This is a genomic window from Enterocloster sp. HCN-30185 (assembly GCF_037890305.1).
Lineage (GTDB): Bacteria > Bacillota > Clostridia > Lachnospirales > Lachnospiraceae > Enterocloster.
In genome coordinates this window covers 113,972-171,642 of sequence record NZ_JBBKBT010000002.1, presented here as the reverse complement: position 1 = coordinate 171,642, position 57,671 = coordinate 113,972, and the positions used below count along the sequence as shown (strand labels likewise).

Sequence of the window (57,671 nt, the reverse complement as noted above, 5' to 3'; positions counted from 1 at the left end):
ACGGTCTGAAGCACATTCACTCTGGCTGCCATCGTTTCCTCAATCTCCGCCTCGCTCCTTTGTTCCAGCAAGGCCGCCTCAACCGCCTGACGGATCTTCATTTCTGCAAAGTCCGGCCACTCCTGGCTTCCGTCATACTCTGTGACAGCCATCATAAGAGCCATATTGGCCTCCTGGACAAGATCGGAAATTGGAAGCTCTTTTCCCTCATATTCCTTTGCAACAGCCAGCGCCCTAGCCAGATTCCCTTCTACCAGACGGTTTCCTGCCTCTTTATCTGCCCTGGCAGCTGCCGCCAGGACTCTCTTTTCCTCTTCCTGATCCAGAGGCCGGATTAACTCCATCTCCTCCAGATACATTTCATAAAAATTTTCTGCCATGAATATCTACATTCCTTTTTCATTAAAATAACATCTCTATAAGAATAATCCATCCCCGCCGCCAAGTCAACCACTTTACAAAGCCTCACAAAGCTGTTAATATAGATACAGTTATAAGGAGGACTTAATAATGGATATAAATTATGAATTATATAAGGTGTTTTACCACGTTGCCGCCACACTCAGCTTTTCAGAGGCTTCCAAGCAGCTCTTTATCTCACAGTCTGCTGTCAGCCAGTCCATTAAAGTCCTGGAAAAAAAGCTGAACCAGCCCCTTTTCATCCGAAGCACCAAGCGGGTACAGCTCACCCCTGAAGGCGAAATTCTTTTAAAGCATATCGAACCGGCCATGAACCTGATCCGAAAAGGGGAAAACCAGCTTTTGGAGGCCCATACCCTGAATGGAGGCCAGCTGCGCATTGGAGCCAGCGACACGATCTGCCGCTACTATCTGGTAACGTATCTGAACCGTTTTCACAAGGAGTTTCCCAATATTCACATCAAGGTTACGAACCACACTTCCATTGAATGTGCCAAGGTGCTGGAAAACGGACAGTGCGATTTTATTGTGGCAAATTATCCCAATTCTGCCCTGTCAGGCAGCCTGCACACACGGGTGATCAATGAATTTCACGATGTATTCGTAGCTAACCGCCAGGCCTTTGACCTGGAGGGAAAATCAGTGTCCCTAAACCAGCTCCTTGACTACCCTATTATGATGTTAGACAGAAAAAGCACAACCAGTGAATTTCTCCATCAGATCTTCCAGAAAAACCGTCTGGATCTGGTGCCTGAAATTGAGCTTTCCAGCAATGACCTTCTCATTGATCTGGCTCGGATCGGCCTGGGGATCGCCTTTGTGCCGGACTTCTGCATCCCGGAGCAGGATAAGGATTTATTTATCCTTAAGCTGTCCGAAACACTTCCTGCCAGACAGATGGTAGTAGCCTACAACGAAAACCTGCCTGTATCCCAGGCTGCCAAACACTTTATGGAAATGCTGTAGCAAAAGAAGCTTACATTTCCTCCTGCCGCGGAAATTTTTCCCAAAATTCTCTCAGGGCCTGGGATACATTTCCGCGGTTTACTACGGTATAGGTCCCCCATTCCCTCGGAAAAAGGGCTACATACTCCGGGCGCAGAAAACGGTCGTCCAAAAGAGCGATCACTCCTTTGTCATTCACCGTGCGGATCACCCGCCCGGCCGCCTGCATGACCTTATTCATGCCCGGATACTGGTATGCATAATCAAACCCATTTCCCTCTCTCTCGTCAAAATATTCTTTTAAAATCTCCTGCTCCGTGTTTACCTGAGGAAGTCCCGTTCCCACGATAACCGCCCCGATCAGGCGCTCCTCCTTTAAATCAATTCCCTCAGAAAAGATACCTCCCATTACGCAGAGCGCGGCAAAAGACCGGCTGCGTTTCGCTTCAAACTGCTCTAAGAACGCCTCTCTCTCCTCCTCTGTCATCCGGTTTGACTGGCAAATGCGGTCAAAGCCCAGAGAGCCTGTCCTTTCCCGCTCCCAAAGGATAGCCTCCACCTGCTCCTGAAACTGATAGGACGGAAAAAATACCATATAATTGCCCTTCCGTTCCCGGATAATGACTTCCAGATAGTCTGCAATCCGCTCGTACTGGCTCCGTCCCCGCCTGCTGTAACGGCTGCTCACATCCGACGCCGCAAGCACCAGACGGTTTTCAGGTGAAAACGGCGATTTGGCATAGATCGCATATTCCTGCGGATCACCGCTTAAAAGCTCCTTATAATATTGAACCGGCAGCAGGGTAGCCGAAAAAAACACCGTACTTTCACTCTGATCCAGACACCGGCGCAGACATTCTGACGGATCCATGCACATGAGCTTTACCATAAAGCTTCCATCCTCCAAAAGCCTTGCGTAGATCCTGTAGCGGTCATCTAAACGGTCATGGATATTCAAAAAATCACGAACCTTAAAATAGAGCTCCAGCACCAGATCCCGGTCCGTAAATTCTCCGTTTTCATTCATAAAAGCTTCCAGCTCTCCAAACATGGCCATCAGCTCCAGGGCAAGCAGCTTCACATCACCCAAAAGCTCATAATCTGCGCCTAAAACTCTCCTGTGGCTGATCCCTTCTTCCTCTTTTCCTGTCCCGTAAGCTCTCTTCAGCTCCAGCATGCGCTTATTGCAGGCGTCCAGAAGTGAGACTGTCTTTGCCGCTCCGGGAAGTCCCTTCAGGATTCTTTTTGCTAAAAGAAGATCCTCCTTCACAACGGCTGCGCTGTACATTTCCCTGGCTCTCGGCACCAGATTGTGGGCCTCATCCACCAAAAACAGGTAAGAGCCCGTCTGCTCCCCCTCAGCAAAATAACGTTTCAGCCGCACATTGGGATCAAACACATAATTGTAATCGCAGATAATCCCGTCTGTCCAGCTGCTGATATCCAGACAGAACTCAAAGGGACATACCTGAAACCGCTCCGCATACCGTAATACCTTTTCTCTGGTAATCCCCTCTTCCTCATGAATGATCTCATAGACCGCGTCATTGACCCGGTCAAAATGGCCTTTTGCCCTGGGACAGTCATAGGGATTGCAGCTTGGCTTTTCCAGCACGCAGAGCTTTTCCTTTGCCGTAATAGTTACTGTGTTAAAATACAGCTCTTTCTCTCCTCTCAGGATATCAAAGGCCTCCTCTGCCACGCTGCGCGTAATGGTTCTGGCAGTGAGATAAAACAGCTTTTCCCCATAGCCTTCTCCCATGGCCTTTAAGCTGGGAAATACGGTAGAAAGCGTCTTTCCCACTCCGGTAGGCGCCTGGATATAGAGGTTTCTCCCCTCTGCCACAGAGCGGTACACACAGGCAGCCAGTTCCTTCTGGCCTTCCCGATACGCATAGGGAAATTGCAGAGTCTTTAAGCACTCCTGTCTGCGCATCCTGTGATGGTACAGATACCTGGCCCATTTTACATACTCATGGATCAGTCCTTTAAACCAGTCCTCCAGTTCCTCTCTGGTTTTAACCTCCTTAAACCGGCGGATCTCCTCCGTCTCAATATTGCAGTAGGTAAGCTGAATCCCAATTTCTTCCAGATCATGGTGAACGGCATATATAGTTCCATAGCAAAGCGCCTGAGCCATATGGACCGGATCCGGCTCCTCCAGCCTTCCCGGATCCATATAAATACATTTGATCTCATCAATGGTCACTCCGCCGGGCTCTGTGATGATCCCATCGGCCCGTCCCTCAATGAGAAGCTCAAACGAATCCTCTTTTACTGTATGCTTTAAGCTTACCTCTGCCTGATAATCCGAGCCCATCCTGCGCTGGATCTTCCGGTGCAGACGGCTTCCGGCCTGCATAGCCTCCTTTTTTGCTCCTGCCATCCTGCGGTCATCCAGATCGCCTGACCGCATCACAAATTCCACCAGATTCCTCACGGAAATCCGTACCTGAGACAGAGCTTCCCTCTGTGCCATTTTCTCCCTCCTGTCGGCCTCTGGAGCAGATGCTCCCTTTTCCTCTGATTGCTTTCAGCATATCACAAAAAAAGACGGATTGCAAACTTATGTTCGCAGTCCGTCCCCTGTCACAGGTTCCGTTAAAAGAAAAATAAAATTTATGCAGCTGTTGTGCAGGCATCCGGAGAAATGGTTTCCAGATATGCTTCAAATTCTTCATTTTCACCATTCATCTGTACGGTCAGAACTCTTGCAAGATCCAGGCTTAATACACCAAGGATGGACTTTGCATCAATTGTAAAACGATTATAAAATACATCAACATCAAAGTCACACCTGGAAGCCTCCGTTACAAAGCGCTTTGCCTCCTCAATGGATGTCAGCAGAATTTTCTTTTCTTTCATTTTCAAAGACTCCTTTTTGTATCAAAGTGTGTTATTCTATTTCGTTGTATAGTTATATCACTATTACACTTTCATGTCAAATTTTATTCTGCCTCCGAGTCATTCATGAATTTCTGATGTTTTTTGTGTATTTTATATATTTTTATCTCACAGCTCTCATTTTGTCCGTCATAATTGCAAATTACATTTCCTGTTTTTAGAAAATACATTTTGTTCTCATTTAAATACAATCAGAGATAACAGAAATTTTCGTGAGAGTTTTGCAAACGTTTTCGTCTTTTTTGCTCCCCCGTTATCTGCTGCTCTCCGTTGCATATTCCCGGAATATTTTTGCAGTGCGGTACAGGCAGGTCAGCTTCATAACGCTTACGATCAGTGTTCCGATGGTACCTACCAAAAGCGCCGTAATTCCCAGCATCCCGTTTAACATCACCAGAAGAACGGAGCTTATCATTAATCCAAATGAATACACAAACCACTTCCAGAGCCGTTTCCATTTTACAGCCATCTCTTCATCCAGCGCACAGATTACTTCGGAATGGCCCATATACTCGGAATATTCCCCGTAAAATGCCAGGATCATCACAGGGAAGGAAAGCAGTCCGATCAGCGAAGCCATAGCAGCGCCCTCCGGAACCAGAGAGCTTCCTGCATCCACTGCAACGGATGCCAGACAGCAAATCGCTGCCATACGGTAGCGGCTGCTTTCAGAAGACAGCTTTAAAAGTATATAGCCATACGCGCACAGCGTAACCATACTGATGATCCGCCCCGGCAGATACAAAAAAGGCAGCCAGGCTGCCACCGCCTGATTGCTCAGTACAGCGCCTGCTATACTGGGAATTACCATCCAGAACAGTATTCCCAGCCATTTTCCCAGCTCCTCTGCTTTGGAAACAGAAATCACAACCTGAAGCTCATTTTCATTTTGAATTTCTTTGTTCCATTCGTTCATACCATTCCCTCCTTTGTTCCTTTTACCGGGATCAGGGTGCATGAAAACTGGCCGCTATCCCCACAATGATTCCCAAAACCATAGCGATTCTTCCTATAAACTGCCCCATGCGATAAAACTCGCTGGGTTCTCCGCCTTCTACTGCAAGGCCGTGCTGAAATTTAAAAAGCAGATCCGGGAATGCAGTATCCAGAGCCAGCAGTACACCTAAAAAAGCGATCACAGGCAATACTTCCACCCTTCCCCGTTTCTGACAGTCCTCATTCACCGCCCAGCGGTAGATACAGCTGTAATCAGGAAAAAGCTCCTCATCGGAATGCTCCGTAGATATACCGTTTTTTATCTGCATATCAAAGTATACTTCTTCTCCATCCCCCGTTAAAAGCCAGGTATCTCCCACCAGATGGGCTTCCCCCTCGAAAACCAGAGCCCCGTCTTCAAAAATCTTCCCTCTGGAGTTATCAGGATCCCATCTGACTTCATAAAGCTTCTTTGTTTCATTAACAGAAAACTCAATCCATGCAGCCCTGTCCTGGCGGCGGATCTGCATTCTATAATCCGTCTCTCCATCCGCTCCTGTAAAGCTCCCGTCCTTTTGACGGTACAGAAACGTTTCCTGCATCCATAAACCGGGTCGGAACAGAGTATACAGATATACCGAACCAAGAACCAGGCATACGGCCGTTCCGATGAAAACCGCCCATTTTTTCCACTGTCTCATATTTACCTACCGTTTCAGCACCAGATGCTGGGGAAGCCCGTTTACCATAAATGGCTGATAATCGCCCTGGATCAGAGGCTCTACGTAGTCAATAAATTCTCTGGTTACATAATTCCCCTCCCGGTTTACCCAGGATCTGGGAACCAGCTTTTCATTATTTGCAATCTTATGCACATCATAAATTCCTGCCGCGCTCATATAGGGGTCATCCGATACCCGGTCGATAACAACCATACGCCCGGAATCCCCTTCGTCTGCCGCTTTTACCGCGGCGCCTCCCACCATAAAGGCTTCATTGATATCCACGCGTGAGGCCATATGGGAAGCGCTGCGCTGGAGGGTAGAAAGCTCTACAGCTCTGGTCTTGCAGCCTGTCTTGGCGGCCAGGAAACTGGCCAGATAGCCTGCGGTTCCGGCCAGCTGTCTGTGACCAAAGGCATCTACATAATCGCTTCCTCCGGCCAGCTGGCATACATACCGTCCGTCCGGTACCTTGATGCCCTCAGAAACTGCAATTACAATGGAAGGCTTCTTTTCCAGCAGGTCACTGCATTTTTTCAGAAACCGGTCTACATCAAAGGGAATCTCCGGAAGGTAGATCAGATCGGGACCGCAGCAGTCCTCTGTCTTTGCAAGAGCCGTAGCTCCCGTAAGCCAGCCTGCATTCCGTCCCATGATTTCCATGATAGTAATCATTTTCCGCTTGTAGGAAAGGCCCATGGCATCCCGGATCACTTCTTTTGTGGAGGCTGCAATATATTTAGCCGCGCTTCCAAAGCCAGGGGTATGGTCTGTAAGCGCCAGATCATTGTCAATGGTCTTTGGAACACCTAAAAACTTCTGCTCATGTCCCTTTACGATCGCATAATCGGAAAGCTTTTTGATGGTATCCATAGAATCATTTCCGCCGATGTAGATAAATACTTCGATCTCCAGTTTATTCATAATGGAAAAGATCTTTTCATAGATTTCGGGATTTTCATGGATCTCCGGCAGCTTAAAACGGCAGGAACCTAAAAAGGCAGACGGAGTACGCTTTAACAGCTCAATATCCATATCCGAATGAATCTGCGTGGACAAATCCACATACATCTCATCCAAAAAACCTTCAATGCCGTGAAGCATACCGTAAACCTTATGGAAGCCTCTCTCCTTTGCAGTCTTGTATACATCTGCAAGGCTGGAATTGATCACAGCAGTAGGGCCTCCAGACTGTCCTACGATAATATTGCGTTTTTTTCCCATAACAAAATCCCCTTTCCTGTTCATGGACAGACAACCTTACAGACGAAGGGGAACCTTTAACCGTCCCGGCTGTCTGCCTCGTGTCCTTATTGTACTATAGGAAAGGGGATTTTTCCAGCACTTTTTCAGATTATGCCCGTATTTTGCGCTGTATTTTATGTATATTATACAATTTTATTTGTTTTCTTCTGATTCTTTTTCCTTCCAGATAAAGCCTCCGGCCGTTTTCTGTGCTCCGGTAAGAGCACAGGAAAGGCTTCTTCTGCTGATGCCCAGACTTCGGCTGGCATGAGCAATAGAAATAAATTCAGCAACCGGTTCGCCGTCTAACGTCATCTGGATCAGCGGACGCTTGTCATGGTAGCCGATCCGGCTGGTAAGATCTATGCTGATCGGATCTTCGGGAGTATTTTCAGGAACAACCCGCCACAGATAACCGCCTCCTGTTTTACGCTCTCCATGGGCAGCTCTGGCGATAGAACCTAACGATACGCCTGTCGCTTCGTAAGCCAGACGGGAGCTTTTATAATCTGCAATAAACATTCCGTCGCGGGAATACTGTCGATATACATGACCTGCTTTAATTGTACGACTCATCTGTAAGTTCACCCTTCCTTTTGTAATATGGCTGTAGTCATTATAGCAACTATTACTTTTTTTGTCCATACAGCATAAAGTGTGCATAGACTGCCTTACTTTGGGTGTGCAGAAAGCCTATTTCTGTACTGCAATGGAACGACAGGAAATACCGTTGATTTCCACATGCTCATTGATGGCAATCACAATGCAGGGGCGTCCGTCGATCATCCTGTTTTCCACCAAATACGTCTTATCCGGAGCCACCTTGATGGTCACGTCCGGTGTTTTTATTTCAAATGTCTTTGTGTTTACCACATTAGCTGCCACAAAGCTTGTTTCCGGCGTATTTTCCACATCCTTATAGCGCTCCTCAAACTCCTCAAGCTTCTCCGGCGATGCGCCGTTATTTTCAAGGAGCTTCTTTACCTGGTACTTATCCAGAGTCAAAGGCACTGGCTCGTCCTTTGTCTCCTCTACCAGTTCGCTTAAATTTTCATGGATATTTTTTACGGTTTCAAAATCACAGTTTTCTCCCAGTGTTTCCTCCACGATCGCCTGAAAAGTTTCCTTCTGGCTCTTGGCCGACATGGGAATCCCGCAGCCTAATACCTCGTCAATCAGGCTGTCCGGCAGCTGCTCCGGATTTTTGGCATAAAAGAGCAGACTGTGAATATCTGTATTCCGGTCATTGAAAGCCGGGAACAGGAAGCTGTTGATGGGCGCCTCCACCAGCCAGTCCCGGATGCGGTTTTCAATGGCATTTGTCATGGAATTATAACAGAGCCCTGCCTTTGAAAGCTTCACAGGACAGATGGTACACTGGATAAACTCATATACATAATCAGACGCGTCAAACATCTCCGAACCGTCTGTGGCCTTTGCAGGAATATCATAGGCACAGTGGATGAGAATGATATAATAATTCTCACCGTAATCAAAATTGGCAATAATCTTATCATAAAACTCCTCGATGAGCGCCTCATCCTTTAATTCACTGTCTCTCAGCTTTAAAAGGAAGTTCTGGGTGCCCCCTTCTGATTCCGTATGTAAAGGAAACTCCATATTTAAAAGATTTTTCCCCACTGTTCCCGAAAGCCCGTTTCTGAAAATGGTAAAATACTTAAATGCCTCTTCCTCCGGCAAAGAAAGGAAGGCTTCTTTTAATTCTGTCTTTTTGTTTTTCTCTGAATCTACATAGCAGCCGCAGATCCGGCTGATGGCACAGTTTGCAGGGGTAAAAAGTTTTTTGATCTCATTACATTCCTTCTTATTCATAAATTTCTGTATCTCCTGTTCCGATTTCCTTGTTTAAATACAAAAAACCGGAATACTCTACAGTACTCCGGACTTCTTGCGGGTTGGGCTATTTCTTCAAATAGTCAGCAGGGGAAGAGGGGCTCGAACCCCCATCTACGGTTTTGGAGACCGCTGCTCTACCATTGAACTATTCCCCTATTTGGTTGTTTGTTTTGCTGTTCTCTCGAACCTCAGTTATAATACCATACCATCAGGAAAGTGTCAACAGTTTTTTTATTTTTTTAAATTATTTTTTTTAGATTATACAATTACTATTTCCAGATCATCATAAATTCCGGACTTTACTTTCTCGCCAAACCTGGCAAATAACGGAACCCAATCCTCAGATTGCCTGTAAATTAAAATAGTTTCTTTTATAGGATCAACAATCCAATATTCCAGGACACCTGCTTCCAAATATAAAAATTGCTTTCTGGAATAGTCCATTTTCCTGCTTGAAGATGAAACTATTTCTATAATCCAGTCCGGCGATCCATGACAGCCTTTATCATCTATCTTATCAGGATCACAGATTACAGATATATCCGGCTCTACATAGGATTCATTTTCATCATTGTCTTTTAGAAACACAGCAAATGGCGCAGGAATAATTTCACAGTTTCCATTATGTGATTCAATATAATTATAAATTTTCCCATGCAAAGCACTTATAAGTTTTTGATGTTTTGTGCTTGGTGGAGCCATCATATAAATCTGTCCGTTAATTAACTCTGCCCGTTTACCCTCTGGAAGATTGTAGATATCCTTTATTGTATAGGATATTTGTTTTATTGCGTCCATTTACACATCATCCTTTTCTGCTTATTATAACGTAACTATCCAGAATCATCCTTATTCGAAGATGAAATTCGAATAAGCTGAGATTGCATATTTGAGTCAAATACAATGCCAGGGCTTCGTTAATTCTAATATAAGCATCCAGCTGTTTCTGCAACAGGAAGCCGATATCCAAACGAATACATACTTCTCTAAATGTTTCCACCAGAACGAATTGCCGCATCTGCGCCATCCATCAAACACAACGTACCCTCTCCGATAATGAGCATCAGATTGTGCTAATACTCAGCTCATTCATTCCAAGCCTCCAATCGGGAAATTTTCTATATTTATACTAATCTGATTCTTCCCATCGGACATCTTCTTCCATTCCTTTCTGATAAACATAGTTTACCAGAACAAAACCAAAAAGAAAACCATCCTTTAAAATAGGTTCGTCAAAATAACGTTGGATTATTTTGTGTATTTTGGGGATCTGTAAAATGTCGGTTAGCAACGTATGAAAAAGAAGTCTGAATCAGTATTTCGTTCGAACGTTATCCATATGATTTCACCCCTACAAAAGCCCGATCGCCTCCCGCACATTGGATACCCCGATCATCTTAAGCCCTTTTATGGGCTTCATCTTATCGAGACAAACCTTTGGAAGCACACAGGAAGTAAAGCCCATCCTGGCTGCCTCGGCTGCCCGTTTATCCGCCTGTGAAACCGCCCGGACCTCCCCGGAAAGCCCCACTTCTCCAAATATAAGCATACCCGGATCCACCGGCCGGTCCTTATAGCTGGACATAAGAGCCATTACAATGGCAAGATCTAACGCCGGCTCATTCATCCGCATACCGCCTGCGATATTGACATAGGCGTCCAGACGGGACATCTCGTATCGGCACCTTTTCTCAAGCACTGCCATGAGAAGATTCACACGGTTATAGTCCGTTCCTGCCGCCGTGCGTCTTGGCATGCCGAAATTTGTTTCAGCTACCAGAGCCTGAACCTCTAAAAGGATGGGACGGCTTCCTTCCAAAGAGCAGGAAACCACTGCCCCGGAAGCATTTTCCGGCCGGCCGTCCAACATATATTCTGAAGGATTCTCCACCTCCATGAGGCCTTCCTCCCGCATCTCAAATACACCGATTTCATTGGTAGAACCAAAACGGTTCTTTACACTTCTTAAAACCCGATAGACTGCGTTCCGGTCTCCTTCAAAATAGAGCACCGTATCCACCATATGCTCCAACACTCTAGGGCCTGCCACCACCCCCTCCTTTGTCACATGGCCTACTACAAAGATGGCAATGCCCCGGCTCTTTGCAATCTGCATCAAAAGGCCTGTGGATTCTTTTACCTGGCTGACGCTTCCGGGAGCAGAGGAAATCTCCTCCCGGTACATGGTCTGGATGGAATCGATCACCACAATCTGGGGCTTTTCCAGATCAATGGCCTGACTGATCCGGTCCAGATTTGTCTCGCACAAAAAACGCAGATCTCCTGTTACGCTTCCGATCCGGCAGGCCCGCATCTTGATCTGCTTTAAGGACTCTTCTCCTGATATATAGAGCACTTTTTTTCCATCTGCTGCCAGCTGACGGCAGACCTGTAATAAAAGAGTGGATTTCCCGATTCCCGGATCTCCTCCCACCAGTATCAGAGAACCGGCTACGATCCCGTCTCCCAGCACACGATCCAGCTCCTTAAAGCCTGTGGAAATCCGATCCTCTTCTTCTAAGGATATCTCTGATAAGAGGGCAGCTTTCTCCCTCTTGCCTGCACCGATCCCGCTTACGGCAGACAGACGGCCAGAGGGGGATGCAGACCGTGCTGATCCTGCCGTCGGTTCCTCCACCAAGGTATTCCATGCCTTACAAGCCGGACACTGACCCATCCATTTGGAAGATTCATATCCGCATTCACTGCAGAAAAATGCAGTTGTCTTTGCTTTTGCCATTTGTTTACTCCCTGTTCTTTGATCCGCTGACAGCGGAATTCTGAAAAAAGGAGGCCGTCTCCGGCCTCCTAATGTTCCGTCTGTTTTCTCAGACAGAATCCATCCTTACGCTCTCTTTACGGCCTTTACCTTTACAGCCGTTCCCTCTTCCAACTCTACGCTGACACTGAGCTTTCCGCTCATGTTGGTCTTCATGCTGCCTACAGCCACTCCGTCTACATACACCTCGTAGTCTGTGTCATCCTCCAGCTGTACAGTGATCTGGGCATCCTTAGCGCCCTCTACCGAAAACTCCACACCTTCATCTGACACAAGGAAATGTTCTGCAACTGTACCCGGAACGGATTCATATACAAACAGATCATTGCGCTCCAGCTTTGTGATCTCATAGAAGGTCTTTACCTTGTAAACATCTCCCTGATATTCAAAATCGGACTTCTTCGCTTTCTGTCCCAATGTGTAATTACCAAAACTGATGGTGCCATCCTGCTCTGTGCGGATCAGTTCTTCAACAACCGGCATCTTTTTATCCTCCTGTTCATTCAGTCCCATAAGGCGGACTGCCATTCTCCACTCCCTGTCTCACAGGGATATTCTGTACTCCGATTATACAACAACCGGTTCAAAATAACCAGTTATTTTTTCTTACTTTGCCTTATTTTCTAAAACCTGCTTTTCTATTTCGCCGGAAGCGGACTTTTTCCGCGGTACAGCTTTCTTTTTTACGGAAAAGCTCAGATCCTCTCCCTCAAGTCCTACCTCTACCAGAGCATTTTTTCGCACCTTATGATCCAGCACAGCCTCTGCCAGCTTATCCTCAAGAAGGTTCTGGATCGTACGTCTTAAAGGCCTTGCGCCGTATTTGTCATCATATCCCTTATCGATCAGATAATCTCTGGCCGCCGTATCTACAGACAAAGTAAGCCCCAGCTGTTCTCTGCTGCGCTTTATAATACCCTGCAGCATAATATCTGCAATCCCCTTCATATGTTCTCTGTTTAACTGGTGGAACACGATGATCTCATCAATGCGGTTTAAAAATTCCGGCTTAAACAGATGCTTCACTTCATCCATCACACGGCCTTTCATAAAAGCATAGTCGGCCTTTGCATCTGTGGCAGTTCCAAAGCCCAGACGCTTGGGGGAAATGATATTTTCTGCCCCTGCGTTGGAGGTCATGATGATAATGGTATTTTTAAAGTCGATCTTCCGTCCCTGGGCATCTGTGATATGACCGTCGTCCAGAACCTGTAAGAGAATATTAAATACATCTGGATGCGCCTTTTCAATCTCATCAAAAAGGATCACGGAATAGGGATTCCTGCGTACCTTTTCGCTGAGCTGTCCGCCCTCCTCATATCCAACATATCCTGGCGGAGAACCGATCATCTTGGAAACACTGTGTTTCTCCATATATTCGGACATATCTACCCTGATCAGGGCTGTTTCTGTACCGAACATAGCCTCTGCCAGAGCCTTGGAAAGCTCTGTCTTTCCCACACCTGTCGGGCCAAGGAATAAAAAGGAGCCAATGGGACGTTTGGGATCTTTTAATCCCACACGGCCTCTGCGGATGGCCTTTGATACGGCAGTTACGGCTTCCTCCTGCCCCACTACCCGCTCATGGAGAATACCTTCCAGATTTTTAAGGCGCTCCGACTCTTCCTCTGCCAGCTTTTTCACCGGAATCCTGGTCCAGCCTGCCACTACATCTGCAATCTCATTTTCACTGACGATCAGTCTGCGTGTTTCCTTTTCCTTCTGCCATTTCTCTAAAAGGGCAGCGATCTTTTCCCTCAGCTTTTCCTGCTTTTTCTTGATCTCCCCTGCCTTTTCATAAGCCTCCTCCCGGACAGCAGCCTCTTTTTCATCCTCCAGCTTTTCAATCTGAGCCTCTAACGCTTTGACCTTGTCCGGACGGGTATAGTTCATAAGCCGTACTCTGGAAGAAGCCTCGTCAATCAGGTCAATGGCCTTATCCGGCAGGAAGCGGTCATTGATGTACCGGCTGGACAGCTTTACCGCAGCCTCCAGGGCATCATCTGTGATCTCTACCTTATGATGATCTTCATAACGGCTTCTGAGCCCCTTTAAGATAGAAACGGATTCCTCCTCGCTGGGTTCGTCGATGGTAACGGGCTGGAAACGGCGTTCCAGAGCAGAGTCCTTTTCAATGTACTTTCGATACTCATTGATCGTGGTGGCTCCAATGAGCTGAAGCTCCCCTCTTGCCAGAGAAGGTTTTAAAATATTGGAAGCATCCATGGCTCCTTCTGCTCCTCCGGCGCCAATGATCGTATGGATTTCATCAATAAAGAGGATCACGTCCTTTGAGTCTACCACTTCGGCAATTACCTTTTTGATCCGCTCCTCAAACTCACCTCTGTATTTGGAGCCAGCCACCATGCCGGACAGATCCAGGGTCATCACCCGCTTATCCGCAATGGTTTCCGGCACGTCTCCTGCTGCGATCATCTGAGCCAGTCCTTCTGCTACTGCCGTTTTTCCCACTCCCGGCTCACCGATGAGGCAGGGATTGTTTTTTGTGCGGCGGCTTAAGATCTGGATCACCCGGCGGATCTCATTTTCACGGCCGATCACCGGGTCTAGCTTTCCCTCTTCAGCCATCTTTGTAAGATTGCGGCTGTAGCTGTCAAGGGTAGGTGTGGCATTTCCCCGCCGTCCAGCTCTGGAGCTCTGCATCTCCTCCTTTACAGTGGGAGCATCCTCGCCCATGGCGGCCAGAAGATCAATATATATCTTCTGCACACTGACGCCCATGGTATTTAAAAGGCGGCTGGCAACGCAGTCTCCCTCCCGCAGGATCGCAATGAGCAGATGCTCCGTACCGATCTGGGCTTCCTTAAACCGCACAGCCTCCCGATAGCTGTTTTCGATCACGCGGCGGGCTCTGGGAGTATAGGCAGCTGTATCTGCTGTCTGAAGGGTAGGATTGGGAGCAATGAGCTGGCTCACCAGCTCCACTACCTTATCCTCTTCCACTCCATTTTCCTCCAGTACCTTGGCTGCCACGCCGGTTCCTTCCTGCAAAAGGCCAATGAGAAGATGCTCCGTACCCACATAGCCGTGGTTTAAGCTCTCTGCCACGCCAACTGCCAGGCTTAAGGCTTCCTTTGCCTGTGGTGTATATCGTTCCATAACTTTTATGTCCTCCTTATGCGCTTTCGATCATCCTGGGAAGCCGTTCCCTGATGTATGCGGCACGCACACAGTCGGCCTCCTCCTTATCCAGAGGCCGACTGGCCCACAACGCCAGATTGGCCGGTTTGATGCCGATCATCAGGCTGTATAAGCTTCTCTCCTTTTCAAAGGAAATAACGCCGTCTTCCTCTCCCGCCATAAGCTGGGACAAAAAGATCCTGGCATCCTTTTCCGTAATCCTTCTGGCATATTTTAAAATGCCGTAAGACTTCCAGGTTTCATCCTCCCGCTCCAGCCGTCTGGCATTTAAAGCAGCATTCCTAACCCGAAGCTCCTGATTGTTTAACTGAGTGGCTGCCTTTGCCACCTGCTCGATGATTTCCCGCTCCGACTGTCCCAGGCTTCTCTGATTGGACAGCTCATACATATTTCCGTAATTTTCGCTTCCTTCCCCGTAAAGCCCCCGTATCGCCGTCCCAAGCCTTCCCATGTCGCCTACGATGCTCTGAAATTTGCGTACCTGAGACAGCATAGGCAGATGGAGCACTACACAGGCCTTTAAGCCGGTTCCTACATTGGTGGGGAAAGTAGTAAGATAACCGTATTTTTCATCAAATGCATAGGAAAAACGCTCATTGATAAAATCATCCATCTGGTCTGCTTTCTTCCACAAATCCTCCAAATCCAGCCCAGGCGCGAGAAACTGGATACGGATATGATCGTCTGCCCCTAAAAGCAGGCTGCAGCTCTCATCCTCTGATAAATATAGGCCGCCTGGACCATTCTTCTCCACTGCTGTGCGGTTCAAAATACGCCGTTCCCTTAAAGCCTGCTTTTGCGCTCCGTTCATAGCTGCCAGATCATTCCACAAAAGGGGATGTTCTCCAGTCTCCGCCTCTTTAAGCCCCTCTCTTAACTGCTCTGTCACCTGAGAGGCCGCCTGCTCACTTAACCGGGAGGGAAACACATATTCGTCCCAGTTTCTGGCAAGACGGATCCGGCTGTAAATGATATTGGAGCTTTCCTCACGGATTCCTTCATACCATCGGCTCATCTGTCCTGCCTCCCTTCTCATCCCGGCCTTCGGCTGCCTTTGCTTTTAAAGCACGGATCTCATCCCTATACCGGGCCGCGCTCTCATAATCCTCCTTAGAAACAGCTTCCTTTAAGGCTTTCTGCAGACGCACCACCTGAAGGCTTTCCTCTGCAGACACAGCCGTTTTTTCTTTCCCGGGATCAGTATCGATACGGTTATCTTCCGAAGTCGTTTGCCCTTTTATGGGTTCTTCCGGCGCTTTTAACGCATCCAGGTGCTCTTTTTCAAATTTGCTCCTGAATTTTGGATGCTTTCCCTTATGGTTTTCACTTCCCTGAAGCTGTTTGATCTTGTCATTTATAAAAAGGTCAAACACCCCATAGCAGTCCGGACAGCCAAACCGGCTGTTTTCCACAAAATCGTCAAAACTGGTGCCGCAGGTAGGGCAGACCACTGCCGCCCTCTCATCTGTATCCTCTTCATCTTCTTCCAGCCCTAAAAGGCCGGAAAGAAGCCTTCCCAGAGGAAATTCCCCGTCGAGCACAGCGCCATACTGTCCAAAATCCATTTCCCTGGCACAGTGAGAACAAAGATTGTGCTCTGTCTTCACTCCATTAATAATTTCCGTATATTTTATATTTGCTTCCCGTATCTTACATTTTTCACATAACATACTGCTCCTCCATCCGGGCTCCTGCCCATTTACAGGTCTTCTTCGTCTGCACAAGGTCTTGTATACCGGTCATAAATCTGATCTACCAGCTCATGGACTTCCCGCCGGGAAATATCCCGGCAGATACCACAGGCCAAAACCACATCCAGATTCTGGCGCATCTCCTCAATGGCCTGAAGTTTATCAATATCCAGACAGACAACAGCGCCCTTTCTCCGGTCCAGCTTTACAAACCCCTCCTGGCGCAAAACGGAATATGCCTTATTTACTGTATGCATATTGATGCCGATATGATCGGCCATCTGACGCACCGAGGGCAGCGTATCCCCCTCCCGTATCATATCTGTAGCGATCCCCATGATGATCTGATTGCGAAGCTGGATATAAATCGCCTCGTCGCTGTTAAAATCAATCTTTAATACCATACGCACACCATCTTTCGTTCTATGACTCTAATCGGAACGGACCTGCCGCAGCCTGAGCATCAACGTTATATCTGTTCTACAGGCAATATAACACCTGCCGTCTTTACTATAACAGGAAAATAAAGATCCGTCAAGAACCACTAACTTCTGGCTCCTGACGGATCCCTTCATTTCTGCAGATATTTTATTCCTGCCCTGCTCCTGTTCTTTAAAGCAGCTCCAAAAGCGCGTCCACCATCTCCGGCGTCGTAGCCCAGCTGGTGGCAAAACGCACAGCCGTATGGTTTTCATCTACCGGCTCCCAGATGCTGAACGCCACCTGTTCTTCCAGCCGCCGGATCGTATCCTGATCCAGTACCACAAACTGCTGGTTTGTAGGTGAATCAATAAGGAACTTACAGCCCTTTTCACGAAGTCCTTTCTTTAAACGCTCTGCCATTTGAATGGCATGGCGGCTAATTTCAAAGTACAGCCCATCTGTAAACAGAGTATCGAACTGCAGCCCCAGAAGACGCCCTTTTGCAAGCAGCGCTCCATGCTGCTTTATTAAGGTAACAAACTGTCTGGGAGCATTCTTTTTTGTAAATACCACAGCCTCCCCAAACAGTGCTCCTACCTTCGTGCCTCCGATATAAAACACATCACAGAGTCTGGCGATATCCTCTAACGTCACATCCGTATCCAGGCTCATCAGGCCATATCCCAGGCGGGCTCCGTCTAAAAACAGAGGAAGCCCGTACTCGCCGCAGATTTCAGACAGAGCTGTCAGTTCTGCTTTCGTATAAAGAGTTCCAAACTCTGTCGGATGGGAAATGTAGACCATGCCCGGAAATACCATATGGTCATGGGATGGATCCTTATAAAACGCCTCCATATAGGCCCGTAACGTCTCCGGCTCTATCTTTCCGTTTTTCTGAGGCAGAGCCAGAACCTTATGGCCTGTAAACTCGATTGCCCCTGCCTCGTGGACATTCACATGACCCGTCTGGGCAGCGATCACACCCTCATAGTTCTTTAAAAGAGAATCGATCACCGTCTGGTTGGTCTGAGTTCCCCCTGTAAGAAAATAGATATCTGCCTGCGGGCAGCGGCAGGCTCCGGCAATCTTTTCCTTTGCAGCTTCACAGTAGGGATCAGCTCCATACCCCGGAGTCTGCTCCCGGTTTGTCTCCGCCAGACGTTTTAAAATGGCCTCATGGGCCCCTTCTGTATAATCACTTTCAAATGACAGCATATCGTTCTCTCCTTTTCTTATGATTTTATCCTTTGTAACCATCCATAACCTTTATAACAAGTTCTAAAATCCGATCCATATCCTGAAATGGATACACCGGCGTCTCATCCCATTTTCCCTGTATCCCTCCGCCTCCAAAATCTGTTACATAAGCCAGTACGGTCTCCTGTCTGCATACAGGCTCTGTTGAAATGACTCTGCGCATGGTCTCAAGCTTGGGATAGGATGAATGTTTCTGCCCCTCCAAAAGGATCAGATCCGCCTCCGAAAAACAGGCAATGAAATCTTCTGCCTGCTTTGTTTCTTCTTTGACCACGCAAAACCTCTTTTCTGAATAAACAACCGTTCCAAAAGCCCCGGCAGCCTTCATGCGATGGCTGTCCGTTCCGGGAACATCCGGGGTAAAATCGTGACCGTCATGCTTGATCACGGCGACTTTCACCCCACGTTTGGAGAGTTCTCTTACAAGTGCTTCTGTAAGCGTCGTTTTTCCCGTATTTTTACTGCCGCTTACCGCCAATACGGCAGGCCTTTTTCTATCTTCCAGCGCTTCATACGCCTCCGGACGGTTTATATTCATAAACCAGGTATCGGGAATGTGTTCCTTTTCTGTATCCAGAATACGCATACGCAGTCTGCTGCACAGCGTCCTCATCCGGAACTCCCCCTCATTCAGGCAGGATTCAATCACCGGAAGGGCGCTTTTGGCGTAAAAAGCGCAGACGGGATGGAGCCGTCCGTCCCGTGTGCGCCACATAACCCCGTCATCTTCCTCTTTAAAAGCAGCTACCAGACGGACAGCCATTTCCTTTCTGAAAAATGGCAGATCGCAGGACACAAAAAACAGGCCTTCCATGGAACTGTCCTTTAAAAGACAGGCCTTAAGACAGGACACAATCCCTCCCATGGGACCTGCCTGCTGAATCTGATCCAAAACAGGGTTCCACAGAGCCATTTTGTTTCCAGCATCTTCACTTGGGCTGCTTTTTTCTGCCTCTGAAAGAAAACAGGGTATACCAAGCTGCTCCAGCTCCTGTCTGATCCGAAAACCGAAGGTTTGTCCTCTCCATATGAGCTCTGACTTATCTCTGTATCCCATACGGCTTCCTCTGCCGCCTTTTAAAAGAACACAGCCCCATTTCATAATTTCGTCTCCTATCCCCGGCTGCCAGCTAAAAAGCCAGCGATCAGGCACTATGATGATTAAGCATATCAGTTTCCGGGTTGAAAATCAAGACTTTCATTCTCTCGTTTTTCCCGTTTTCTGTCAATTTGCAGCCGTATATTGCATATTATGATTACTGAAATTATTTCCTGCCCGGAGGACAGAGAATGTACAAAATTGCAGGTTTTTTCCACCCGGAAGGGGTGTACTTAAACAACAGAGCTTATTTTCAGGAGCGCCTGAACGCTATGGGAGATTCCCTGAAGAAAAACGGAAAGGGCCAGACAAGGCTGTGGCTCTCTTCCTGCATTTGCCTTTCAGAAACCGGGCCGTCGGAGCCAGAAACCGCAAGCAGCCTTATCTCAAAAGCCTTTGGTTCAGGCATTGTGGCCGTGGCTTTCTGCGGAGAACTTTACAATTCCAACGAGCTTCGGACAAAACTGAAACATCTGGGGCACTCCTTTCAATCCTCCTCAGATAAAGAAATCCTTCTGGAAAGTTATCTGGAATGGGGAATGGATTTTGTAAAACGGCTTAACGGTATTTTTGCCTTTGCCATCTGTGATACAGCCTGTCAGACGCTTCTTCTCTTTCGAGACAGGATCGGTTCAAAACCGCTGTTTTACACCGTTCTTAAAGACGGTGAGCTGGCCTTTTCCTCCCGTATCCGCTCCCTCCTTTCTCTGCCCGAAATCAAACCGGAACTGGATCTTACAGGCGCAAACGAAATTTTCTCCCTTGGGCCTGCCAGATCCTCAGGCTGCGGTATTTTCTGCGGCATCCGTGAGGTGCTTCCCGGCCATGTCCTGATCCTTACGCCGGAAAGAAAAACGGAAAAACCCTACTGGACGCTGGAAAGCCATCCCCACGGTGACTCCTGGGAAAAGACCGTAGAAAAAACCTCCTTCTTAGTCACCGATGCTATCAGCCGTCAGCTGGACTCTGCTGAACCGGTATGCACCTTTTTATCCGGCGGGCTGGATTCCAGCCTGGTATCTGCCGTCTGCGCCAGGAAATGTGCAGCGGTCGGAAAGACCCTTACCACCTTCTCCTTTGACTTTACGGAAAATGACGCCTGCTTTCAGTCCAACGATTTCCAGCCCTCCAGGGACCGTCCTTATGCAGAACAGATGGTCCGCTGCCTTCATACCGATCATCATTATCTGGAATGCAGCAGTACTGTTTTAGCCAGCCGCCTTACAGATTCCGTTTTAGCTCACGATCTGCCGGCCATGGGAGATATCGACGCCTCCCTTCTGCACTTTTGCTCCATGGTAAAAAATACCAGCTCCGTGGCGCTCACAGGTGAATGTGCCGATGAGATCTTCGGAGGTTATCCCTGGTTTTATAAAGAAGACTGCCTTAAATTTCACGGCTTTCCCTGGACGATGGATCTGTCGCCCAGAAAGGCGCTGCTGAAGGATGAAATAATTAAACTGCTCCATATGGAGGAATATGTACAAAGCGCCTGCGATTTTTCCCTGTCCCATCTCCCCGTCTGCAAAGAGGATACAAAAAAAGAAGCCAGACAACGGGAAATTGTCTGGCTGAATCTGAACTGGTTTATGCGTACTCTTTTAGAACGCATGGATCGGGCCGCTGATTTTTCCGGCTTAAAAGCCAGAGTTCCTTTTGCCGACCACAGGATTATTGAATATCTCTGGAATGTGCCCTGGGAACTGAAGGCAAAGGATCATACGGCAAAGGGTCTCCTGCGCCATGCCTCCAAGGGACTGCTTCCCGAAGAAGTATTATGGCGCAGAAAATCCCCCTATCCCAAAACATATGATACACACTATGAAGCTCTGCTCGCAGAACAGGTGCGTGAAATAATCCATGATCCCTCTTCCCCTGTTATGGAATTTTTAGACAGAGAAAAGACGGAACGTTTCCTTCAGATGACCTCTGACTATGGAAAGCCCTGGTACGGCCAGCTCATGGCAGGCCCGCAGATGATGGCTTATCTGATCCAGATCAACTTCTGGCTGAGTCATTACCGCATAACCCTTAAGCTATGACGATGGATTAGAGAACAGAAGCTGCAATCGCATCTGCAATCGCATCTATTTCTGCCTCCTGTCCCTTCTTTAAGCTGGATTTGATGCTTAAGGAGGGCTCCAGGATCTCCATGTTTTTCATCGTAGAAATGATTTCCTTCATCTGCTTTGCAGCGATGAGGCCCCAGGAACCATTTTCCATCAGGGCTACGGTGCGGTTCTGAAGCGCATGTGCTTTTAAGTCGCCCAGCACCCGCTCCATATTTGTGAAAATGCCGCCGTTATAGGTTACGGAAGCAAATACCAGATGGCTGCAGCGGAAGGCTTCGCTTACCAGAACGGACGGATGAGTAGAGGAAACGTCATAAACCGCAATATTGCGGACGCCTCTGTCCGCCAGTCTGCAGGCAAGAATATTGGCCGCATTCTCTGTATTTCCGTAAATAGATCCGTAGGCGATCATAACTGCCCTTTCCTCAGGCGCGTAGCTGCTCCAGGTAAGATATTTGTCCACATACCAGCTGATATTCTCACGCCATACAGGGCCGTGGAGCGGGCAGATCATCTGGATATCCAGTCCGGCAGCCTTTTTTAACAGCGTCTGAACGGAAGCACCAAACTTTCCTACGATATTTGTATAATATCTTCTGGCGTCATCCAGCCAATCACGCTCAAAATTCACTTCATCCGCAAAAATATTTCCATTCATAGAGCCAAAGGTACCAAAGGCGTCTGCGGAAAACAGTATCTTGTCTGTCATATCGTAGGTAACCATAACCTCCGGCCAGTGAACCATAGGAGCCATAACAAATGTATACGTGTGCTTTCCGGTGCAGAAGGTATCGTTTTCCTTTACGATCACTGCCCGGGAATCAATGTCAAAATCAAAGAACTGTTTGATAATAGCAACTGTCTTGGCATTGCATACGATCTTTACTTCCGGATAACGTCTTACTACCTCTGACAGCGTGGACGCGTGATCCGGCTCCATATGATTCACAATTACATAGTCCAGCGTACGGCCTTCCAGTACAGCTTCCAGATTTTCAAACAGCTGGTCGCCGATGGCGTTGTCCACCGTGTCAAAGAGAACCGTTTTTTCATCTTTTAAAACGTATGCGTTGTAAGAAACTCCTCTGGGGATTGGAAATGCATTTTCAAACAAAGTCAGACGGCGGTCTGTCCCGCCAACCCAGAATAAATCATCTTTAATCTTTTTAATACAGTACATCTCTAATCTTCCTTTCCAATGGACGTTAAAATATACACAAATTTAATCCGTAGGCAGTATAGCACAAATTGTTTTAAATGTCATTGTATTATTTGCCGAACAGAAGGATTTTTAAACCGGTTTCCGATAAAAACAGCCCCAAAAGTAAAGACATATCCTTACATTTGGGGCTAAATCCTATTTACAGATCAAAAATTTCAAAATCATCGCCATCTTCCCGCTTTTCCTCCGATGACAGACGCGGATGGAGCTGACGGATGGGAGCCTTAGGCTCAGGCTCTGCCGTTTCATGTTCCGGTTCTTCTTCCTCATCCTCAAAGGAAAGATCTATGGTGTCAAAGAAGTCGTCCTCCTCCTTGGAAGCCGGTTCTTCTTTTGATGTGTCACCCTGATCTTCCTCAACGATATACTCCATCTCTTCCGCTTCTTCCTCTTCAAACGGATCCGGGATCAGCTTCTCTCTTTCTTCTTTCCGGCTGTGTAATGGTGCCTCTTCCTTCTGCGGTCTGGATCCTGTCTCATCCTTCCGCTCAGAAATCCGTTCTCTTCTTCCTCTGTCTTTCTTTCCTGTCAGGGACACAATAAGAAGAACAACCAATACAAGAGCAATCACGATCACTGCGATCAGCAGGGTACGGAACAGATTATAATCCTTTCTGAGGGAATCATACTGTCCGGCTAAAAGCTCGTATGTCTCCGCAGATACCGCGGTAGATGAGCTGTCAGCAAAATATCGCTGGATGGTACGCTCAGAACTCTTTAAATCGTATCGGTACAGTCCCTTTTCTCCATCCTCATTCATGGCATAAATTACGCAGTATTCATGCTCTGCCTCATCGCCCCATACCCATCCGGTCACCTTATGATCGTCAATGGTAATGGTGGTAGAAACCAGTCCTTCCGGCACCTCTACCGTATCATCCGGCTCCATCACAGTAAAGGAACGTCTGGAAACATGCATCTCAAAGGCTTCATTTGCAGAAGAGGTCTGGCTGTCCGCAGATGCTCCGCCTTCTTCTTTAGTAACTACGATCACATATTCTTTTGAGGTCTGTCCGTCCTGTGCAGTAACCTTTACCGTGACGCGGTTTTCACCCATTTGAAGGCCTTCTGCTCCTGAAACCTGCGTAGCCGCCTTGCTGTCTGCCGTTTCTACGCTGACGATCAGCTGATCAACATCCGTACCCACTTTCACGCTGTAAGTGTCCACATCTGCTGAAAACTCCGGAGAAAGGGTGCCGGGGGACACCTTTAAGGATTTCAAAGAAGCATCATCAGAGGCCCCCTCCTCTGCGGTCACTGTCACCTTCGACTGTCCCTGCTGATCCACTGTAACAAGCTTGGAATCCGCGTCATAAACTTCCTGCTCTTTAACCGTGATCTGGGAGGTGCCTGCAGTAAGCGCCTTAAATTTCAGCTCATAGGCCAGTGTGGAGGCGCCGCCTGATCCTGCATCTCCATGAACCCGGAGAGCTCCGTTTCCGCCGTCCGTATTGGTTCCCTCGATAAATTCCAGGCTGGCTGCATCATAGGAAAGCATCACATCTGCCGTAGATAAGGGTTCACTGCCTGTTATCTTCATTCTGACAGTAAATTCACTGCCTGCAGCTGCAGACGGATCGGAAAATGCGATCCGCGCCGTTGCGGCGAAGGCTGTGATGCCGCACCATGGCAGCAGCACCGTCATCACACACATGAGAAGCAGCGCCGCCGCTCCCTGTTTTATTCGTTTTATCATGATCATTCCTGCTTTCTCTTATTTCATTTCTTTTCCACTGCAGTTTCCTGCGCTTATCCTGCGGCTTAAGGGCTTACGCCCACAATTGTCACATTGCTGCCGCCGGGAGTGTTTCCTCCTCCCGAACTTCCGGAACCTCCTGATGAACCGGGGCCGGACGAACCGTTTCCTCCTCCCGGGCCTTCAGAGGAACCGGGGCTGGAAGGCGAGCCTGCACTTCCTGATGAGCCAGAGGATACAGGCCCTCCGTCCTGCTTTACCACATGGATCGTATAGGTTCTTGCGCTTCCATTTTCAGCAGTTACCGTAATCGCAATATCTGTGGTTGATCCATTTAACGGAATACTTCCTGCTCCCGAAACAGACGCTTTTGAATCAGCGGCAGCTGCATTAACCTGAATGCTGGAAACAGACGTATTTACGATCAGATTGTAACTTTCTGTATCCTTTCCAAAGGAAGGCGTCAGACTGTAGCCCTCAGCGCTCAGGCTGGAAAGCTTATTGTTCGGGCTTCCGTCGCCTACCGGAGCTGCACAGGCTGTTTCCGGCATATTGTTGTAAACCGGGATCTGAAACTCAAGAGCAGAATCCTTTACGCTGCTGTATGCCTTGGACAGCCGCTCCGCCTCAGAAGCTGCACCCTGGATATTTGTCATATACTGGTGCTTATACAGATTGGAACCTTGTACGTTAAACTTTTTCAGATAAAACGTATTCTGTCCTGCTTTTACATAATTATCCCCGTAATTTTGGGCGCCTCCGATAATTGATTTTTCCACTGTGTTCCACGGGCGTCCGTAGGAACCGGACTGAGACGCATAGCGAAGGCCTGTCTGTATGGCGGACATGGAGCCGGACTGATATGCTTCTACATTAAAGAAGTTATAATATCCCGGATAACCGGAATAATTGCCGGAAATCAGTGGGGAGCCGCCGTTTGTTCCCTGCTCCTGAAGAATCATGGCTGCCAGCACATAGGGACTTACTCCCGACTGCGCTGCCGCATCCATAATAATATCCACATACAGCTTACTTCCTGAACCCGTATTGGAAGAGGGAGTTCCGGATGAGCTTCCTGAGGAAGAGGGGCCGCTGGAAGAGCCTGCATTCTGAGAGGAAGAACTGCCGGATGGACCGGATGTCTGGGAAGAACCCGTACCAGAAGACTGGCCACCGCTTCCCGGCGCCTGTCCCACACTTACACTTGAATCACTTCCGCCGCTTCCCGATGATACGCCGGGCCCTACTGTGTTTGAACTGCCGGAAGAAGACGGAGCGTTAGAACCGGACGGATTGGAAGGTGCACCCGTATTTTGAGAACTGCTTCCCGGCGCTTCCCCTACGCCAATACCTGTCATGACAAGATTATGGTTTCTGGGTGTTACAGAGGCATGGGGCGCCTCTAAGCTTACCCCTCCCGTACTTCCTGCCGGACTGCCTGAGTTTCTGCTGATTCCCGATACGCCGGGGCCATGATTTACATCCTGATCCTTTCCCTGGCTGCGCCCGGGGCCATCCTTGGAAACACCGCCTGAGCTGCCAGAAGAACCGGACGGGCCAGAAGCGCCTGTACTCCCTGTGCTGCTTCCTGTTCCTGTGGAATCCGTAGTACCGGAAAGAAAGCTGCCCTCTACCATTTTCGCAAGCCCGTCTCTTGTCTGAGTAGAGGAGTTATATTCATGGGAAAGGAACTGGAATACATAGGTATCGTCCAGAAAGTTTCTGGGATCCATATAGTACCTGATGATATCCTCAGAAGCTGCCACCCAGTTGCTGCCGTCAAAGCCGGTCCATGTACTGTTATCCCAGTTATAGGCCCCGCTCTCTACGGATTTCCAGGAGGAAATGCTCCCGGATGAAACCAGATTCCGGCCCAGAAGGGCTTCATTTTCAATTACCGTGTTCCAGTCCAGCCCTGTTTTTTTGGCCTTGAACACCCAGTTCGGATACTGGGCATGGAGCTGGCGCAGGCCATTTTTATAGCTTTCCGGAAAGCCCTCCGCGCTCAGTTTTGCTTCAAAGTCCGAATCCGTCGTATAGGATACAGGCAGACGCACATATTCAGCAGATACATATCCCGTCTGTTCTGTACCTCCGGTACCGGAAAAACGGATCTGATACCAGGTCTTCCCATCCGTCCCCCGCTGTTCTCCCAAAACCTGGATGGATGCTCCCGCAGCCAGACGGCCTATGGCCTGATAACCGGTTCCGGCCCCGCTGCGAACGTTTAAAGAGGAGGCCTTCACTGTGGCTGCTCCCGTATAAGCATAGGTATCCATCGGATGAAACGGAACTGCTCCCGGAAGCTGGACAGCAAGTGCCAGACCCAGCATTACCGCAAGACCCCTTTTGTATTTTTTAACCTTCATGTGTATATGTATCTCCTGTCCTGTTTTTCATAAAAGACTGTGTCAAGAACCCCTTTTACGGCATTTTCTTTATTATAATGACAAATATTGCTCTATGTCAACTGCAACGCAAAAACTTCACATAATGCAGCTGAATTGTAAGAAAAGTTTAAAAAATAAAAAACATCCCGCAAATATGTTTCCAGGCTGCCGGCACTGTAAGCGCTTCTATATCCCTGTCTGCATACAGGCCGTACTCCCCAAGCTTGCGGTCACCCAGACTGTACTGAATGTTTCCCAGGAGTTCTCCCTTCTTTACAGGCGCAAAGATACGTTCTGGAAGCATAACTTCCCGTCTGATCTGTTCCTTTTCTTCCTTATTTAATAGGATTTCAAGACGGCTGTCCGTTTCCTCCCGCTTCATCACAGCATGAAGAACTCCTTCGGGATTTTCACCCCAGCAGATCCCGCCCTCTGTACAGATCGTATGCTCCGGTTCCGGTTTAAAAATATCCGTAAGCTCATATTGCTCCAGACCATATGAAAACAGCCTTCTGGCATCTGCCCACTTATATGTTTTATGGGGCGGCCAGCCGCAGCCTAAAAGCGAGATGATATACAAGCGTCCGTCCCGAAAAAGAGCCCCTGTATAGCAATATCCTGCGCCTCCTGTAAATCCGGTCTTTCCTGTGAGCGCACCGTCCATCATGGTAAGAAGGGCATTGTGGTTTCTGCAGGAAAAGGCCCTTTTTCCCGATTCATCTGTAAAATAATAATCTGACGTCCTGGTAATCTTTAAAAACTCCTCTTTTTGGGGAGACTGTGTAATGCAGTAACGCAGGATCTGAGCCAGGTCTGCCGCTGTGGTAGAATGGATCCGCTCTGTACCGTTTTCATCCTCTTCCTTTTTATCAAGACCATTGGGAGTGATAAACCAGGTATCCCTGCATCCTAAGCTCTCAGCTTTTTCATTCATTCTGCGGCTGAATTCCTCTGTGGAGCCTGCTGTTTTTTCTGCGATCATCACTGCCGCATCATTATAGGATTCCAGCATCAGAGCATAAAGGAGATCTCTGATCTGATAGCGCTCCCCCTTTTTTACCCCCAGTCTGACCTGTGGCTGGGCTGCAGCATTAGACGAAGCTTCTGCAAACTCATCCAGTCCTCCGGCCTCCAATGCCAGAATACAGGTCATAATCTTAGTCGTACTGGCCATAGGGCGGATATCATTCTCATTTTTCCCATAAAGGATCCGTCCGGTAAGGCCGTCCATGAGAACAGCAGACTGCGCGTGCAGGGAAAGCTTTGGATCGTTCTGCTCTTTTGGCAGCGCTGCTGCCTCATATGACGCCGCTGCCCCACCGGATGCAGCCGTATACATAACCCCTTTTTCCTGTATGATCCCAGACCGCTGTATCTGCCCGATTTCCGGACACAGCCCTGCCGCAAGTCCCAGCTGTCCCGCCAGGCACAGTCCTGCCAGGATCCGTCTGATACAGCCCCGCTGCTGCGTTTTTTCCTTTTTTATCCTCATGCCGCCACTTTCCCCGGTTCCTTCCTCCTATCCTATTCGCAAAATCCTTCACATATTCTTGCATCTGCATACGCCTTCTGTTATGATACCATCAGTGCATCTGGAAACACAGCTTTCCCAAACAAAATAATACAAACCCGACAGAAAGGATTGAATGCATGATAAAACGAAGTCTGTCCTATCTTATTTCCGGTGCGGACGCCGGCCGGACCATAGAAGAATTTTTAAGGACAAGAGGCTATTCCCACCGTTTAATCGTCCATCTGAGAAATACGTCTCTTGGACTTACCATCAAAGGAGAAACAGCCTATACAACCCATATATTAAAGGAAAAAGAGCTTCTTTGCGTCACGCTTATAGAGGAAGAAAGTTCTGAACACATCATCCCTTCCCCGCTCCCCCTTTCCATTGTCTATGAGGATGAGGATATTTTGGTCATAAATAAGGCTCCGGGCGTCCCTATCCATCCTTCCCAGGGCCATTTTGAACACACTCTGGCAAATGCCGTAGCCTGGTACTATCAGTCCAAGGGCGAACCCATCGTCTATCGGGCCATTAACCGACTGGACCGTGATACTTCAGGACTTTTAATCATTGCAAAGCATATGTTAAGCGCCTGTATCCTTTCCGATCAGATGGTAAAGCGGCAGATCCGCCGGGAATACCGGGCAGTTGTCTGCGGAAACCTCCCCCCCGAAGGAACCATCACAGTCCCCATCGCAAGGGTTCCCGGCTCTACCATCATGCGCCAGACAGACTTTGAAAACGGCGAATATGCCTGTACCCATTTTACAAAGCTTTCCTACAACAGCAAAAATGATCTTTCCTATATCAGCCTGAGACTGGACACGGGAAGAACCCACCAGATACGGGTTCATATGACCCATATCGGCCACCCTCTTCCCGGAGATTTTCTCTACCATCCTGATTACCGCTTTATAAACCGGCAGCCGCTCCACTCCTTCCGGCTTGACTTTATCCATCCTCTTACCAAAGAACCCATGACCTTTTTCGCACCGCTTCCGGATGACATGGCTTCCCTTATTTCTGAGGGTGCGCAGACGCCTGCATCCGTCTGAGGCCTTTGGGATAATGATTCTTAAGACAGCCCCCGGAAAGCTTGCTCCAGCCTAGGCTCCAGTCTTCTGCACACATCAAAACCCAGCCTTTCTCATTGCCCGGCCAGCTCTCCATCCGGCAGGAAAGTGCCTCTCCTCTTAAATAAGCGGCAGTTTCTTCTCCGTCTGCCTCCATCCTGTACACCCTTTTTGCCTCCTCTGGAAGCAGCGATAAGGCCAGTGCATGGGATGGTTCAAACCGGTTCTTTTTCACGGTACCCATATGGAGTCCCGGCCGCAGCACCTTCAATCCTTTCAGATCCGGCATCTCACCCGGCAGAAGATAAAGCTGATCTCCAAACATCACATATTCTGCCCGGTTCAGATAAGAGCTTCCATCAGCAAGGCTTTCCTTTAAAAATGCTTCCAACAGAGAAAATACATCCCTGTTCCTTCTGCGGTCCAGATAAGCAGGATACGTTCTTTTTGCTTCTTTACGTTCAATTCCCTCTCTGCGCCTTATTACCGCTATAAAATGTCCCTCTCCTTCCAGACAATGGGGCAGAAGACGGAATGTACGTTCCAGATGGTATATTGCAGCCTCTTCCTCGTGTGATTTTTCCTCACCATCTCCAAACCCTGCCCATTCCGGCTTTCCATGAGAAAATTTCTCGCATCCTTCTGTTTGTTCAAGATAAAAATCCTCATGACACTTCAAAAAATTTAATACCGTACCTTCATTTTCCTCCGGGGCGAAGGTACAGGTAGAATACACGATCCGTCCCCCCGGTTTTATCATCCTGGCCGCCTGAGCCAAAATCTGTTCCTGACGGGCCGCACACATTTTTACATGCTCTTCGCTCCACTGTTCTACGGCTTCCTCATCCTTTCTGAACATACCCTCTCCGGAGCAGGGCGCGTCTACCACAATACCATCAAAAAATTCCGGAAACACCGCCGCCAGACGGGAAGGCTCCTCATTTACCACTACGCCATTTGAAACGCCCATACGTTCCATATTTTGGGAAAGGATCTTTGCCCTGGCCGGATGGATTTCATTGGAAAGAAGGAAGCCTTTTCCCTTTAACCGTGATGCTATATGACTGGATTTTCCGCCCGGAGCAGCGCACAGATCCAAAATACGCTCTCCGGGCTGAGGATCCAAAAGCTCTGTCACAGCCATGGCGCTGGGTTCCTGTATATAGTACACACCGGCTTCATGGAACGGATGTCTGCCCGGACGGGCCTGCGCCTCATAGTAGTACCCCTCCTTCACCCAGGGAATCGGCGTAAGAGAAGTTCCCAGCCGGTTCTCCATTAAGGCGGCCAGCCCCGGTAAAGCTTCTTTTTCCCAGCCTATCTTCCGTCCCTCCACCGATTTTAAGCTGTTAAAACGCAGGCCCTGAACCCGTTCTTTTTCATAGCTGGCTTCAAAAGCCTCATATTCATCCTTAAACAGTTCTTTCATACGCTTCTTAAAGGCTTCGGGCAATGTGATCATCATTCGTTCTCCTTATATTTTATTAAAAAAACCGGGCTCCATTTTGGGGTCCGGTCTTAAAAATCCGTGTCTGTCTGTTTTACAGCACAATCTTGTAATCATCCGAAGGAATGCCGTTTACAACATAATATGCAGCATTCTCCTCCGCTACGATGTAGAGTTCAAACTCTTTGATCTCCTCATCCGGATGGTTTTTCTTAAAGTCCTCCATGGCGGCTGCCAAAACTTCCTTTGCGGCAATATCTCTGCCATTATATTGGAAGTGTACAGCTGCGCTTGGCTCTGCTGCTTTTCTGGCTGCCGGCTTCTTTACCGGAGCCTTCTTAGCTACGGCCTTTACTTCCTCAGCAGTCTCTTTTACTGCTGCCTTAACCTCTTCCTTTACTACTGCTGTTTCAGAAATTGCCTCTTTTACTGCCTTCTTTGCCTGTGCAGATACGGCTCTTGTACTTTTTCTTGTTGCCATACTATCCTACCTCCCTGTAGTGTGTATCCGGCCCTTGGGCCATACAACCGGGTTGTCTCCGGCACAAACGTTCTTATGTAAATCCCCAGATGCAATAAGAAAATTATAGAATGATTTCCTGCTTTTGTCAATGTACATACCGCCACAATATGCCGCGTTTCCCTTTGATTTATCAGGATTTTTCCCTTTTCTCTGCACTTTTTCCCATACATGGCCGGATTCGGGAGCGAATGGTTTCATCTGCCTACCGGCTGTATGATAACGTCATTGGGCGAGGTAGTTTTGGGCGTATCTGCACCGGGATCCGCTTCATTTGAAGAAGGTTTTCCTGTCGATTCTGTCACTCCCGGCCCGGCAGCGCCAGTTTCCGGATTTTGAGTGCTTTGCGAACTGCCCGGTCCGTATATTTCCTCAGACACCTTTGGCGGCTGCGTTTCCTGCGGCGTCTCGGGCACTGTTTCTGCGGGCTGCAAAGGAGCAGTCTGAACAGGAGGCTCTGTCTCGGGGGGCGTTTGTGGGACGGTCTGGGGAACTGTTTCAGGAACAGCAGTCGGACTTGCAGATGCAGGAGGCTCCGCTCTCCCTGATGCACTGCCTGCCGTGCTGCGTTCCGTTCCTTCCAGATTATAACAGATTACAGGCATTCCCTTATATACATTTTCATACAGCGTCTTTGCAGCTTCATAAGGCATATTCACACAGCCATGAGAACCGTTTTTCTTATAAATCGTACCGCCAAAGGTATTACGCCAGCTGGCATCGTGAAAGCCGATACCTCCGTTAAACGGCATCCAGAATTTTACAGGGCTGGCATATCCCTCGCCCTTTAGCACGGCATCTCTCTGCTTATATGTAAGACTGAACAAGCCTGGAGGAGTTGTATACCCCTTAGACTGGTTTCCTGATACGAAATCAGATTCCAGGATTTTTTTCCCATCCTTATAAAAAAACAGATGCTGGGCCGTAAGGTTTACTTCCGCATAGGTAGTTCCATAGTCATTTCCCTCCCGGCTGGCAGCTGTCTGCAGATACACAGGCTCCCTCTCCACCGGCTCTCCGGCCAGAATCTCCTCTTTTAGCCGCGCCTTCTCTCCTGCTCCATCAATCCTCCATCCATACACTCCGGCCACTTCTACCTCTGGACCGTAGCTGGTCTTAAATTTCCGTTTGGTATAGGCGGTATTATATTCCGAACCAAGCGCCTTTACATAGGCAGCCAGCTGTTCCTCATCGATCACTGGCTGATCATTTTCATCATAGGAAATCCACTGGCTGATCGTTTTTCCGTCCAGGATCTCTCTGCGGCTTCCAAAGGTATAGGTCACAGACATGAAGGCAAAACGATTCATCTGTTCCAGGCGTTTCCTTAAAACCGGATCGTCCGAGCACACCGCCGGAGCTTCATAGCAGCCCGCCTGGTCCAGATCCAGCTCAGGCAGAAGACCGCAGATGGCTTCTTCTGCCGCCTTAAGAGTCCGCTCCTGGTTTAAACGTGCTCCTTCTGACTCTGGCAGGATGGAATACCCCTTTCCTTCCTCATATTCTGAGATCACTGCGTCTGCAGGCGCTTCTGCCGCTTCGGGATCTGACTGGGAAAGTTTGGAAACGGCTGCTGCCAGCTGCGTTTCATCATAACTTATAAGAGCCTTTATGTCATACTCAGGCCCTCTTAACAGATAAAGCGGCCATGAATACGGATCCTGCTGACGCAGGATTTCTTCCAGACTTCCATCAAATTCTGCCAAAAGACCGATCTCATTTCCAAAAATCTGTGCCGTTTCACCCTGGCGCATAGACAGGAACAGACGATATGAGGCCGCTTCCGAGGCGATCATCTCCTTTACCTCCCCGACCGTCTTTCCCCCCACCTCCATACCGTTGACCGTTGTATTAGGGAAATAGGTATCCGTATACGCTCCTGCCTGATAAATATATCCGCCGATACTGATAACAACCGCTGCTGCCATCCCTGCTCCCACTGCCTTTACAGACCCCTTTTTTGTCTTTTTGACCCTGGCCCGTTCCTTTCTGCGGGCTTTGAAGGCTTCTCTGCTGCGGCTCACCGGCCTTTTCTTTATTTCTTCACTCATTCACTTAAACCTTTCTGACTGCTCCTTCCTCCTAAAAACGCTTCCCGTCTCCCAAAACACGTCCGCTGAATACAAAATAAACCCCAACTGCCACCGCACTGGCAATAACATCGGCCGCCGGCTCTGCATAAAATACGTTTTCTATTCCCGCAAGCGCCGGAAGGATCAGCATTGCAGCCAGATATACGGCTTTTCTGAACATCGACTGACTGATTGCCAGAGCCGCTGCACCCATTCCTGTAAATCCGTCTACTACCTCATACTGAATAGCAAGAGGAACAATGGCAAGGACGCTGATGCGGATGGCGCGCACACTGGTTTCTATAAAAAAGCGGTCATTTGTAAAAATCTCAGCAAATTGTGCCGACAGTGTCATTGCAATGACAAACATAACCGCTGTAAATACCATTCCAAGACCAATGATGTGCTTCTGGGCTTTTCGGATCCGATCCGGACGGCCTGCTCCATAATTATACCCCAAAATAGTCTGCGTGCCTCCGGTAATTCCTCCCAGCGGCATAGTGATCATCAGCATAAAACTCTGCACGATGGTATTGCAGGTCAAAAGCACATCGCCCATTTCGTAGCTTCCATAATGGCGGATCAGCATATTCATAATAATGATCAGGCCGCTGTCTGAAGCCGTGATCAAAAAGGGGGACAGGCCCAGTACCAATACACGGGCCATAAGCTCCTTTTGATATCCTCCAAAGGTAATCCGCACCAGAGGCCGCTTTCCCAAAAGGAAAAACAGGACATAAACACAGGAAGCAAGCTGGGAAAGAACGGTAGCGATCGCAGCTCCCTTTACTCCCAGATCCAGCACAAAGATAAAAACGGGATCTAATATAATATTGCTGACAGCCCCTAAAAGCACGGTCATCATTCCTACCTTTGCAAAACCCTGACAGATAATAAACTGATTCATGCCAGTGGAAAGAAGGGCAAAAGCAGTTCCTGACAGATACCAGGTCAGATATTCATCCGCATAAGGAAAAATAGCCGGACCGGCGCCAAATACGGTCAGAAGCTGATTTTTAAACAGATACATAACCGTCATTAAGACGGCTGCCATGACTGCAAGGAGCACAAAGCAGTTAGCTACCACATTTTGGGCCGCCTTTTCATTCTTCTGCCCCAGACGGATGCTCATGATCGGCGCTCCTCCAATACCAACCCAGCTGGCAAAGGAAGTGATCAGGGTCACCACTGGGCCGCAGACGCCTACGGCTGCCAGAGCCTGCCCTCCGATTTCCGGTATGTTTCCTATGTACATACGGTCTACGATACTGTATAAAACACTGACAAATTGAGCCAGCATGGAAGGAAATGCAAGCTTCCATACCAGCTCTCTTATGCGATCTGTATCCAGATTATTTTCCAGTTTCACGATTTTTCTCCTTGATATAGGTTATTTTCCCCTGAATCGGGAAATTTCCTCTGCCAGTTCCCTTGCGCTGTCTGTCATGCCCTTAAACGCCCCAAACCGGTAAAGGCTGGCTATAAAGAGGCCGATCGGCACTGCCAGGATCATTCCGGCAAGCCCCCTTATCTTAAAGCCAAGATAAAGCAAAAACAGGGTCAAAAGGGGATTTAATCCCATAGTATCCCCTACCAGCTTAGGCTGCACCAGCTGGCGGATCACCTGTGTCAGCACATAGATCAGAATCAGCCCTGCCGCAAAGGCATACTCTCCGCCCAGGACTTTGATGATTCCCCAGGGGATCAGGGCAGTTCCCGTACCAAATACTGGAAGAAAATCAAGCAGGGCGATCAAAAGCGCCCATAAAGGCCCGTAGCTTACGCCCAGAATGAAAAAGCCGGCTGTCAGGATCAGCCATACGACAGCCATAATTTTAAACTGCGCCATAAAATACCCACCGATCAGCCGTCTGGACTCTTTTTTCAGATGATTGGAATACCGGCCGGTCCACTCCGGCATATGGCTTCTTATAACAGACAAGATCCGGTCACGGTCTGCAATAAAAAAATAAGCCGAAAGAATGATGACCACAAAATACACCAGCGCAGCCGGGATCCCTTTTGCTACAGTTCCTGCCGCTTCCATAGTAGGCGAGGCAATGGACTCCGCCAGCTTTCCAATATAGGCTCCCAGATTGTCTCCCAGAGTCATCCATGCATCCCGCATGGTTTCAGGCATGAAATCAAAGATACCTTCCAGCCGTCCCAGGCTGCTCTGTACATCTCCTTCAATCCCTGCATATAAGACCGGAAGATCCTGGATAAAGGACCAGATAAAATGAAGCATTCGGGATACAGCAAGATATAAAAGCCCTATCACCAGAGCCAGAGCTCCTGCCACGATCACAATAGAACTGTGCCTGCGCACCAGCTTCAGCCTGCGCTCTAAAAAGCGCACCAGCGGATTGGCGATCATGGCAATGATCCATCCCACGACAAAAGGCATGAAAAACCCCAGAAGCTTCGGCCCCAGAAAACACAGAAAGAACCATCCAGAGGCTGGAATCATTATATTTAAGATCAGACGCAGAATATACCGCCACTGGGGTTCTGTTTTTTCCCGACTGTTTTTATATTCCTCCATACGGTCTCACCTGTCCTTTCCTGTACGGCCCATTTTATCCAAACAGCTCTAATCTTCCAGCCCCTTTAACCCATATCCTTCTGCCACACGCTTAAAGGCAGGAAGAGAACGCCGGATCTGGTCAAAGGATACGCAGTAGGAAATCCTTACATAACCCGGACAGGCGAAGGAGCTTCCCGGAACCACCAGAATATGTTCCTTTTTGCAGGCCTCACAGAATTTCTTCTCATCCGGCTCCGGAGATTTTACAAACATATAAAAAGCACCCTGGGGCTTTACACATTCAAAGCCGGCTTCCCTCAGTCCCCGGTACAGAAGATTCCGGTTCCTGTCATAGGCCTCTATATCTGCCGTCTCATCCACACAACGCATAACAACGCGCTGCATCAGGGACGGAGCATTGACCGCTCCCATGACACGGTTTGCGATTACAGCCGCATTGAATACCTCTTTGCTGTCTGTAAGCTCATCCGGGATCACCAGATATCCGATACGCTCTCCAGGCAGGGAAAGGGATTTGCTGTAAGAATAGCAGATGACCGTATTATGGTAAAATTTCGTCACATAGGGAACCTCTGCCCCATCATATGCCAGCTCTCTGTAAGGCTCGTCAGAAATCAATACGATCTGTGTGCCAAATTTCTTTTCCTTTTCTGTCAGGATTTCCCCCAAACGCGTCAGTACAGCTTCTGAATAGATTACTCCTGTTGGGTTGTTGGGTGTATTGATAATGACAGCCTTCGTACGGTCTGTAATCCGCCTGGAAAATTCTTCCAGATCCGGCTGGAATGTTTCTGTGTCCGCCGGAACTACCTCCAGTATACCATCATAATTTCTCACATAATTGCCATATTCTACAAAATAGGGCGCAAAGGTCACAACCTGATCCTGAGGATTTAAAATCGTCTTTAAAATCACATTCAGGCCGCTGGCAGCGCCTACAGTCATCAGGATATTTCCCTGATGGAACTTTGTTCCAAAACGCCGGTTTAAGGACTGTGCGATGGCCTCCCTTACATCTTCAAAGCCTGCATTGCTCATATAGCCGTGAACCATAACAGATGGTTCCTCATTCACAATCCTGCAGATCGCCTCATTGACCGCCTCAGGCGCGGGCACATTGGGATTTCCCAGGCTGAAATCATATACATTTTCTGCTCCATATATGGCTGCCAGCCGTTTTCCCTCCTCAAACATAGCCCGGATTGCGGAGTTATTATTTACAAGCGGCTTCATCTTTTCTGATATCATACTCATGTCCTCTCTTTCCCGGTAACGTGCAGCGTTCTGCCCTCTGACCGCTCCTTTTCTCTGTACAGGAAAAATGCAGAAGCTGCTGCTCATTTGATTGTATCCTTGATGGGAAAGATTGTCAATACCATCAAAAAGCCATATCGAGACCCGGCCTCAGACAGGCGCAGGTTTGATATGGCTTTGAATGAAACAATAGTTCCGGCTACCGAAGCCCTTTAAAAAGAGCTTCTATTTCAGGCGTGACATCATCCGGCCAAAACTCTGCCGAAACTCTGCTTTCATCTAAGGTCAATGTAACATAGAGATCGTACCTTGCAGGCTGTTCTGGCTCACGCATACCATTCATATCAGCAAGCTCCCTGTCACGCAATGCTCCCATAAGAAGCTCGATCTGCTCCTGTTCTGTAAAAACAAGCGTTCCATCTTTCTGATAGAAGGGATTTTCCGTCTGGATCTGCTTTAAGGCTTCTCCTTCCGGAAGTCCGTCACCGTATTCTTCCCCGTTCACAATTGAGGATACATCCACGGAAATCCGGCTTACATGTTCAGCCGCAAAATAAGCTCCCGGCTCAACCCCCATTTTCTCTAAAACCTGTATAGTATTTGTAAAAGAGGGATAAACCGGCCATCTGCAAAGCTGATCCAGATGGTTTTCCATATACCGTTCCATCTCATCCGCAGAAGGCATTTCATTATAAGAATCTTTCAATGTTTCCGGGCCAAGAAGCATTTTGATCAGATCTCTCTGATATTCAGAAATATAACCGTCGTTTTTTCCCCACCGTTCCTGAATATACAGGCACAGCTCCTTTTCTGCAAACTGAAGCGCTCCCACCGGATCTTCTCTCATCCGGTCCTTAAGTTTCTGCCCCTTAAGATCGGTCTGATAGGCTCCAAGAAGCTCCTTTATGGCATCTTCTTCCATTGTATTAAACAGAGAATGATTTCCATTTCCCTGGTAGGAAACGTATCCCATCTCCTCCGGCTGCTGAGAAAGGATCGAATAAAGGCCCTTTTTATACGTTTCATTATTATAAATGTTCTCATAAGTTTCCAGCACATCTTCTAAATCCATGTGATACCTGCGGCTGACCTGCCGGCCGTTCTTTAAACGATAGCGGATAAGGATCTGGCTGAAATACCGGTCATACGCTTCATCTCCCTCTTTGCCAGCCACAAAAACAGAGGTTGGACCATCGGCTCCTCCAATGACAGATATGGCTGAGGCATCCTTACTGCTATAATGGTTCACAGACATGGAAACTTCGTTTAAGCTGATCTGCGCTTCCCAGCGGTTCAGCTTTTCTTCCCTGTATCCTGCCGCTTCTCTGGAAGCAGCCTCTGCCAGAGCAATAACAGACTCAAAATCGGTAAGCTCCATCTTCTCTTTTATAAAATCTCCCGCACTTTCATATATCAGTCTCCGGGTATCTCCCTGCCGCATCACTCTTGGCATATTGGCGGCAAACGAATGATCAATGGATAAATCCACACTGGCAGAAGCAATTTCCTCCTGAGATGGCACATAGGAATCATAGCCATACCAGTCATAACGGAAGCTGCAAAAAAACAGCATTCCCGCTCCCAGGCACAGCGCCAGCTGCATTTTGTGTGAAAAAAGCTTTTTAAAATCAAAATGATAGATGATCTCAACCATGCAGTGCACAAGGAGAATCCCTGCTGCCGTTCCAAACAGCCCCCATTTCACCTGGCTTTGCAGCGTCCAGAAAAACCATCCTCCCGCCATTCCTCCAAGAAGTACCAGAAGGATACGAACCGGAGCCTTGCTTTTTGAAAATGCCATGGCTTTTCCGGCTGCCTCTGAGGGTCTAAGACGGTAAAGCTCTAAAGACAGGGCAGTAACTGCCATCATACAGGCTGCTGCCTTTAATACCTCAGCCATTTTGATTCCATCCGCGTCCGAAACAGAAGCAACAGACCAGATGTATGCTCCCACAGGGGACAGATTTTGCATCGCCCACAAGTAAGGAGAACTGTCCGCATACCAGAACTCACCTGCCGATGTGACAAAAAACTGATCTGCAAATGCGCCCAAAAGTCCGGCTGCCAGAGGAACAAAACCGAAAAAAACGGCCGTACCCAAAAGACCGATCACTATATTTCCCGTCATCATCATGGCAACTGTAACGGTTCCATAGACAAGGCTGTAATACAGAAGGTTCATTCCAAAGGCAGCTGCCATGGAGCCGAAAAATTCAGAAACAGGCACTCCATAAGCGGCGGCTACTGCCGTAAACAGGAGGCAGCCAAACAGATATGCTGCTGCCGGGATCAGTATCCCGTCCCCGTACTGAACTGCAAACAGCACTTCTCTCCTCACAGGGATACTATGGTAAAAATCGACCTTTTTCTTATTGTGAAGATAGGAGAACGCCGTCACTCCTACAACCACCGCAGCCATCAGGAATAAAAAGACCATCAGCCCATTTCCATAGGAAATTTCATCCAGTACAACTTCCCTCTTGAAAAATGCAGTCATCATCTCATACTGCTTGGCAGTGAAATGCTCCGGAAGCAGCTTTTCAATCGGCTCATAGTCATTATAGGCGCGAAACTCCATTCGCCGGGCATTTTCCATAACTAATGCCAGCTTTACCGGAAGGGCAAAGAAAAAAACCAGAAACATCAACGCCAGCACCCAGATACGCCGTTTGATATCCTCTTTCATCAGTCCCCATATTCTGTCACAGACCTTTTTTTCAGAAAACAAGTTTTTTGACGTCATATCCTGCCACCTCCGTTTCACTGATAAAAATTTCCTCCAGAGTCAGAGGAATACATTCAAAAAATACAGGATCACAAGCTCCAAGCTTTGCCTCGATCTCTTCCCGCGTTCCCCGGACGGTCAGCGTAAGAAGCCTTCCTCTGCGCTCTGTGGACAGAACTTCAAGACTTACCAGATCCTCCGGCTCCATTCCGGGCTGCAGTACACACTGGATCTTGTGAATATTCAGCTTCATATCATCCAAATCCTTTGAAAGGAGGATTCCTCCCTTATGAAGCAGGCCTACATGGTCGCAGATATCTTCCAGCTCCCTGAGATTGTGGGATGCGATGATAGGCGTCAGATTCCGGTCTTCCATATCGGCGGCAAACAGGCTCTTTACTGCCTGGCGCATGACCGGATCCAGTCCGTCAAATGTCTCGTCGCAGAACAGATACTTTGTATTAGCACAAATCCCGCAGATCACGGACACCTGTTTTTTCATTCCCTTGGAAAAAGTGTGGATCCTGCGCTTTTCATCCAGTCCAAAACTTTTTAACAGGCGGCGAAACCTCTCCTTGTCAAAACGCTCGTACACACGGGAATAATAAGCCATCATGTCAAGGGGCGATGCATTGCTGAAAAAATATGCCTCATCGGATATATAAAAAACCATTCTTTTAGCTGCCGGATTTTCAAATACCTCCTGGCCGTCAATGGTAATGTGTCCCTCATCCGGCTTTAAAATGCCGCTTGCAAGACGTAAAAAAGTAGATTTTCCCGCACCATTGGTACCGATCAGTCCAAACACGCTTCCTTCCCTGATCGCAGCGTCTATATGATCAACTGCCGTAATATCCTCAAACCGTTTCGTCAGCTTCACTGCCTGAATCATGGTCGTCTCCCCCTTCTTCCTTATTTTTCTCAAGATTAAGCATCCGTTCCAGTCGCTCTGTCATTTCTCCCGGAGAAATGCCGATCTGTATACCATCCTTCACCGCACGGTCAAAGCTCGCTTCCCAGGCTTTTTTTCTTCCGCTCCTTAACCGGCTCCCTTCCGCCACGAAGCTGCCCTTTCCCTTAACAGAATAAATATAGCCTCTTTGCTCCAGTTCTGCATACGCTCTCTGGATGGTATTGGGATTGATGGAAAGCTCCGTCGCAAGGCTGCGGACTGAGGGAAGCTTTGTATTTTCCGTCAGGATTTCTTGAAACATCAGCTCCTCCAACCGTTCTGTGACCTGTTCATACAGAGGCCTCCGATCCCTGTAATCCAGTACGATCATTGGAATCTCTCCTTTCTCTGTTTTAACTGTACTAATTCTCTTAATACAGTTATCCTGATTTAACAATACCATGAACCAGTCTGAAATACAATAACAATTTTCTTACGATTCTTGACAGTTTGTGGTACAATTCATTCAAACAGCATCAGATTCAGGAGGTCTCCCCATGCAAAGCAGATATCAATTCAGAGAAATCACAAAATCAGGGGTTCCCCAGATGTTTTCAATGATCCTTAAGCGGATGGAGTGGATGGACGAAAAAGGGATACAGCAGTGGAATGCTGCAAAGTATGATACGATCTATCCTCTGTCTTATTATGAAGAAAAACGCTGCCGCAGAATGGAACGATTAAGACGAATGACAAATGCCGGTCGTGCTGTGTTACCAGATATGAGTGAGAAGGGATTTGTGGTTGATAAAGATATTTTGAATGCGCTTCAAACAGACGCAGAAGTTTGGGAAAGTTTCAAAGTTTTCCGCCACTTTATCAGCGTGTGAGAATTGATACAATTCAAATTAAGAAAAAACAGCCGGAACTATTCCAGAGTCGCTTACAGAAGCTTTTAGATAACACAAAAGCGGGGGGTATGTATGGCGAATGGAATGATAATGGGCGACTGTTTACGGTATGACAACTTGGAATTTGAGGTGGAAATATGGCATCAAGCAAGGAATACTTAGAGTTTATTTTAGGGCAGCTATCTGAGTTAGAAGAAATTACTTATCGAGCTATGATGGGAGAATTTATTATTTATTATCGTGGCAAGATTGTAGGCGGTATCTATGATGATAGATTACTTGTTAAACCAGTAAAATCAGCAATTAGTTATATGCCGACAGCTCCGTATGAATTACCCTATGAGGGAGCAAAAGAGATGTTGTTGGTAGATGAAGTTGATAATAAGGAATTTTTGACAGGCTTGTTTCATGCAATATATGATGAACTGCCAGCCCCAAAACCGAAAAAGAAGAAATAAACAACTTCCAGTTTGTATATACCCTTAATACAACAAAATGCCTTATCCAGACGGAGTGAACCAGATGCAGCAACAGCTGAAATGTATTCACTTAAACCAGAAAAGAGGGTGCTGCAAAATCATCCACAATCGAATGATTGAGCAGCACCCTCTTTCCTGTTGTTCAGGCCACTATGCCTTACTCTTTGACGTCTATTAAAAGGTGTTTTTCATTTCTAAACTTTTCCTAACGAAGCCGGCTTCATCTGGCTTTCAAACTCACTTGGCCCATCTTTTGACTTGTCTGTGCCGGGCTTTTTCCATGCATGCATAGCCAGTGCCATGGCGATTACGCCATAGGAAACGAATACGCGGAAATACTCACCGATCACAGGATCTCCGAACAGTTCCTTTCCTGCTAACGGAGATACGATAAACAGGGTATGGAACAGAACGATGCCTAAAAGAGCATTTTTATTTGTCGCCTTCTGCACGGAAGCGCCGCCTACCAGAAGCGCTGCAATAGCAAACTGCCCCACCTGGGTATGCGCACCATAGGTAGACATGGTGCCGATATTCTGCAGATAAATAAGCTGTCCCCAGCTGGCAAGCACGGTAGAAAACAGCATGGCGATAATACGGGTCTTATCCACATCAATACCTGCAGAGTTTGCTACCGCACGGTTCTGGCCTACTGCCCTCATATTCTGTCCCAGACGGATCCGCATCAGCAGATTGTTGAATACGCAGAGAGCTCCAATAGAGATATAGGTCATCACAGGAAGCTGTACGGCAATCAGCACGTTAAACAGTGCAGGAATATAGGTAAGTCCATATACTGCACCAGCCAGAACGATAAAGACAAGGGCTCTGCGTATATCAAAGGTGTCTCTTTTGCCAAAACTTCCGGCTCCCGTATGTTTCGTCATTTTATGTCTCACGATCTGAAACAGCTGCCACAGCACAACGCTCAGACAGCCCAGCTCTACCGCCGACAAAAGCAGCAGACGGTCAGAAGATAAGAACTGCTCCACCGGTCCGATAAAAGTCAGGGCATAGACAAAAACTGCTGCCGCCGCCTTAAGCGCTGTATCCTTCCAGTTCACTGCCTGTTTTTTGATCCGCTTGTGAATGGTGGTAAAGAGAAGTCCTGCAATTACCAGATAGAAGCCAATTTCCAGAACCGTCAGCATGGGAATGGTATCCAGAGCATATTTTACCGTATCCTTTAGGTCAATGGTATTCTTTACGCCTACTCCTGTGGCAATCATCAGCGTAGGATTATTCATAGCAATCACGCCGCCGAATACGAACAGGAAGATCAGCTGGTAAATACCATCTGCAAAATATCCCAGGATCAGGCCCGCGATCATCTCATTTCCCTTTACCAGGTTGAAGAGTTTTCCTACCAGGAAGCCGAACACCAGCGCAATAGGGGTAGCCAGGGCAACGGTAATGAAAAAGCCGCCAACTCCCGTAAAACCCCAGTAAGTGGTAAGGAATAAGGCAATCTGTGCCGCCATGGCGCCTACTACAATACCAAAATTCAGACCCAGACCCGTAATAACCGGAATGATCAGTGCCAGCACGATAAACGCATTTCTGGCGATTCTGGTAAACAGCTCCGGGATCACAAAGGTCAGAGGCTGTTTCGATGCAGCCGTAGCTCCTACACAAAGAAGAAGGAACAGGATCACTACCTTATTTTTAAATAAGAAATCAGATATTTTTTTATTCACGGCTGTCACCTCCCTTTGCCTGTGCCAGTGCATACAGAATAATACCATTAGAGATGATCAGACGCATTACCTCTGATAAGTTGCTCTCCGGAATGAACTGGTTTACAACCGGAAGGCCCAGAGCCATGATGCCCTGAAACAGGAACGTACCGATCAGCACGTGGGCAATGGAGGCCCGCCTTGGAGTAGCGCCTCCGATCAGTACGGCTGCTACAGAGGTAAAGCCCATCATCATAGGACCATTGTACAGCTGGATGAAGCCGAAGGCCTGTGCATATACCAGGATACCTACTGCAGCCAGGACGGTCGAAAGAATGGTACCCACCAGACGCATCCGGTTTACATTGATGCCTGCGGCCTTGGCAAACATCGGATTCGTACCTGCCGCACTCATGGCAATTCCAGTCTTAGAACGCATAAAGAGCCACACCAGAAAGCACATGAGGAAGAAAAACAGAAGAAGTCCGGTAGGAACAAAAAAGTCTCCAATGGAAAAAGCAAGGGTGTCATTCATAACACCGCTGTAGGAGGAAGCAAGGGAAATTGTATTTCTCAGTCCCTTTCCGGCATTGGGCCAGATCAGCTCACCATTGTCGAAGGGAAGAAGCATCCAGACCATATTCATGAAAGCGATCACGGAAAATCCTACATAGGTAGTAACGGTCATTTCAGAGCCCTTTACCCGGTTTAAGAGCTGGCCGTAGAGGTATCCGATGCCCACTGCCAGAATCACGCCGATCACAATGGCAGCCAGAATAGCCACCCAGGCTGCAAAGAGAGGATGGATTGCTACCAGAGCGGGATTTTGTGCAATATCCAGCTGGATCACAACCAGACCTCCCAAAAGCCCTCCTACAATACCCATGGTGATACCAAAGTTCGGTCCGATCCCGCACTGGATCGCCGGCACCATTGCAAGAGCTAAAACACCGTACATTCCCCAGCGGCGGAGCACATCACTGAAAAACTGGGGCAGATTCATCTGGAATGCCCCTGCACATACCACCAGAAACAGAAAAAAGAGAACGATAATAATACGCGGAAGGCCGAATTTACGGATCATCTTCTTAACAGAATCAGTCATTTTCCATTCCTCCTTTCCGTGTTCCGGACATAGCCAGACCGAAGTCGGCATCCGAATCGTCCGGTTTTAAAATACCCGACAGCTTTCCATCAGAAATGATCGCAATCCGGTCTGAAATCGACCGCAGTTCTACCAGCTCAGAAGAAACGATGATCACCGTCATGCCCGTCTCGCGGTTCAGTTTTGCCAGATACTCAAGCACCAGCTTCTTGGCGCCAATGTCAATTCCTCTGGTAGGCTCCGATACAAACAGGATATCCGGTTCCAGAGTCAGTGCTCGTGCCAGACATACTTTCTGCTGATTGCCGCCGGAAAGACGGCCTGCCGCCTGCCCGATACCAGTACAGCGGATATCAAGCGTTTCTACCATATGAGTGGCATGAACTTTGGCAGCGGCAGCATCATATAAATGAAACCAACCGATCTTTTTTAAAAATCTGCCGTTGGTCTGCATGGCAGAAAAGACGATATTCTGCTCAATGCTTTCGTTCAAGAGAAGGCCCACACCGCGGCGGTCCTCTGATACAAAGGCTACCTTATGATCCAGGGCATCTCCCAGTTTATCCAGATTTAAGGCCTCGCCATTAATCCTCACTTCACCGCTGGCCTTATAAAGCCCCATGATGCCGTTAGGGATGCCAAGTTTACCCTGGCCTGCCAGGCCGCCAATCCCAAAGATTTCTCCTTTTCGGATATCCATATCAATCCCATTGACCTGCTCGCCCGGCATATCTACTCTGTAATTTCTTAAGCTGACAGCAATTTCATCGTCCCGGATCACCCGTTCATCCGGTATATCATCATCTAACAGCTTCTCCACTTTGCGTCCGATCATCAGTTCTGCGATCTCAACCACATTTGTATCCCTGATCTCACGTCTGGCTACAAATTCTCCATCCCTGAGAACCGTCATACTATCCGCCACTGCCATGACCTCATCCAATCGGTGGGTGATAAAAATAATGGCAATTCCGCTGGCGGCGATCACTTTCATGGCCTCCAGTAAGCGTTTAGCCTCTGATTCGGTCAGCACTGCAGTTGGTTCGTCAAATACCAGTATCTTAAGTCCCGTTTTATCAAGCTCTCTGGCGATCTCAATAAACTGCATATATCCTACGGGAAGTCCTGCTACTTTTACATACTCTTCAATCTCAAGCCCAATGGTTTTAAGGGCCTTTCTTGCATCCCGATCCATAGAATCAAAATCCAGGGTTTCCATCGATTCTCCAAATACACGGCTGGCCAGGTTTGCATGACTGATTTCCCGGCCCACCTTAATATTTTCCGTAACGGAAAATCCCGGAATCAGCATAAACTCCTGATGTACCATACCGATTCCCAGCTCCATGGCCTTTACCGGGCTGTTGATCTGCACTTCCTTTCCGTCAATCTCAACGGTTCCTTCAAAACCGCCTGTGTTGTGAATGACCGGCATACCAAACAGGATATTCATCAGGGTGGATTTTCCTGCGCCGTTTTCTCCCATCAGCGCATGAATCTCACCGGGACGTACCGCAAGGTCAACTCCCTTCAGGACACGGTTCCCGAAATATTCTTTCACAATATGATCCATTTTCAGGACATAGGTTTCTTTTGCATTTTCCAAAATACCAACCTCTTTCTTTTTGACTTCTTTTTCTACCGCCCTCCATCAGGGAAAAATGAAAAAAGGAGTCCGCCAGCTTCTGCCCCAAAGACGCCAGCCGGCGAACCCCCTGCTTCTTATATCAGCCCCATTGCGGTCAAGTCTATTTAAATGTAACGAAATCTGACATTACCAGGAAGTGGTTATCCTTTTCGTTTCCGCTGTCATCTACATAATGCTCAATGGTCATATTTGCATCCGGTGTATACTCTTTTGCACATTCCTGAATGGTAGCCTTCAGAACTTCCTCATCAAGAACCTCACCGTTGGTCTCGCCTTCCAGTACCTTTTTTGCATACTCAACGCCTGCATTTACAAACAGCATATTGCAGGGAACGCCCCATGTGGAAACGCGGCCGTTCATTCCATACTCGTCTACCTTTGCCTGAAGTTGTTCCATCATATATGTAACGTCTGCTTCGTGACCGGACATATCAATGTTTAAAGCTGCCGGGAATGCGTGGAACGGAGACGGGCAGCACTGTAAGGAGTAGATCGCGCCGTTTTCAAATACGGAACGGATCAAAGGCTCCTGCATACCGCAGTTTGTGGTGAAGAATACGGTGTCCTTGCCATACTTTTCAATCTGGCGGGGAACATCCTCCAGAATAAACTGCTGTGCGCCTGTAATACCGGAATCGCCGGTAGGATCGGGAGCGGTTACGTCAACCAGCTCGATTCCGTTTTCTGCACAGTATTTCTTCATGTTCTCATGACGTGCAACAATCAAAGCATAGCTCATATGACGCGGGAAAGAGTAGTGGATCAGCGTCTTTGCTCCCTGAGCCTTTGCCTGAGGCGGAATCACAACACCGCAGCCTGGCTCGTCGACCTGAAGGACGATATCGGCCTTTGGATTGATAACGCCCGGATCCTCGCCGGGAGTACCTGCGATGAAGATCATATCCGGACGGGTCTCACGAACCTTGTCAATGGCTGCTGCAGTACCGGGAACTGCCTGGCACCATACGATTGCCTTAACAGCCGGATCAGAAGCCATAGCCACTGCATTAGAGATCAGGGTTTCTGTCTCTGTGGTGAAGTTATCAGGATAGGTAGAGGTAACAACCATGTCACCATATTTTTCTTTCATCTTATTTGCCTGAGTGATCTCCTCATCACCCTGGGAGGCCGTACCGGTAATAATACCAATCTTAAAGTCTTCTGCCGATGCTGTTTCTGCTTCTGAGGTCCCCTCTTTCTTTTCCCCATCAGCCGGTGCAGCCGTCGTTGCCTCTGATGCCGGTGCAGCTGTTGTCGCTGCCGGTTCTGCGCTGCGGCATCCTGCTAAAGACATTACCATTGCAGCTGCCAGTGTCAAACTGAGAAAACGTTTTTTCATTCCTTCTCCTCCTTTTTTAAGTCGGGTATCTTTTTATATACCCCGTTTTTAACCCGCCCTGTTTTTCCTTTCGCGAATTGTTCGTATTATATCACATGGTTTGTATCTTGTCAAAAGACATTTGTCCGTTTGGCACAATATAAGTTGATATTTTTTCAGTCTTTCGCATATTGTATACAAATATGTTGATATAATTCCAATCAATTTGCAAAAAATTAACTTTATAATCAGTTTTATTTGTATTTTATCTTAATATTATCTTCCAAAATATCTATATTCTAAATATAGACGAACTTTATTTTTAACATTGTCTTTTTTTAAGAACAATGTTTTTGAACCTGGCTGGAGATCGAACAAAGAAAAGAGGATTAAAAAAAGACGCAGCAAAATGCCGCGCCTTTTCAGACTTTCGTCGATCTGTTTTGTTTTACTTCTGAGGGCCAGCTGCAACCAGAGCCTTGCCAGCCTCATTGCCTTCGTATTTTGCGAAGTTCTTAATGAATCTGCCAGCCAGGTCCTGTGCCTTTGCATCCCACTCTGCTGCATCTGCATAGGTATCTCTTGGATCCAGGATTTTGGGATCTACGCCGGGAAGCTCAGTAGGTACTTCAAAGTTGAAGTATGGGATGGTCTTGGTAGGAGCATTCTTGATATCACCGTTTAGGATAGCGTCAATGATGCCGCGGGTATCCTTAATAGAGATACGCTTTCCGGTACCATTCCATCCGGTATTTACAAGATAAGCCTTTGCGCCGCTCTTTTCCATTCTCTTAACCAGCTCTTCTGCATACTTGGTAGGATGCAGCTCTAAGAATGCCTGGCCAAAGCATGCAGAGAAGGTAGGAGTCGGCTCGGTGATGCCGCGCTCTGTACCTGCAAGTTTTGCTGTAAAGCCGGACAGGAAGTAATACTGTGTCTGCTCAGGAGTAAGAACAGATACTGGAGGCAGTACGCCGAATGCATCTGCGGACAGGAAAATTACATTCTTCGCTGCCGGAGCAGAGGAAACGGGACGTACAATATTCTCAATATGATTGATCGGATAAGATACACGGGTATTCTCGGTTACGCTGTCATCTGCGAAATCGATCTTGCCCTCTGCATCCAGAGTAACGTTTTCAAGCAGAGCATCACGGCGAATGGCATTATAAATGTCCGGCTCAGACTCTTTGTCCAGGTTGATAACCTTGGCATAGCAGCCACCCTCAAAGTTAAATACGCCGTTGTCATCCCAGCCATGCTCGTCATCACCGATCAAAAGACGCTTAGGATCGGTAGACAGAGTGGTCTTTCCGGTACCGGACAGGCCGAAGAAGATAGCGGTGTTCTCGCCGTTCATATCTGTATTTGCGGAGCAGTGCATGGAAGCGATGCCTTTCAGAGGCAGGTAGTAGTTCATCATGGAGAACATACCCTTCTTCATCTCACCGCCATACCAGGTGTTAATGATAACCTGCTCACGGCTGGTAATGTTGAACATAGCAGCTGTCTCAGAATTTAAGCCCAGCTCCTTATAGTTCTCTACCTTTGCCTTGGAAGCATTGTAAACAACGAAATCAGGCTCAAAATTCTCTAATTCCTCAGCAGTTGGCTGAATAAACATATTAGTAACAAAGTGTGCCTGCCAAGCTACTTCTACGATGAAGCGGATTGCCATGCGGGTATCCTTGTTTGCGCCGCAGAATGCATCTACAACGTAAAGCTTCTTATTGGACAGCTCCTTTAACGCAATCTCCTTGCAGGCCTTCCATGCTTCCTCAGATGCAGGATGATTGTCATTCTTGTACTCATCAGAAGTCCACCATACAGTATCTTTGGAGTTCTCATCTACCACGATGAATTTGTCTTTTGGAGAACGGCCGGTGTAGATACCAGTCATAACGTTAACTGCGCCTAATTCACTGACCTGTCCTTTCTCGTAACCTTCCAGCTCGGGTCTGGTTTCTTCTTCAAATAACAGCTCATAAGAAGGATTGTGTACGATCTCAGTTGTTCCGGTAATGCCATACTTGCTTAAATTGATCTCTGCCATACTACATTAACCTCTTTTCTTTCCTGTGATATGATGTGAAATGATGTAAATGTGAATGTCTGGTTTATAAAACCAAATTCAAGTCTATTATCTCACTTTATTGTTAAAAAGTCAACAATTCCATTTTAACAAAATTCTAATTTTTACAGAAAATGGTACAGATATGACAAATACCGGCCCCCTGGACAATGTCCAAACGGCCGGTACCTTATTCTAGTGAATGAGACAGTACACTAGTCTTCTTTAATTTTTACAATTACCTTCTTAATAGGGGCAGGTTCACCGTCTGCTGCCTTTGGCTTGTGTGCATCCCATGGATGGAAGATCATGTACTGACCTGCCTTTACAACTGCCTGAAGGCCGGGAACCGTGTTCTCATAAAACGTTACATCTTTATCCGGATTGTAAGGAGTCTTTACCTCCATCTCATGTGTCGGAGCATAGGTCATAACCTCACTCCCCTCGATCACATACTGGATATCGGTGTAATGCTCGTGAGACTCATACTTTGCCTCTTCCCACGGAATCGTAGTGTAGGAGGTCACATTGGCATATACATTGGTTCCGTCGATCTCATGCTTTCCAGCCTCTAATGCTGCCAGATCCGTGTTCATAAGAAAATCAACGGCCTTTGCGTATCTTCCCTCAATTCCCAGATTGCGGTAAAAATTCAAATTTTTCTTTTCATCAAAAATCATGATTCCAGTCTCCTTTGCCTTCTGTATTGGACAGTTTCCCGTCACTTCACAGTATACGCCAAAGGATGCGGAAACTCAACCCTTTTTGAGTCTTTTCTATGGGCGGTTATCTGAAAAATTCATGACCGTCATGTGCAAAGAGATAGGTAAGACTGGAATCAAACCAGGAAGCCTGTTTTCCCGAAGCCCTGCGGTTCATAAAGTAAATAGCCCCGTTTGAGTAATCCTCTCCATCCAGGGCGCGGTCTACGCAGCGGATGGTATCCGGCGTCACCTTTACGGTGTTGATCCTGCCATTTGATACGGGCTGGAACTGGTTTCTCTGGTATACAACCCCTTTTACCGTATTGGGGAACCGCTTGGAAAGGACACGGTTAATGATCACATCTGCCACCAGAATCTTCCCCTTATCATCACAGATGCCTGCTTCGGCCTGTACAATACGCAGCAGGATCTGGTAATCCTCGTCTGAAATCCGGATCCGTCTGGCGGCCCGCCGCTCCTCCTCAGCCTTTCTTCTGGCTTCCTCTTCTTCCTTCTCTTTTAAAATCTGCTTCTGCAGCGCCTCAATCTCTGTCTGGGCTGCTGCCTCTCTTCTCTGTTTCTCCCGGACATCCTGTTCCAGCAGCGCGCCTGCCAGATGCTGGCCTTCACTGTCTGTATTTAAAAGTCCAAATTGTATTTTTGCTTCCGTAACAAAGCTGCTTCCTCCAGATACCACTTCCTCTTCCGGTTCTTCCGGCTCCTCTGCGCTTTCCTGGATCCTGGGCGCAGCCATGGCATTTCTACCGCTTCCGCCAAATCCGTTTGCACCGAAGGTTACAATGGCAATGACTACAGCCCCTGCCATCACAACAGAAGAAGTGCGGTACTGTTCTTTTTTGACCTTAACTGCAAGCGCCTTTACAAAGAGAACGACCGACTGAAGGAATGAATGCAATGTAAGCATACATACTCCTCTTTTCTTTCCTGGGATCTGTCTGATCCCATGTGTCAACAAGTTGCTTTTCATCAGATCCAAAATAAGGTTTATTCCCCACTTTTGACCTGTTTTGCTGGGATGTACGGGTATTATATGGGATTTGGTTCTACCCGTCAACAGAGGTTTTACAACTTTGTTACATTTTTTTTGCATCAGGAAATAATTTCCGATTATATTGTGCTTATTGTATACTTTTTCTTGATATCATCCTGTTTTTTGAACGAAATATAGATTTTATTTTTACGTTTTTATTACATTATTGTTAATATTTAATTTTGTTATTTTATTAACAATACAATTTCAACCCTTTATGCCACCTGTTTTGCGGCTTTTTTCCGTTTTTTTCCTTCTGTACTTCACGATTTACCCTTTTACATTTTCTGTCGAAATATGGGATTAACCCCCACTTTTAATAGTTTTGTAATAAAAAAGTTTCTGTCCGATAATTCTATTGCGAAACAGAAACTCTCTTTTATCATGATTCTTTTTTATTTAATCTCAGGTCATAAGCAATCAGCTCTGAAACTATTTCATCACATATTTCGGAAACAGATTTTCCATCTGTTGCTACTGTGATATCCGCTGCCTCTTCATACAAAGCTCTGCGTTTTTCTAAAAGCTGTGAAATAAACTCTACATTCATATTATTATTCAGGATCGGACGTTCTGTACTGTTTTTCACCCGCTCATAAACAGTATTGGGCGTTGCAGTTAAAAACACAACCCGCCCATTTTTCTTCATATGATCCTTATTATCTTCCCGGACTACAATACCTCCTCCACAGGAAACGATCGTCTGTTTACGCTTTTGGAGTTCAATCAGCACATTGCTTTCCAGATTACGAAAATATGTTTCACCATATTCCTCAAAAATATCTGTGATGGCCATTCCTCTCTGCTCCACGATCAGCTGATCCATTTCAACGTAATTCATTTCCAGCTGTTTTTTTAATTCTCTAGCCACAGTGCTTTTCCCTGCGCCCATAAAGCCAATAAGGAAAATATTATAATTAAACAGAGCTTTAGCCTGAATCCTTCGGCTGTTCTTCACAATGTATTTGAAGATATCCAGTATCTCCTCCTCAAAGGGATTATCTCCCAGCTTACGCTTCAGGTTATCCTCCTGCTTTTTTTCCTGCTCCGGCTGCAGGATCGGAATTCCCTTTTCCTTCTTATATTCAATAATATCCTGAATACATCTCATTCTGGCAACCAGCTGCTCAATGATATTGTCATCACACTGTCCAATTTTATCACATATTTCTTCAATTCTGTCCATTGCACTCTCCTCTGTCTTCTTCGTCACACGAATTATTTTTGAATGCAATTATATCAGCAGAACCTAAAAAGCGCAATGATTTTATCGCTTTAACGCGCTATTTTCTCTTTATTTGGCATAAAAGGCAGGAAATTAATCACAATTCCAGAACAGATCAGTACAGCGCCTGCTACAAACTGCCATGTAATAATCTCATGAAGAAGCACCACCCCAAGTACTGCTGATACCAACGGCTGTAAAGGGTAAAACATAGAACAGGTACTTGCACTCAGCTGCTGAAGGCTCTTATTCCAAAAGGTGTGTGCTACCGCAGTTCCAACTACTGCAACAAACAGGCAGGCCAGCAATGCTTTTTCTGTAGGATGGCTTCTGAAAATGAACATATTCTCAAATACTGCTGCCGGTACGTTTAGAATCAGTGCAATGGCCATACCGTAAAGAGCGGTCTGAACCGGATCATAATATTCGGAGATTCTGCGAATGGATACAGAAGCTGCTGACCAGAGAATTACAGAGCCTGCGGAAAACAGGATTCCCATGATGTCAGTCTGCAGCTCTCCCGTTCCTAAAATAACATATACGCCTGCAAGAGATATAACAATGCCGATCGCATTTTTCCATGTGATCCTTTCCTTTAAAAATATCGCCGCCATAACAGAAATCGCAACGGGATTCAAAGAATTCATCAGGGAAGAAAGCGATCCTGACAATCTGGCGGTTCCGGCAAGCTGCAGTATAATTGCTGCAAAATATCCCAAGCCTCCCAGAATCATCAAATACGGCCAGTGCTCTTTCTGAACTTTTTTATGACATCCTTTTAACTTTAAAATACCATACAGACAGATCAGAGCTATTCCATACCGGCAAAAAGAAACTGTTACCGGCCCCATAACCTCCAAAGCATGCTTGCTCACAACATAAATACTTCCCCAGCAAAAAAAGGTAATCAACAAATACAGATACCCTACATTACGCTTCATGTTCCCTGTTCCTTCTTTCTGTTATCAGTAGCTTTACTTTGGTGAATTTCTACAAAAAAACAGCTGCTGCAGTTTCTCTTCTGCACAACTGTCTTTTATTATTTTATGGGCGGTTCATTATACCGCAAAATATTTTTCCATTATTTCCTTAACCGGCATTTCCTTACCTGTATAAAGTTTAAATGCCTCTGCCCCCTGCCATAAAAGCATCCCAATTCCCGGAATCACTTTACACCCTGCCGCCGCAGCATCTGACAGGAGTCTGGTTTCTCTCGGATTATAAACTACATCTGACACAGTCAGATCACTGCGAAAAACTTCAGGATTTTCAATCAGGCTCTCCTGATCCATAGGCTTCATTCCCACCCGGGTGGCATTGGTGAAAATATGACTGTCTTCTATTTCATGATAAAATAAATCCCTGTCTTCCAAATCATACAGATTCACCCGGCATCCTGAAACATGCCTGCGGATCTTTTCTACCGTAGCCTCTGCATTTGCAAAAAAAGTGTCCTTTCGTGCAAATATAGAAATCTCACTCATCCCTTCTAAAGCAGATGTAATCTCAATGGCAGTAGCCGCTCCACCGGAACCGGCAATCGTCATTTTCTTTCCCCTTATTTCAAAGCCATGCTCCCGGCAGTTTCTGACCCAGCCCAAACCGTCCGTGTTATGGCCAATTAGTTTGCCATTTTCATTTACTACCGTATTTACCGCTCCGATAAGCTGTGCTGCTTTTGAAAGCTCATCGCAGCAGGAAAGCGCTGCCGTCTTTCCCGGCATAGTAATATTAAAGCCCTTTACGTTTAATAACCGAAGCGCATTAATAGCCTTTGATGTATCTTCTTCTTTTATATCAAAAGCCAAATACACATAATCCAGCCCCAATTTTTGAAAACTGTAATTATACATAGCCGGCGATCCCGAATGCCCGACAGGGCTTCCTATCAGGCACAGCATTTGCGTATGTCCGCTAATTTCCATAACTCATTTCCTCCCTGTCTTAATTTTGGTCTATTTTACCCCAATCTCATAGAATATGCAAGTGCATTATTTCTTTATCAAATTTAAAAAACAGGGTTATTCAAAACAAGGCCTTTTCCTTCTTATGGCTTTATTGAAAAATCCCTGGACCGTCCAAAGATGATTCATGAATTTACCCGCTGTTTGACGCTTGCCGCTCCCCCAAAAAATGATGAAAACCCCACGTCTTTCATTGAAATCCCCTTTCTTTTTTCAGCCTTCTTTTTTTCTCAAAGACTGTTTAACTCTGCCTCCGTACTGCTGGGACACCTCTGGCTGTTCTGGCTGATTTTCTGCGTATATTACACTGCCGTAAAATTAAGCCTCCACAGCCTGCGCGGAAACCAGTTTTCCTGCTATCTCTCCTTTGTAATCCTGTCCGTTTCTGCCTACGGATTCTTTCTGGTAAACTATTTTGCCGTCCCTTATCTTCAAAAAGCAGTCGGAAGCTATGCGCTGGGTCTCATCGGCACTACCGGGCTGTATTCTCTCCTGCTTCTTGGAGCGATCCTTTTTTTCCGTCCGCGTTTTTTTAAACCGATCGAACAGTTAATACAGCTTGGAAAGAAATATCCCGCTATCGAACCCTACTATTTTCTCTTTTCCGCCTTAATCCTTGTGTTCTGTACGATGATCTTTTTACCTTTTTCCATCCTGTCCTCCCAGAACCCGCTGGTTTTTCTTTTATTTCCGGCTCTGTGCATCTTATTATCCGCCATGACATAAAAAATATTTTCTTCACTATGGGAAATTTTGTAAATGAAAGCGAAAACCAGGAGATGAAAGATTTTTTCTGGGGAAAAATCTTTCCCTGCTCCCAGGATACCATCCGCCAAAGCGAACTGCTGTCATCCATCTGCCAGCTGCCCTCCGAACCTCTGTAGGCCTTCTTCGTTTTAAAAACTTCTCAGGCTTTGCAGCAAAAATGTTCCATTTCCCTGCACATTCAGGTTCTCCCTAAAACCTGGCAGACCGGTATGGATCTGATCGATCTAACCCATATTCTGGGAATCCTGATTGATAATGCAATTGAAGAGGTTCTTCTGGTTCCCGATGGCATCATCGAAGTCCGCATTACAGGAAATGCCTGCGGCTGCTCCTATACAATCCGAAATTCCGTTACCCCGCGTACAATCCAGCAGGGCATCCATGCCGGAATCAGCACCAAAGGAGAGGGACGCGGAAAAGGGCTTTCCACTGTCCGTGAACTTTTAAGCCCTTATCACAATGCCACCCTGAATTCCTGCCTTCAGGGGGATATCTTTATCCAGAGCCTTACCCTGTCATGGCAGGATCCTCTGTCCTGAACCCTCAGAAAATGTCCTGAACTCAATCTATAATCCTGTTTTTACGACACCGCACACGCCATTTAAGCCAAATCCCACACGGATTTGGCTTTTTATGTTATGATCCGTCAGACGAAAGGAGACGCGATCTATGAAACGACTTATCTGGAAACCATTTTTCCATCTGCTGCTTCAGGCCAGACTTCCCTGGTTTTATATCCTGGTCTATACGCTTCTGTCTATGGCAGCAAGCCAGCTGTATCTGCTTTTTCCCTCCTATGCCCGGCAGATCATGAACGGCAGCCTGAATCCGGAGCTTATTTGTACAGTAATTGCCGTTGTTTCAGGACAGGCATGTATTACCTCTGTCAGCCAGTTTATTTTAGCAGCTGCAAGTGCAAAGGTTTCTCTGCGCCTGCGCGAGCTTATCTGGAGACAAATCCTCCGCCTTCCTGTTCCTTTTTTTGACGCACAGCCCTCAAAAGATCTGATCAGCCGCGTAACCCAGGACACCGCAAGGCTCAGTGACCTGGCTGTTTCTTTTCCCGGAAATGTGCTGTCCTCCCTCTACACGTTTTTCGGTTCCTTTGTGCTCCTCTTTTCCTATCACCGGAAGCCGTTATGATCCCCCTTCTGTATGCTCTCGGCGTATGGCAGGGAAAAATCCAGTTTTCATGGAATGAAAGGATTCAGGGAAAAAACGCCGGGCTTACCGGTCATCTGTCCGAAATCCTGTCCAATCTGCCTCTGGTAAAAGAAACGGGGAAACCACTGGATTCATCAGTTGTTTCAGGTAAATATTTCCAATTCTCTTATCACTAATCTTCTGCTCCAGTTAAAAAACCTTGCTTCACTGCTCCATACAACTGCCATGATCGGGCTGCGACTGTGGATGATCTCCCATAATGAAATCACCCTTGATATCTGGGTTGCATTTTATCTCTACTCCCAGAACCTTTTAAACTCATTTTCCAGAATCATGAGCATCTGGGGAACCGTTAAATCCAGTCAGGGAGCAGTCCGCCGGATCACAGAGCTTATGGCAGAACAGACGGAACCTGATGATCCCTACACCGGTTCAGACGGGATGAAAGGAGATATCCTGTTTGAAAATGTATCCTTTTCCTACGAAAATCAGCCTGTACTGAAAAATCTTACCTTTACAGCCCCGGAGGGGAAAACAACGGCCCTCGTCGGTCTAAGCGGGGCCGGTAAAACTACTGTTTTTCAGCTTTTGGAACGCTTCTATTCTCCGGATCAGGGAAGTATCCGCATGGGTAAAACAGATATTTTTAAACTCCCTCTGGTACAGTGGCGGCGTATGATCGGCTACGGGCCCCAGAGCCCCTATCTTTTTTCCGGAACG

Annotated in this window: 50 protein-coding genes and 1 tRNA gene (2 of these 51 running past the window's edge); 10 read left to right on the top strand and 41 right to left on the bottom strand. The window is 47.3% G+C overall.

What is annotated here, in order from left to right:
- On the bottom strand, window positions 1–380 hold the 5' portion of the coding sequence (locus WKT10_RS03100) for a sigma-70 domain-containing protein (RefSeq protein WP_340275394.1). It extends 271 nt beyond the left edge of the window; 380 of the gene's 651 nt are visible here — the first part of the coding sequence; it begins with the start codon at window positions 378–380; its stop codon lies beyond the left edge, outside the window.
- A 130-nt stretch (window positions 381–510) separates the two neighbouring features.
- Here WKT10_RS03100 and WKT10_RS03095 point away from each other — a divergent pair, with 130 nt between their 5' ends.
- Window positions 511–1,386: a LysR family transcriptional regulator gene (locus tag WKT10_RS03095; protein WP_066547560.1), complete on the top strand. Its 876-nt coding sequence runs from the start codon at window positions 511–513 to the stop codon at window positions 1,384–1,386.
- Window positions 1,387–1,396: 10 nt separating this feature from the next.
- On the opposite strand, the gene WKT10_RS03090 is transcribed toward WKT10_RS03095, so the two are convergent.
- From WKT10_RS03090 to mobB, 17 genes are all read right to left on the bottom strand, one after another.
- Entirely contained in the window at window positions 1,397–3,844 is a 2,448-nt protein-coding gene (locus WKT10_RS03090; RefSeq protein WP_340275391.1) for an ATP-dependent DNA helicase, read from the bottom strand.
- Window positions 3,845–3,984: 140 nt separating this feature from the next.
- Window positions 3,985–4,230, bottom strand: a complete 246-nt coding sequence (locus WKT10_RS03085) for an HPr family phosphocarrier protein (protein WP_317437948.1) — start codon at window positions 4,228–4,230, stop codon at window positions 3,985–3,987.
- Between the two features lie 292 nt (window positions 4,231–4,522).
- Complete coding sequence (locus WKT10_RS03080) at window positions 4,523–5,185, bottom strand: hypothetical protein (protein WP_066547552.1); 663 nt, start codon at window positions 5,183–5,185, stop codon at window positions 4,523–4,525.
- Between the two features lie 31 nt (window positions 5,186–5,216).
- On the bottom strand, window positions 5,217–5,906 hold the full coding sequence (locus WKT10_RS03075) for a hypothetical protein (protein ID WP_340275389.1): 690 nt from the start codon (window positions 5,904–5,906) through the stop codon (window positions 5,217–5,219).
- 6 nt (window positions 5,907–5,912) lie between these two features.
- Complete coding sequence (locus WKT10_RS03070) at window positions 5,913–7,151, bottom strand: 6-phosphofructokinase (RefSeq protein ID WP_340275387.1); 1,239 nt, start codon at window positions 7,149–7,151, stop codon at window positions 5,913–5,915.
- 174 nt (window positions 7,152–7,325) lie between these two features.
- A complete protein-coding gene (locus tag WKT10_RS03065) occupies window positions 7,326–7,748 on the bottom strand; it encodes an NUMOD1 domain-containing DNA-binding protein (protein WP_340275384.1) in 423 nt (140 codons plus the stop codon).
- A 117-nt stretch (window positions 7,749–7,865) separates the two neighbouring features.
- On the bottom strand, window positions 7,866–9,005 hold the full coding sequence (locus tag WKT10_RS03060; protein ID WP_340275382.1) for a DUF4317 domain-containing protein: 1,140 nt from the start codon (window positions 9,003–9,005) through the stop codon (window positions 7,866–7,868).
- A 108-nt stretch (window positions 9,006–9,113) separates the two neighbouring features.
- Window positions 9,114–9,184 (bottom strand) — tRNA-Trp (locus WKT10_RS03055).
- 103 nt (window positions 9,185–9,287) lie between these two features.
- A complete protein-coding gene (locus WKT10_RS03050) occupies window positions 9,288–9,827 on the bottom strand; it encodes a Uma2 family endonuclease (protein ID WP_066547532.1) in 540 nt (179 codons plus the stop codon).
- A gap of 553 nt (window positions 9,828–10,380) precedes the next feature.
- Window positions 10,381–11,769 (bottom strand): DNA repair protein RadA, encoded by a 1,389-nt coding sequence (radA, locus tag WKT10_RS03045; protein ID WP_317437952.1) that lies wholly within the window; start codon window positions 11,767–11,769, stop codon window positions 10,381–10,383.
- Window positions 11,770–11,874: 105 nt separating this feature from the next.
- Window positions 11,875–12,291: an endosialidase gene (locus WKT10_RS03040; protein WP_066550707.1), complete on the bottom strand. Its 417-nt coding sequence runs from the start codon at window positions 12,289–12,291 to the stop codon at window positions 11,875–11,877.
- 123 nt (window positions 12,292–12,414) lie between these two features.
- Window positions 12,415–14,928, bottom strand: a complete 2,514-nt coding sequence (locus WKT10_RS03035) for an ATP-dependent Clp protease ATP-binding subunit (RefSeq protein ID WP_340275378.1) — start codon at window positions 14,926–14,928, stop codon at window positions 12,415–12,417.
- A 16-nt stretch (window positions 14,929–14,944) separates the two neighbouring features.
- The gene (locus WKT10_RS03030) at window positions 14,945–15,985 is read right to left on the bottom strand and encodes an ATP--guanido phosphotransferase (RefSeq protein WP_337433845.1); all 1,041 of its coding nucleotides are present in this window, start codon (window positions 15,983–15,985) and stop codon (window positions 14,945–14,947) included.
- Window positions 15,969–16,640, bottom strand: a complete 672-nt coding sequence (locus WKT10_RS03025) for a UvrB/UvrC motif-containing protein (RefSeq protein WP_066547516.1) — start codon at window positions 16,638–16,640, stop codon at window positions 15,969–15,971. The genes WKT10_RS03030 and WKT10_RS03025 overlap by 17 nt, the downstream gene beginning before the upstream one ends.
- Before the next feature lie 29 nt (window positions 16,641–16,669).
- Window positions 16,670–17,065, bottom strand: coding sequence for a GntR family transcriptional regulator (locus WKT10_RS03020; protein ID WP_066547513.1), 396 nt, complete (start codon window positions 17,063–17,065; stop codon window positions 16,670–16,672).
- 208 nt (window positions 17,066–17,273) lie between these two features.
- The gene (locus WKT10_RS03015; RefSeq protein WP_296037698.1) at window positions 17,274–18,299 is read right to left on the bottom strand and encodes a threonine aldolase family protein; all 1,026 of its coding nucleotides are present in this window, start codon (window positions 18,297–18,299) and stop codon (window positions 17,274–17,276) included.
- 25 nt (window positions 18,300–18,324) lie between these two features.
- Window positions 18,325–19,443, bottom strand: coding sequence for a molybdopterin-guanine dinucleotide biosynthesis protein B (mobB, locus tag WKT10_RS03010; RefSeq protein WP_340275374.1), 1,119 nt, complete (start codon window positions 19,441–19,443; stop codon window positions 18,325–18,327).
- Between the two features lie 188 nt (window positions 19,444–19,631).
- Between mobB and asnB the strand changes: the two genes are divergently transcribed.
- Window positions 19,632–21,482 carry an asparagine synthase (glutamine-hydrolyzing) gene (gene asnB, locus WKT10_RS03005; protein ID WP_340275372.1) on the top strand — a complete coding sequence of 617 codons (1,851 nt, stop codon included), beginning with the start codon at window positions 19,632–19,634 and terminating at the stop codon, window positions 21,480–21,482.
- Between the two features lie 7 nt (window positions 21,483–21,489).
- On the opposite strand, the gene WKT10_RS03000 is transcribed toward asnB, so the two are convergent.
- From WKT10_RS03000 to WKT10_RS02985, 4 genes are all read right to left on the bottom strand, one after another.
- Window positions 21,490–22,692 carry an FprA family A-type flavoprotein gene (locus tag WKT10_RS03000; protein WP_337433849.1) on the bottom strand — a complete coding sequence of 401 codons (1,203 nt, stop codon included), beginning with the start codon at window positions 22,690–22,692 and terminating at the stop codon, window positions 21,490–21,492.
- Between the two features lie 181 nt (window positions 22,693–22,873).
- Window positions 22,874–24,430 (bottom strand): cadherin-like beta sandwich domain-containing protein, encoded by a 1,557-nt coding sequence (locus tag WKT10_RS02995; protein WP_337433850.1) that lies wholly within the window; start codon window positions 24,428–24,430, stop codon window positions 22,874–22,876.
- 65 nt (window positions 24,431–24,495) lie between these two features.
- Entirely contained in the window at window positions 24,496–26,799 is a 2,304-nt protein-coding gene (locus WKT10_RS02990; RefSeq protein ID WP_340275367.1) for an SH3 domain-containing protein, read from the bottom strand.
- 148 nt (window positions 26,800–26,947) lie between these two features.
- Window positions 26,948–28,312, bottom strand: coding sequence for a D-alanyl-D-alanine carboxypeptidase family protein (locus tag WKT10_RS02985; RefSeq protein WP_340275365.1), 1,365 nt, complete (start codon window positions 28,310–28,312; stop codon window positions 26,948–26,950).
- A 158-nt stretch (window positions 28,313–28,470) separates the two neighbouring features.
- Here WKT10_RS02985 and WKT10_RS02980 point away from each other — a divergent pair, with 158 nt between their 5' ends.
- A complete protein-coding gene (locus WKT10_RS02980) occupies window positions 28,471–29,391 on the top strand; it encodes an RluA family pseudouridine synthase (protein ID WP_337932687.1) in 921 nt (306 codons plus the stop codon).
- Here the strand turns inward: WKT10_RS02980 and WKT10_RS02975 are convergent.
- The 9 genes from WKT10_RS02975 to WKT10_RS02935 all read right to left on the bottom strand — a co-directional run bounded on the left by WKT10_RS02975 (window position 29,354) and on the right by WKT10_RS02935 (window position 41,258).
- Complete coding sequence (locus tag WKT10_RS02975; protein WP_340275600.1) at window positions 29,354–30,871, bottom strand: RsmF rRNA methyltransferase first C-terminal domain-containing protein; 1,518 nt, start codon at window positions 30,869–30,871, stop codon at window positions 29,354–29,356. The genes WKT10_RS02980 and WKT10_RS02975 overlap by 38 nt on opposite strands.
- A 79-nt stretch (window positions 30,872–30,950) precedes the next feature.
- Window positions 30,951–31,337, bottom strand: coding sequence for a DUF6465 family protein (locus WKT10_RS02970; RefSeq protein WP_340275362.1), 387 nt, complete (start codon window positions 31,335–31,337; stop codon window positions 30,951–30,953).
- A 236-nt stretch (window positions 31,338–31,573) separates the two neighbouring features.
- Window positions 31,574–33,427, bottom strand: coding sequence for a L,D-transpeptidase family protein (locus tag WKT10_RS02965; protein WP_340275360.1), 1,854 nt, complete (start codon window positions 33,425–33,427; stop codon window positions 31,574–31,576).
- A gap of 31 nt (window positions 33,428–33,458) precedes the next feature.
- Window positions 33,459–34,817 (bottom strand): MATE family efflux transporter, encoded by a 1,359-nt coding sequence (locus tag WKT10_RS02960; protein ID WP_340275358.1) that lies wholly within the window; start codon window positions 34,815–34,817, stop codon window positions 33,459–33,461.
- 21 nt (window positions 34,818–34,838) lie between these two features.
- Window positions 34,839–35,993 carry a sporulation integral membrane protein YtvI gene (gene ytvI, locus WKT10_RS02955; RefSeq protein ID WP_066547479.1) on the bottom strand — a complete coding sequence of 385 codons (1,155 nt, stop codon included), beginning with the start codon at window positions 35,991–35,993 and terminating at the stop codon, window positions 34,839–34,841.
- Between the two features lie 48 nt (window positions 35,994–36,041).
- Complete coding sequence (locus WKT10_RS02950; protein WP_066550693.1) at window positions 36,042–37,244, bottom strand: pyridoxal phosphate-dependent aminotransferase; 1,203 nt, start codon at window positions 37,242–37,244, stop codon at window positions 36,042–36,044.
- 205 nt (window positions 37,245–37,449) lie between these two features.
- Window positions 37,450–39,993, bottom strand: a complete 2,544-nt coding sequence (locus tag WKT10_RS02945; RefSeq protein WP_340275356.1) for a DUF6449 domain-containing protein — start codon at window positions 39,991–39,993, stop codon at window positions 37,450–37,452.
- On the bottom strand, window positions 39,968–40,867 hold the full coding sequence (locus WKT10_RS02940; RefSeq protein WP_066547475.1) for an ABC transporter ATP-binding protein: 900 nt from the start codon (window positions 40,865–40,867) through the stop codon (window positions 39,968–39,970). Before WKT10_RS02940 ends, WKT10_RS02945 begins: the two co-directional genes overlap by 26 nt.
- Complete coding sequence (locus tag WKT10_RS02935) at window positions 40,833–41,258, bottom strand: GntR family transcriptional regulator (protein ID WP_066547472.1); 426 nt, start codon at window positions 41,256–41,258, stop codon at window positions 40,833–40,835. Before WKT10_RS02935 ends, WKT10_RS02940 begins: the two co-directional genes overlap by 35 nt.
- Window positions 41,259–41,424: 166 nt before the next feature.
- On the opposite strand from WKT10_RS02935, the gene WKT10_RS02930 reads away from it, so the two are divergent.
- Genes WKT10_RS02930 through WKT10_RS02920 form a run of 3 tightly spaced genes read left to right on the top strand, consistent with a single transcriptional unit; the run spans window position 41,425 to window position 42,236 of the window.
- Window positions 41,425–41,757 carry a hypothetical protein gene (locus tag WKT10_RS02930; protein ID WP_296037734.1) on the top strand — a complete coding sequence of 111 codons (333 nt, stop codon included), beginning with the start codon at window positions 41,425–41,427 and terminating at the stop codon, window positions 41,755–41,757.
- Window positions 41,754–41,891, top strand: a complete 138-nt coding sequence (locus tag WKT10_RS02925; protein WP_340275352.1) for a hypothetical protein — start codon at window positions 41,754–41,756, stop codon at window positions 41,889–41,891. The genes WKT10_RS02930 and WKT10_RS02925 overlap by 4 nt, the downstream gene beginning before the upstream one ends.
- A gap of 24 nt (window positions 41,892–41,915) precedes the next feature.
- The gene (locus tag WKT10_RS02920; protein WP_296037738.1) at window positions 41,916–42,236 is read left to right on the top strand and encodes a TfoX/Sxy family protein; all 321 of its coding nucleotides are present in this window, start codon (window positions 41,916–41,918) and stop codon (window positions 42,234–42,236) included.
- A gap of 215 nt (window positions 42,237–42,451) precedes the next feature.
- Here the strand turns inward: WKT10_RS02920 and WKT10_RS02915 are convergent, their stop codons facing one another.
- The 10 genes from WKT10_RS02915 to aroE all read right to left on the bottom strand — a co-directional run bounded on the left by WKT10_RS02915 (window position 42,452) and on the right by aroE (window position 54,980).
- Window positions 42,452–43,954 (bottom strand): ABC transporter permease subunit, encoded by a 1,503-nt coding sequence (locus WKT10_RS02915; RefSeq protein WP_340275350.1) that lies wholly within the window; start codon window positions 43,952–43,954, stop codon window positions 42,452–42,454.
- The gene (locus WKT10_RS02910; protein ID WP_066547468.1) at window positions 43,947–45,038 is read right to left on the bottom strand and encodes an ABC transporter permease subunit; all 1,092 of its coding nucleotides are present in this window, start codon (window positions 45,036–45,038) and stop codon (window positions 43,947–43,949) included. The genes WKT10_RS02915 and WKT10_RS02910 overlap by 8 nt, the downstream gene beginning before the upstream one ends.
- Window positions 45,031–46,611: a sugar ABC transporter ATP-binding protein gene (locus tag WKT10_RS02905; RefSeq protein ID WP_066550690.1), complete on the bottom strand. Its 1,581-nt coding sequence runs from the start codon at window positions 46,609–46,611 to the stop codon at window positions 45,031–45,033. Before WKT10_RS02905 ends, WKT10_RS02910 begins: the two co-directional genes overlap by 8 nt.
- Before the next feature lie 175 nt (window positions 46,612–46,786).
- Window positions 46,787–48,025, bottom strand: a complete 1,239-nt coding sequence (locus WKT10_RS02900; protein ID WP_337932700.1) for a DUF3798 domain-containing protein — start codon at window positions 48,023–48,025, stop codon at window positions 46,787–46,789.
- 427 nt (window positions 48,026–48,452) lie between these two features.
- On the bottom strand, window positions 48,453–50,057 hold the full coding sequence (gene pckA / locus WKT10_RS02895; RefSeq protein ID WP_066547460.1) for a phosphoenolpyruvate carboxykinase (ATP): 1,605 nt from the start codon (window positions 50,055–50,057) through the stop codon (window positions 48,453–48,455).
- Between the two features lie 233 nt (window positions 50,058–50,290).
- Window positions 50,291–50,755, bottom strand: coding sequence for a YhcH/YjgK/YiaL family protein (locus WKT10_RS02890; RefSeq protein ID WP_066547458.1), 465 nt, complete (start codon window positions 50,753–50,755; stop codon window positions 50,291–50,293).
- Between the two features lie 106 nt (window positions 50,756–50,861).
- Window positions 50,862–51,704: a cell wall hydrolase gene (locus WKT10_RS02885; protein ID WP_066547456.1), complete on the bottom strand. Its 843-nt coding sequence runs from the start codon at window positions 51,702–51,704 to the stop codon at window positions 50,862–50,864.
- Window positions 51,705–52,212: 508 nt separating this feature from the next.
- Complete coding sequence (locus WKT10_RS02880) at window positions 52,213–53,016, bottom strand: shikimate kinase (RefSeq protein WP_066547455.1); 804 nt, start codon at window positions 53,014–53,016, stop codon at window positions 52,213–52,215.
- Window positions 53,017–53,105: 89 nt separating this feature from the next.
- Entirely contained in the window at window positions 53,106–53,996 is an 891-nt protein-coding gene (locus tag WKT10_RS02875) for a DMT family transporter (RefSeq protein WP_296037753.1), read from the bottom strand.
- A 117-nt stretch (window positions 53,997–54,113) separates the two neighbouring features.
- Entirely contained in the window at window positions 54,114–54,980 is an 867-nt protein-coding gene (gene aroE / locus WKT10_RS02870) for a shikimate dehydrogenase (RefSeq protein WP_066547453.1), read from the bottom strand.
- A 159-nt stretch (window positions 54,981–55,139) separates the two neighbouring features.
- On the opposite strand from aroE, the gene WKT10_RS02865 reads away from it, so the two are divergent.
- The 4 genes from WKT10_RS02865 to WKT10_RS02850 form a co-directional block, all read left to right on the top strand.
- A complete protein-coding gene (locus WKT10_RS02865) occupies window positions 55,140–55,745 on the top strand; it encodes a hypothetical protein (protein ID WP_296037757.1) in 606 nt (201 codons plus the stop codon).
- Window positions 55,746–55,996: 251 nt separating this feature from the next.
- Window positions 55,997–56,326 carry a GHKL domain-containing protein gene (locus tag WKT10_RS02860; RefSeq protein ID WP_066547446.1) on the top strand — a complete coding sequence of 110 codons (330 nt, stop codon included), beginning with the start codon at window positions 55,997–55,999 and terminating at the stop codon, window positions 56,324–56,326.
- A 130-nt stretch (window positions 56,327–56,456) separates the two neighbouring features.
- A complete protein-coding gene (locus WKT10_RS02855) occupies window positions 56,457–56,930 on the top strand; it encodes an ABC transporter transmembrane domain-containing protein (RefSeq protein ID WP_340275342.1) in 474 nt (157 codons plus the stop codon).
- Window positions 56,931–57,089: 159 nt separating this feature from the next.
- On the top strand, window positions 57,090–57,671 hold the 5' portion of the coding sequence (locus tag WKT10_RS02850; RefSeq protein ID WP_340275340.1) for an ABC transporter ATP-binding protein. The gene runs 402 nt beyond the window's last position; 582 of the gene's 984 nt are visible here — the first part of the coding sequence; its start codon is at window positions 57,090–57,092; its stop codon lies off the right edge, out of view.

What these genes read in the sequence shown, in the direction of transcription:
- WKT10_RS03095 (WP_066547560.1), top strand. Translation starts at nt 511, where the DNA reads ATGGATATAAATTATGAATTATATAAGGTGTTTTACCACGTTGCCGCC.
- WKT10_RS03090 (WP_340275391.1), bottom strand. Translation starts at nt 3,844, where the DNA reads ATGGCACAGAGGGAAGCTCTGTCTCAGGTACGGATTTCCGTGAGGAAT.
- WKT10_RS03085 (WP_317437948.1), bottom strand. Translation starts at nt 4,230, where the DNA reads ATGAAAGAAAAGAAAATTCTGCTGACATCCATTGAGGAGGCAAAGCGC.
- WKT10_RS03080 (WP_066547552.1), bottom strand. Translation starts at nt 5,185, where the DNA reads ATGAACGAATGGAACAAAGAAATTCAAAATGAAAATGAGCTTCAGGTT.
- WKT10_RS03075 (WP_340275389.1), bottom strand. Translation starts at nt 5,906, where the DNA reads ATGAGACAGTGGAAAAAATGGGCGGTTTTCATCGGAACGGCCGTATGC.
- WKT10_RS03070 (WP_340275387.1), bottom strand. Translation starts at nt 7,151, where the DNA reads ATGGGAAAAAAACGCAATATTATCGTAGGACAGTCTGGAGGCCCTACT.
- WKT10_RS03065 (WP_340275384.1), bottom strand. Translation starts at nt 7,748, where the DNA reads ATGAGTCGTACAATTAAAGCAGGTCATGTATATCGACAGTATTCCCGC.
- WKT10_RS03060 (WP_340275382.1), bottom strand. Translation starts at nt 9,005, where the DNA reads ATGAATAAGAAGGAATGTAATGAGATCAAAAAACTTTTTACCCCTGCA.
- WKT10_RS03050 (WP_066547532.1), bottom strand. Translation starts at nt 9,827, where the DNA reads ATGGACGCAATAAAACAAATATCCTATACAATAAAGGATATCTACAAT.
- radA (WP_317437952.1), bottom strand. Translation starts at nt 11,769, where the DNA reads ATGGCAAAAGCAAAGACAACTGCATTTTTCTGCAGTGAATGCGGATAT.
- WKT10_RS03040 (WP_066550707.1), bottom strand. Translation starts at nt 12,291, where the DNA reads ATGCCGGTTGTTGAAGAACTGATCCGCACAGAGCAGGATGGCACCATC.
- WKT10_RS03035 (WP_340275378.1), bottom strand. Translation starts at nt 14,928, where the DNA reads ATGGAACGATATACACCACAGGCAAAGGAAGCCTTAAGCCTGGCAGTT.
- WKT10_RS03030 (WP_337433845.1), bottom strand. Translation starts at nt 15,985, where the DNA reads ATGAGCCGATGGTATGAAGGAATCCGTGAGGAAAGCTCCAATATCATT.
- WKT10_RS03025 (WP_066547516.1), bottom strand. Translation starts at nt 16,640, where the DNA reads ATGTTATGTGAAAAATGTAAGATACGGGAAGCAAATATAAAATATACG.
- WKT10_RS03020 (WP_066547513.1), bottom strand. Translation starts at nt 17,065, where the DNA reads ATGGTATTAAAGATTGATTTTAACAGCGACGAGGCGATTTATATCCAG.
- WKT10_RS03015 (WP_296037698.1), bottom strand. Translation starts at nt 18,299, where the DNA reads ATGCTGTCATTTGAAAGTGATTATACAGAAGGGGCCCATGAGGCCATT.
- mobB (WP_340275374.1), bottom strand. Translation starts at nt 19,443, where the DNA reads ATGAAATGGGGCTGTGTTCTTTTAAAAGGCGGCAGAGGAAGCCGTATG.
- asnB (WP_340275372.1), top strand. Translation starts at nt 19,632, where the DNA reads ATGTACAAAATTGCAGGTTTTTTCCACCCGGAAGGGGTGTACTTAAAC.
- WKT10_RS03000 (WP_337433849.1), bottom strand. Translation starts at nt 22,692, where the DNA reads ATGTACTGTATTAAAAAGATTAAAGATGATTTATTCTGGGTTGGCGGG.
- WKT10_RS02995 (WP_337433850.1), bottom strand. Translation starts at nt 24,430, where the DNA reads ATGATAAAACGAATAAAACAGGGAGCGGCGGCGCTGCTTCTCATGTGT.
- WKT10_RS02990 (WP_340275367.1), bottom strand. Translation starts at nt 26,799, where the DNA reads ATGAAGGTTAAAAAATACAAAAGGGGTCTTGCGGTAATGCTGGGTCTG.
- WKT10_RS02985 (WP_340275365.1), bottom strand. Translation starts at nt 28,312, where the DNA reads ATGAGGATAAAAAAGGAAAAAACGCAGCAGCGGGGCTGTATCAGACGG.
- WKT10_RS02980 (WP_337932687.1), top strand. Translation starts at nt 28,471, where the DNA reads ATGATAAAACGAAGTCTGTCCTATCTTATTTCCGGTGCGGACGCCGGC.
- WKT10_RS02975 (WP_340275600.1), bottom strand. Translation starts at nt 30,871, where the DNA reads ATGATCACATTGCCCGAAGCCTTTAAGAAGCGTATGAAAGAACTGTTT.
- WKT10_RS02970 (WP_340275362.1), bottom strand. Translation starts at nt 31,337, where the DNA reads ATGGCAACAAGAAAAAGTACAAGAGCCGTATCTGCACAGGCAAAGAAG.
- WKT10_RS02965 (WP_340275360.1), bottom strand. Translation starts at nt 33,427, where the DNA reads ATGAGTGAAGAAATAAAGAAAAGGCCGGTGAGCCGCAGCAGAGAAGCC.
- ytvI (WP_066547479.1), bottom strand. Translation starts at nt 35,993, where the DNA reads ATGGAGGAATATAAAAACAGTCGGGAAAAAACAGAACCCCAGTGGCGG.
- WKT10_RS02950 (WP_066550693.1), bottom strand. Translation starts at nt 37,244, where the DNA reads ATGATATCAGAAAAGATGAAGCCGCTTGTAAATAATAACTCCGCAATC.
- WKT10_RS02945 (WP_340275356.1), bottom strand. Translation starts at nt 39,993, where the DNA reads ATGACGTCAAAAAACTTGTTTTCTGAAAAAAAGGTCTGTGACAGAATA.
- WKT10_RS02940 (WP_066547475.1), bottom strand. Translation starts at nt 40,867, where the DNA reads ATGATTCAGGCAGTGAAGCTGACGAAACGGTTTGAGGATATTACGGCA.
- WKT10_RS02935 (WP_066547472.1), bottom strand. Translation starts at nt 41,258, where the DNA reads ATGATCGTACTGGATTACAGGGATCGGAGGCCTCTGTATGAACAGGTC.
- WKT10_RS02930 (WP_296037734.1), top strand. Translation starts at nt 41,425, where the DNA reads ATGCAAAGCAGATATCAATTCAGAGAAATCACAAAATCAGGGGTTCCC.
- WKT10_RS02920 (WP_296037738.1), top strand. Translation starts at nt 41,916, where the DNA reads ATGGCATCAAGCAAGGAATACTTAGAGTTTATTTTAGGGCAGCTATCT.
- WKT10_RS02910 (WP_066547468.1), bottom strand. Translation starts at nt 45,038, where the DNA reads ATGACTGATTCTGTTAAGAAGATGATCCGTAAATTCGGCCTTCCGCGT.
- WKT10_RS02905 (WP_066550690.1), bottom strand. Translation starts at nt 46,611, where the DNA reads ATGGATCATATTGTGAAAGAATATTTCGGGAACCGTGTCCTGAAGGGA.
- WKT10_RS02900 (WP_337932700.1), bottom strand. Translation starts at nt 48,025, where the DNA reads ATGAAAAAACGTTTTCTCAGTTTGACACTGGCAGCTGCAATGGTAATG.
- pckA (WP_066547460.1), bottom strand. Translation starts at nt 50,057, where the DNA reads ATGGCAGAGATCAATTTAAGCAAGTATGGCATTACCGGAACAACTGAG.
- WKT10_RS02890 (WP_066547458.1), bottom strand. Translation starts at nt 50,755, where the DNA reads ATGATTTTTGATGAAAAGAAAAATTTGAATTTTTACCGCAATCTGGGA.
- WKT10_RS02885 (WP_066547456.1), bottom strand. Translation starts at nt 51,704, where the DNA reads ATGCTTACATTGCATTCATTCCTTCAGTCGGTCGTTCTCTTTGTAAAG.
- WKT10_RS02880 (WP_066547455.1), bottom strand. Translation starts at nt 53,016, where the DNA reads ATGGACAGAATTGAAGAAATATGTGATAAAATTGGACAGTGTGATGAC.
- WKT10_RS02875 (WP_296037753.1), bottom strand. Translation starts at nt 53,996, where the DNA reads ATGAAGCGTAATGTAGGGTATCTGTATTTGTTGATTACCTTTTTTTGC.
- aroE (WP_066547453.1), bottom strand. Translation starts at nt 54,980, where the DNA reads ATGGAAATTAGCGGACATACGCAAATGCTGTGCCTGATAGGAAGCCCT.
- WKT10_RS02865 (WP_296037757.1), top strand. Translation starts at nt 55,140, where the DNA reads ATGATTCATGAATTTACCCGCTGTTTGACGCTTGCCGCTCCCCCAAAA.
- WKT10_RS02860 (WP_066547446.1), top strand. Translation starts at nt 55,997, where the DNA reads ATGGATCTGATCGATCTAACCCATATTCTGGGAATCCTGATTGATAAT.
- WKT10_RS02855 (WP_340275342.1), top strand. Translation starts at nt 56,457, where the DNA reads ATGAAACGACTTATCTGGAAACCATTTTTCCATCTGCTGCTTCAGGCC.